At 33.5% G+C, this 47,158-nt stretch carries 31 protein-coding genes (1 of these 31 only partly in view); 19 read left to right on the top strand and 12 right to left on the bottom strand.

From position 1 onward, the window contains the following. Positions 1–708 precede the first annotated feature (708 nt). From ABW636_RS03980 to ABW636_RS03940, 9 genes are all read left to right on the top strand, one after another. Positions 709–3,348, top strand: a complete 2,640-nt coding sequence (locus ABW636_RS03980; RefSeq protein WP_367588656.1) for a GEVED domain-containing protein — start codon at positions 709–711, stop codon at positions 3,346–3,348. Between the two features lie 188 nt (positions 3,349–3,536). Further along, positions 3,537–3,833, top strand: a complete 297-nt coding sequence (locus ABW636_RS03975) for a hypothetical protein (protein WP_367588655.1) — start codon at positions 3,537–3,539, stop codon at positions 3,831–3,833. An 84-nt stretch (positions 3,834–3,917) separates the two neighbouring features. Next, on the top strand, positions 3,918–6,599 hold the full coding sequence (locus ABW636_RS03970) for a GEVED domain-containing protein (protein WP_367588654.1): 2,682 nt from the start codon (positions 3,918–3,920) through the stop codon (positions 6,597–6,599). A gap of 50 nt (positions 6,600–6,649) precedes the next feature. Beyond that, the gene (locus ABW636_RS03965) at positions 6,650–6,856 is read left to right on the top strand and encodes a hypothetical protein (RefSeq protein ID WP_367588653.1); all 207 of its coding nucleotides are present in this window, start codon (positions 6,650–6,652) and stop codon (positions 6,854–6,856) included. A 195-nt stretch (positions 6,857–7,051) separates the two neighbouring features. Further along, the gene (locus tag ABW636_RS03960) at positions 7,052–9,733 is read left to right on the top strand and encodes a GEVED domain-containing protein (RefSeq protein WP_367588652.1); all 2,682 of its coding nucleotides are present in this window, start codon (positions 7,052–7,054) and stop codon (positions 9,731–9,733) included. A gap of 35 nt (positions 9,734–9,768) precedes the next feature. Further along, positions 9,769–13,332, top strand: coding sequence for a T9SS type A sorting domain-containing protein (locus ABW636_RS03955; protein ID WP_367588651.1), 3,564 nt, complete (start codon positions 9,769–9,771; stop codon positions 13,330–13,332). 176 nt (positions 13,333–13,508) lie between these two features. Further along, a complete protein-coding gene (locus ABW636_RS03950; RefSeq protein ID WP_367588650.1) occupies positions 13,509–13,655 on the top strand; it encodes a hypothetical protein in 147 nt (48 codons plus the stop codon). A gap of 90 nt (positions 13,656–13,745) precedes the next feature. Next, a complete protein-coding gene (locus ABW636_RS03945; RefSeq protein ID WP_367588649.1) occupies positions 13,746–15,203 on the top strand; it encodes a S1 family serine peptidase in 1,458 nt (485 codons plus the stop codon). A gap of 29 nt (positions 15,204–15,232) precedes the next feature. Then, on the top strand, positions 15,233–16,354 hold the full coding sequence (locus tag ABW636_RS03940; protein WP_367588648.1) for a GEVED domain-containing protein: 1,122 nt from the start codon (positions 15,233–15,235) through the stop codon (positions 16,352–16,354). 455 nt (positions 16,355–16,809) lie between these two features. On the opposite strand, the gene ABW636_RS03935 is transcribed toward ABW636_RS03940, so the two are convergent. The 3 genes from ABW636_RS03935 to ABW636_RS03925 form a co-directional block, all read right to left on the bottom strand. Next, entirely contained in the window at positions 16,810–17,751 is a 942-nt protein-coding gene (locus tag ABW636_RS03935) for a GYDIA family GHMP kinase (protein WP_367588647.1), read from the bottom strand. Between the two features lie 118 nt (positions 17,752–17,869). After that, a complete protein-coding gene (locus tag ABW636_RS03930) occupies positions 17,870–18,055 on the bottom strand; it encodes a hypothetical protein (protein WP_367588646.1) in 186 nt (61 codons plus the stop codon). Positions 18,056–18,142: 87 nt separating this feature from the next. Then, positions 18,143–19,459, bottom strand: a complete 1,317-nt coding sequence (locus ABW636_RS03925) for a hydroxymethylglutaryl-CoA reductase, degradative (RefSeq protein ID WP_367588645.1) — start codon at positions 19,457–19,459, stop codon at positions 18,143–18,145. 248 nt (positions 19,460–19,707) lie between these two features. Here ABW636_RS03925 and ABW636_RS03920 point away from each other — a divergent pair, with 248 nt between their 5' ends. From ABW636_RS03920 to ABW636_RS03900, 5 genes are all read left to right on the top strand, one after another. Next, positions 19,708–21,879, top strand: coding sequence for a S9 family peptidase (locus tag ABW636_RS03920; RefSeq protein WP_367588644.1), 2,172 nt, complete (start codon positions 19,708–19,710; stop codon positions 21,877–21,879). Positions 21,880–21,910: 31 nt separating this feature from the next. Next, positions 21,911–23,467: a peptide MFS transporter gene (locus tag ABW636_RS03915; protein WP_367588643.1), complete on the top strand. Its 1,557-nt coding sequence runs from the start codon at positions 21,911–21,913 to the stop codon at positions 23,465–23,467. A gap of 21 nt (positions 23,468–23,488) precedes the next feature. Beyond that, on the top strand, positions 23,489–25,609 hold the full coding sequence (locus ABW636_RS03910; RefSeq protein ID WP_367588642.1) for a peptide MFS transporter: 2,121 nt from the start codon (positions 23,489–23,491) through the stop codon (positions 25,607–25,609). A 180-nt stretch (positions 25,610–25,789) separates the two neighbouring features. Then, positions 25,790–26,329 (top strand): thioredoxin family protein, encoded by a 540-nt coding sequence (locus ABW636_RS03905; protein ID WP_367588641.1) that lies wholly within the window; start codon positions 25,790–25,792, stop codon positions 26,327–26,329. A gap of 436 nt (positions 26,330–26,765) precedes the next feature. After that, on the top strand, positions 26,766–28,037 hold the full coding sequence (locus tag ABW636_RS03900; RefSeq protein WP_367588640.1) for a serine hydrolase domain-containing protein: 1,272 nt from the start codon (positions 26,766–26,768) through the stop codon (positions 28,035–28,037). A gap of 15 nt (positions 28,038–28,052) precedes the next feature. Here the strand turns inward: ABW636_RS03900 and ABW636_RS03895 are convergent, their stop codons facing one another. Then, positions 28,053–30,113 (bottom strand): ComEC/Rec2 family competence protein, encoded by a 2,061-nt coding sequence (locus tag ABW636_RS03895; RefSeq protein ID WP_367588639.1) that lies wholly within the window; start codon positions 30,111–30,113, stop codon positions 28,053–28,055. 11 nt (positions 30,114–30,124) lie between these two features. Further along, positions 30,125–30,610, bottom strand: coding sequence for a C40 family peptidase (locus ABW636_RS03890; protein WP_367588638.1), 486 nt, complete (start codon positions 30,608–30,610; stop codon positions 30,125–30,127). Between the two features lie 253 nt (positions 30,611–30,863). Here ABW636_RS03890 and ABW636_RS03885 point away from each other — a divergent pair, with 253 nt between their 5' ends. Together ABW636_RS03885 and ABW636_RS03880 are read left to right on the top strand one after the other, a co-directional pair. Continuing rightward, positions 30,864–33,080 (top strand): response regulator, encoded by a 2,217-nt coding sequence (locus tag ABW636_RS03885; protein WP_367588637.1) that lies wholly within the window; start codon positions 30,864–30,866, stop codon positions 33,078–33,080. 323 nt (positions 33,081–33,403) lie between these two features. Continuing rightward, a complete protein-coding gene (locus ABW636_RS03880) occupies positions 33,404–35,587 on the top strand; it encodes a response regulator (RefSeq protein WP_367588636.1) in 2,184 nt (727 codons plus the stop codon). A 3-nt stretch (positions 35,588–35,590) separates the two neighbouring features. Here the strand turns inward: ABW636_RS03880 and lpxB are convergent, their stop codons facing one another. From lpxB to surE, 3 genes are all read right to left on the bottom strand, one after another. Then, positions 35,591–36,703, bottom strand: a complete 1,113-nt coding sequence (lpxB, locus tag ABW636_RS03875; RefSeq protein WP_367588635.1) for a lipid-A-disaccharide synthase — start codon at positions 36,701–36,703, stop codon at positions 35,591–35,593. Positions 36,704–36,784: 81 nt separating this feature from the next. Beyond that, positions 36,785–37,081, bottom strand: coding sequence for a hypothetical protein (locus ABW636_RS03870; RefSeq protein ID WP_367588634.1), 297 nt, complete (start codon positions 37,079–37,081; stop codon positions 36,785–36,787). Then, positions 37,074–37,856: a 5'/3'-nucleotidase SurE gene (gene surE, locus ABW636_RS03865; protein ID WP_367588633.1), complete on the bottom strand. Its 783-nt coding sequence runs from the start codon at positions 37,854–37,856 to the stop codon at positions 37,074–37,076. The genes ABW636_RS03870 and surE overlap by 8 nt, the downstream gene beginning before the upstream one ends. Before the next feature lie 223 nt (positions 37,857–38,079). On the opposite strand from surE, the gene ABW636_RS03860 reads away from it, so the two are divergent. Then, positions 38,080–40,215, top strand: a complete 2,136-nt coding sequence (locus ABW636_RS03860) for a carboxy terminal-processing peptidase (RefSeq protein ID WP_367588632.1) — start codon at positions 38,080–38,082, stop codon at positions 40,213–40,215. Between the two features lie 9 nt (positions 40,216–40,224). Further along, positions 40,225–41,337, top strand: coding sequence for an ABC transporter permease (locus tag ABW636_RS03855; protein ID WP_367588631.1), 1,113 nt, complete (start codon positions 40,225–40,227; stop codon positions 41,335–41,337). Between the two features lie 608 nt (positions 41,338–41,945). Here ABW636_RS03855 and ABW636_RS03850 read toward each other — a convergent pair. Both ABW636_RS03850 and ABW636_RS03845 read right to left on the bottom strand, forming a co-directional pair. Further along, positions 41,946–42,134 carry a hypothetical protein gene (locus ABW636_RS03850; RefSeq protein ID WP_367588630.1) on the bottom strand — a complete coding sequence of 63 codons (189 nt, stop codon included), beginning with the start codon at positions 42,132–42,134 and terminating at the stop codon, positions 41,946–41,948. A gap of 211 nt (positions 42,135–42,345) precedes the next feature. Next, positions 42,346–43,938 carry a vitamin K epoxide reductase family protein gene (locus ABW636_RS03845; RefSeq protein WP_367588629.1) on the bottom strand — a complete coding sequence of 531 codons (1,593 nt, stop codon included), beginning with the start codon at positions 43,936–43,938 and terminating at the stop codon, positions 42,346–42,348. 367 nt (positions 43,939–44,305) lie between these two features. Between ABW636_RS03845 and ABW636_RS03840 the strand changes: the two genes are divergently transcribed. Further along, entirely contained in the window at positions 44,306–45,106 is an 801-nt protein-coding gene (locus ABW636_RS03840; RefSeq protein WP_367588628.1) for a DNA/RNA non-specific endonuclease, read from the top strand. Between the two features lie 5 nt (positions 45,107–45,111). Here the strand turns inward: ABW636_RS03840 and rodA are convergent, their stop codons facing one another. Together rodA and mrdA are read right to left on the bottom strand one after the other, a co-directional pair. After that, complete coding sequence (gene rodA, locus ABW636_RS03835; RefSeq protein WP_367588627.1) at positions 45,112–46,365, bottom strand: rod shape-determining protein RodA; 1,254 nt, start codon at positions 46,363–46,365, stop codon at positions 45,112–45,114. Then, positions 46,365–47,158, bottom strand: the end of a protein-coding gene (mrdA, locus tag ABW636_RS03830; protein ID WP_367588626.1) for a penicillin-binding protein 2. The gene runs 1,075 nt beyond the window's last position; only the last 794 of its 1,869 coding nucleotides appear in the window; its start codon lies beyond the right edge, outside the window; it ends in the stop codon at positions 46,365–46,367. Before mrdA ends, rodA begins: the two co-directional genes overlap by 1 nt.

The following is a 47,158-nucleotide window of genomic DNA, read 5'->3' as shown; positions in this document are numbered from 1 at the left end:
ACTCACAGCATTTTGTTGGCTATTGTCTATCAAATTACATGTTGTAGTAGACATAGACAATAGTGATGAAATAATCGATTGCTGCTCTGTGTGACCGCAATTCACAAAATAATCTTTAAAATTTTCTGGGATCATAGCTGAAATTTAATAGTCCAAAGATAACACATATTTATTTTAGAACTTAGCCTAGTTATTCTATGAGTGATTTTTTTGGTACAAAAAAATCATAAAATGCAACATAAGATATGTAATGACTTTCTTTTCTTATAAAGCTGTAAAATTCTTGTATAATATCTGTGCTAAGCTCTGCCGAAGTATAGCTACGTAAGCTTTTTCCAATGAAGTAAGAAAGAAAATGAACAAACAGATTAGTGGTGTTTTATGGTTTATCTGGTATTAGTATTCCAAAACTACATCTTTGTTGTCATTTTATCCGCACTATCTCTCCCCCTCTTTAATTATTATAAAAGTAGCTTATACAACTAAACAAACACTTTATACAGTGAAGTGAACCGTTCCTACAATTTGAAAGAATAAGCACTAGGGTAGAGTAGCTTCAAACACGTTTTTATGTTAGTCAAATAGGTACCATATAAAGCCTTTTTGATAAACGCTTTGGAATATGAATTTCTTGATAGCAAGATGTATTAAAAAATTTAAACCAGCTATATAAATAACATAATAACAATAATCTTAAAACTTTAGAAAATGAATAAAACAAATTTGCTTTTTGGGTTCTTAGTTTTAGTTTTTTCAACTATAGAAGTCATGGCTCAAACAGAAGAAATATGGGAAGGTACTGAAGGTGAATCTGCCCGTACTACGATCAATATAAATTCTTCAGCAGGTGTTACTATGCAAACCAATAAAAAAGGAGCTTTTTTCTTAAATCTATTTGATCGCGTATCAGGTTTTATAGGAGGGGCTTCGGGTACGCTTATTAATACGGTAAATCAAAATGGTAAATTATATATAGTTAGTGCCGCTCATACAATTGTAGATACAAATCAATTTAATAATGCTCATTATATAGGAAAAAAATATGGCTGTACGTTGTCAAATATTTATGAAATAACTACCCCTTCTTTAAGAAAATATTCTTCAAGAAGGAGTGATTTTCCAGATGACCGAAGGGTTTTTAGAACGAACCTGACTGTTGTAGCAATTGATCAGAAAGCAGATACGGTTTTGTTCGAAATAGATCAGTTAAGCTCAAGTTTGCTAATTAACAATCTTTATTTTGCCGGATGGTCGCTTAGAGCAGGGGATAGCAATACTGGTTTAACTATAATGTCTCACCCTTCAAGCGATTATAAAAAAAATGCAATCATTCCTGATAATACTTTAGATATACGATTTTTAGAATTTAATCCTCCTGGTGGTGGTTTGAATACTTTATATGATGGAGTAGTTTTTCGCTCTGAACAATTGCATGAAGGTAGCAGTGGTGCTGGTGTTTTGGATGATGATGCAAGTTTGATAGGTATTTTTTCTCGGCCTTTAGACAGAAATAGTTCCAGTCGTTTAGTAGTCGCCTCACTATTAAAAAATTCATGGTATAATACCAATAATGGAACTCAATCAATGATTAGGGATTTTGTTGATCCAATCTATACTTATGCAAGTAAAATACCAGGAGGAAGGGGGCTTTATGGTGGTGATCATTTGATTAATCCAAACCATTTCGATCTGCAAATTCCGGGTTCGAGTAGTATGCAAACTACAGAGCTTATCAGGCTTTATGATTTGGATGTTTTGGCAAAAAAAGCAAATAAACTAGGACAAGGAGGTATTTTCCTAAAAAATGGGAATGTAAAACTTAAAGTTTCAACTGTTTTCAGAAATAATACCATAACACTCTATGAATCAAAAGCAGATGGTAGCGGAATCAAATCTAATGATTTTGAAGAGACTATTATAACATCACCTAGCAACAGTAATATAAATACAGTCCTAAGGGGTTTGGGATTAAATTCAGCTGATTTACAAAATAAAAAATATGAACATAATCTTCCTGTGACAATCGAATTAGTTAATTTGGGTTCGACACCGGCTAAAGTTAGGGCATTAAAAATTCCAGGGTTAGGATATAGAAACACTGTAGAGTTGTTTAAACCAAATGATTTTGCAGCCTTGTATACTAATAAAAATTATCCAAAAAACAGAGCTTCTAATAGTACAAATACGTATCTACATGCTTTAAAAGTCAAAGTAACCGATCCCGAAAGTGGTACTGCTGTGTCTAAAACTTATACCACAGAAAATAATGGTGGTTATGTCGATCTTATTCAGCACACTTTTCCAATTATGAAGTCTGGGGCTTCTGTAGAATTATCCTTTACGCCTAGAACTACTGGCGGTACCATGCATTATAGTGCCTGGATAGATTATAACAGTAATCAGCGTTTTGATGTAAATGAACAAGTGGGTACTGCTACTTCTAGCACCAATACAATAACCTTTACCGTTCCTGATAAACCAAATAAAGGAACTAGAATACGTATTGCTATGCGTAAAAATAGTGCTCCACCAGCAAATGGATCAAGGTCGTATGATATAGGCGAAGTAGAAGATTATACAGTAAAGATTGTTCCTAGTAATAGAAATAGTGAAGTGTTGGCCTCTTCGGTTTCACAGCTTTCTATAGGTACAGGAAACTATATTGCCAAACCAGAAGGGGATAAGGCATTAAGTACCGGAAGAAAAACTAACTCCAACGGTGGCACTACAACAGTAGTAACGCAGGTTCCGGTAACAGATTCTAGTGGTAATACGAGTTATGCTACCGCCAGTGTGATCGATATCCAGCCTACTTCAGATCCCAATGATGGGGATTTGTATACATTTAAGGTAAAAGAAGGTTATCTGGCAGTAGATACCAGTAGCAAGCTAACTTCTTCTACTTTTAATGGCAAAACCATATTGATCAGAAAGCTAAAAGTAGTAAACACCGCTACCCCGGTAAAGGTATATGGATTTAACCTTACTCAGGGTGGTAGTAATAAAACCTATTACAGTCTACAAGCTAGTGATGGAGATCCATATGCGATCACATCGCCAATGGAGTTGATTCCTGTATCTAGTATAAGTGACGGTACAAGCCCGACTGCACCTACACCTTTAAGCAGTAGTGTGAACCATGCAGATGTTGCCAAACACCTAACCACTGGGGATAAATCTGGCATTGCTATAGGTTCTGCTACCGTTATTGGTATTGGAGTGGGCATTATTTTCAAATTCAGACGTACGCTATCCCGAGTTCCCGGTCAAGCGATGAGAATGGTAAAAAGTTGTGATTCCAAGAGCGGTGGTGAAGGCGTTTCATTATTAGAAAATACAGAATTATAAAATCGAAATATAGATATACAAATTGAACTGGTTTAAACTTTTTTCAATTCGCTATAAAAATGCCCTTTTTTACCCAATTTTCATCTTTTTCTTACTTCGTAGCGCTGCTATGAAGTGCAAAAAATAGTTCAATTGACCAAAAAATCATCATTTTTCGCATGAATCAAAAAAGTTTAAACCAGTTCATTATGAAAAGAAAAACAATGATCAATGTATTGCTATTTGTCATTCTTATGGTAGGAATACAAAATAGCGTGTACTCACAGGAGTTTTGTGAAAAATGTGAATGTGAAGAAGAAAGGGACGGTGATAAGAAGAGTAATAAGATGATACAGCTTTTTGATGCTATTGTTGAATCTTGTGATCAACCAAAAGTATTGAATGCAAAATCAGGATTAAAAGCAGAAAAATCCAAAACCTTACAAGCGTATTTCATACATCAAAACATACCATTTATACAATATAAGATACCGTTCATACAATAGGGTTAAAAACGTGTAGGGTTTTAAGCTATTAAAAGCGTCATTTTGCAAAACAATTTATCAACTTAAAATCATTAAAAATAAAAAATGAATAAAAGAAAGAATTTTCCAATGTTATTAAAGAACGTATTATCGCTTGCAATCATTGCGCTTTTGGGTACTAATTTGTCCCAAGCTCAAAACAGTGAAGCACCATTTTTACCAATGCAATCTGGGAGATCTTCTCCAACGCAGATAAATATTAATGATCCGGCAGGAACGAATTGCCAAGATCTTAAACAATCAGTTTGTGAAATAATCCTAATAGAACCTGATGGAGGAAAAGGTGTCTGTACGGGAAGTTTATTGAATACGGTAAATCAAAATGGAAAATGGTACATACTAACTGCGGCTCATTGTATTAACAAATCATCTTATATAATAGGGCAAGAGCAAAATCTATATATTTCATTTAATTATGAGGCAATGGATCCAGCTCAGAGAATGGTTAGTTCACCAACTAATCATATCATAGGAGTTAAAGCTATATTGAGGGCTGTAAAAGGAGCTTCAGATCATGTGCTTTTTGAGATTACTGAAGCTACAGGGGAACTATTAAATGACTTAAGATCTCTTAATACATATTATGCAGGATGGTCTTTAGATAAAAGTTCTATGTTTAGTAATGCGATAAGTCATCCTAAAAGCGATATCAAAAAGATTACTGCTAATCATTCATCAAGTTTTGTGGATAAATTATACGCTGAAGATGTAAGTGATGTATCCGATGACTTTGCTAACGATTCTTACTTTATAAATGTGCCAGTTGATGGTATATATATACGTACCTCAGAATTACAACAAGGATCTAGTGGTTGTGCTGGGTTTAATACAGATAAACAAGTGTTTGGGGCATATAGTTTTAAAGATAATAGTTTTCCTGGCAATGAAAGTGCTAAGTTTAATTTTTTAGTTAACAAATGGTATAAGAACCCTGGCAGAATATCTTTTCAAGAGTATTTAGACCCTGATATTACATATGTTAGTAATATCCCTGGGGGATATGGTTTAAATGATCAAAGACATAAAATAGATAGTAATCGTTTTAATGTATCTATTAGTTCGTCAGCCACATTAAGCACCCCAGATATAGGTATGGATGGCGATGTTTCTAATATGGTCAAACTTAATTTTTTCGAATTAGATAGTTATTTAAGGAACTCTGATATAAAATATAGAGGAGGGATTTACCGAATACGAGGTAATGCAGAACTAAAGATCACGTATTACAGAAATAACAACCCCAACGACCCATGGGTTATATATAGTACCAAATCTGATGGTAGTTTGGCCAATGCTAATATTAAATTTGAAGAGTTACAGGTTACTACAGCAGATATCACCTCTCTTAGGGATAAATATTATTTATCATCTAAAAAAATGAGATATAACCTTCCTGTAAAAATTGAAATCATAAATACAGGTTCTGAGCTTTGTGTTGCACGTGCAATAAGAATCCCTGGTTTGGGGTATCGTAATGCTGTTGAGCTTTTTACTCCAGATGCTTTTAAAGCTTTGTACACGAATAAAAACTATCCAGAGTATAGGGCAAGAAGTAGTACTGAGGCATATATAAATTCACTTACTGTAAAAGTGACTGACCCTGATACTGGTTTACAACGAAATAGAGAATATACAACAAATAATAATGGGGGCTATGTCAACCTAATTCAACACAAATTTCCTACTATGAAACCTGGGTCTACAGTAGAATTATCCTTTACGCCTAGAACTACTGGCGGTACCATGCATTATAGTGCCTGGATAGATTATAACAGTAATCAGCGTTTTGATGTAAATGAACAAGTGGGTACTGCTACTTCTAGCACCAATACAATAACCTTTACCGTTCCTGATAAACCAAATAAAGGAACTAGAATACGTATTGCTATGCGTAAAAATAGTGCTCCACCAGCAAATGGATCAAGGTCGTATGATATAGGCGAAGTAGAAGATTATACAGTAAAGATTGTTCCTAGTAATAGAAATAGTGAAGTGTTGGCCTCTTCGGTTTCACAGCTTTCTATAGGTACAGGAAACTATATTGCCAAACCAGAAGGGGATAAGGCATTAAGTACCGGAAGAAAAACTAACTCCAACGGTGGCACTACAACAGTAGTAACGCAGGTTCCGGTAACAGATTCTAGTGGTAATACGAGTTATGCTACCGCCAGTGTGATCGATATCCAGCCTACTTCAGATCCCAATGATGGGGATTTGTATACATTTAAGGTAAAAGAAGGTTATCTGGCAGTAGATACCAGTAGCAAGCTAACTTCTTCTACTTTTAATGGCAAAACCATATTGATCAGAAAGCTAAAAGTAGTAAACACCGCTACCCCGGTAAAGGTATATGGATTTAACCTTACTCAGGGAGGTAGTAATAAAACCTATTACAGTCTACAAGCTAGTGATGGAGATCCATATGCGATCACATCGCCAATGGAGTTGATTCCTGTATCTAGTATAAGTGACGGTACAAGCCCGACTGCACCTACACCTTTAAGCAGTAGTGTGAACCATGCAGATGTTGCCAAACACCTAACCACTGGGGATAAATCTGGCATTGCTATAGGTTCTGCTACCGTTATTGGTATTGGAGTGGGCATTATTTTCAAATTCAGACGTACGCTATCCCGAGTTCCCGGTCAAGCGATGAGAATGGTAAAAAGTTGTGATTCCAAGAGCGGTGGTGAAGGCGTTTCATTATTAGAAAATACAGAATTATAAAATCAACATAAATTAAATATAAAGATGTACAAATTATGAAAAGAAAAACAATGATCAATTTATGGCTATTTGTCATTCTTATGGTAGGAATACAAAATAGCATGTACTCACAGGAGTTTTGTGAAGAATGTGAGTGTGAGGAAGAAACAGAAGGTGGTACAGAAGACGCAGAGTATTCTGCCGATCTTCAAGAAGGTGCTGGTGAGTTTAATTTACCAAATGATTTTAACCTGTTACAAGGCAGTTTATACAGCTAAATGAACACTTTATACAGTGAAGTGAACCGTTCCTACAATTTGAAAAAATAAGTACTAGGGTAGGGTAGCTTCAAATACGTTTTTATGTTAGTCAAAGAGGGACTATATGAAGCTCTTTTAATAAGAGATTTGGAGTATTGATTTCTTGATAGCAAGATGTAAAAAATTTAGATTAACTATATAAATAATATAATAATGTTTGTTATAAATAATTCCCGAATATTTTTTTTATCAATATTTATAATTACTGCTCATTTTACTGCAAAAGGGCAAAGAATAGACGTTTCTAATAGATCAACCATCAACGTAAATGCTCCTTTAGGTACCTCTGATCAAGATGTTAAACGGGGAACTTTTATTGTTTTATCTGAAGTTATAAATAGTCCAACTAATAGTTGCTCGGCTCAACTATTAAATACAGTAAACCAAAATGGTAAGTACTATCTCATTACAGCTTCACATTGCGCGTCAGAAGAAGTATCCATAGGAGATGATTATCTTGCAGAAGTTTCGATAAATTATGAGTCCTTTAATGCTACTTCCAGAACTTCAAGTATGAATTTAGGAGTGGTTTATGTAAATGGAATAGTAAGAGCAAAGTATCATCAAAATTATGCTGATTTAATGCTTATCGAAATAAATGAAGAAGATGTTCTAGAACAAAAAGAACTATCTAATTTATATTTTACTGGTTGGTCATTGAATGATGTATCACCTATTATAAAAATAACAGGACATCCTAAGGCTGATTTAAAGAAAGTATATCGTTCACGTAGAAAAGGTTTTGATCATTCTTATGAAGCATATGCACCAGATCTTTACTCTACTACGCCTACATATAAAAAACCTCTTTTTACTTCATATTTTCTTAATCCGGTAAATGCAGAATCAGGAGCAAGTGGATCAGGAGTACGTGATCTAAATAATAGAGTTACTTCTATAGCATCGAGAATTAGTTCCTCTAAGGATGACGGAGTATTAGATGTTACGGTATGTTCTCCTCTTATAGACGGTTGGTATGGGGTTGGTTATGACCCTTCATTACCCAAATTGCAAACCTTTCTTGATCCAAATTACACCTATGTGAGTAGTGTTCCTGGCGGTTATGGTATGGATATAGGCAATAATGTTAATCAACCTTTTCTAATAGATGATAGCAATTTTGATTTAACTTTAGCTATGGGCGCAGTTGGGGTATTATCGCAAGAAGCAAACCTAAACTTATATACGCTTAGTGAAATACAAAAAGATACCGAAAGTTTTAGAGAAGCTATAGGTGGAGTGTATCTAAAAAATGGCGAAGTAGAACTTAAAATTACTACACAGCTAAATAATGAAACCATAGTACTATATAAATCAAGAGCCAATACTAATACTCTATCTAGAGGTCATTTTAAGGAGGATTTGATTAAAAATTTGGATTCTAATGAGTTAGATCAAATAGTAGCATCTTTGAATTTATCAAGGAATCAATTATCAGCAAGTCGAAGTGTCAATATCCCCGTAACAATAGAACTTAAAAATACGGGTAATTCACCTGCAAAAATTCGTGCTATAAAAATCCCTGGATTAGGTTTTCGTAATAGTGTAGAATTTTTTACTCCTACACAATTTGTCAACATATATACTGGTAAAAATGCTAATTATGAGGATTGTAGAGCTTTGGCAAGTAGTATTACTTATTTAAATTCCTTTACGGTGAGTGTTACTGATCCAGATACGGGTCTTTCTACTATAAAAACATATACCACTGGTAATAATGGAGGCTATGTAAACCTTATTCAACATGAATTCCCAACATTTAAAGCGGGATCTACCGTAGAATTACAATTTCCTAGAACTACAGATAGAGTCTTTTATAATGTTTGGATTGATTATAATAATGATAAAACATTTGATGATCAGGGAGAAAACGTAATTACTAACTTAGAGAGCCCTCCCTTACTTGCGAATAACAATGGTTCAGTCTTAGCAGTAAGCGATAGTTTTGTGATTCCTAATGAACCTAATAAAGGAACTAGAATACGTATTGCGATGCGCAGAGGTAGTGCTCCGCCAGCAAACGGCTCAGGAATTTTTGATATCGGAGAAGTAGAAGATTATACGGTTGTTATTGTTCCCAGAAACAAAAATAGAGAGTTGCTTGTCTCTGGTGCTATTTCTCCACTTCGTATTGGCACAGGAGATCATATTGCCAAACCAAAAACAGATAAGGCATTAAGTACAGGAACAAAAAGAAGGGCAGATGGGAGTAAAGTTCTAGTAGTAACAGAGGTTCCGGTAACAGATTCTAGTGGTAATACAAGTTATGCTACTGCCAGTGTGATTGATATCCAGCCTACGGCTGATCCTAATGATGGGGATTTGTATACATTTAAGGTAAAAGAAGGGTATCTGGCCGTAGATACCAGTAGTGAGCTAACTTCTTCTACTTTTAATGGCAAAACGATATTGACCAGAAAGCTAAAAGTAGTAAATACCGCTACCCCGGTAAAGGTATATGGATTTAACCTTACTCAGGGGGGTAGTAATAAAACCTATTATAGTCTACAAGCTAGTGATGGAGACCCATATGCGATCACATCGCCAATGGAGTTGATTCCTGTATCTAGTATAAGTGACGGTACAAGCCCGACTACGCCTACACCTTTAAGCAGTAGTGTAAACCATGCAGATATTGCCAAACACTTAACCACTGGGGATAAGTCTGGCATTGCTGTAGGTTCTGCTACCGTTATTGGTATTGGAGTGGGCATTATTTTCAAATTCAGACGTACGCTATCCCGAGTTCCCGGTCAAGCGATGAGAATGGTAAAAAGTTGTGATTCCAGGAGCGGTGGTGAAGGCGTTTCATTATTAGAAAATACAGAATTATAAAATCGAAATAAATTAAATATATAGATATACAAATTATGAAAAGAAAAACAATGATCAATGTATTGCTATTTGTCATTCTTATGGTAGGAATACAAAATAGCGTGTACTCACAGGAGTTTTGTGAAGAATGTGAATGTGAAGAAGGGGAAGAGGCCGAAGGAGAAGGAACAGCAACCGAAGATGCTGAATTTAGCGCCGACCTAGAAGAAGGACCGGGAGAAATGTCAATGTCAGAAGGTGATATATTAGGAGAAGAGGTAGGAGAAGAAGTAGGGGAAGAAATTGGAACTGAAATCGGAACTGAACTTGGGACAGAGTTATTAGCTACATCAGCTTTGGATGTAATCCCGGTAGTTGGAGAAGTTATACAAGGAGCGATACTTCTGGGAACCATTATTTATGAGGCTTTCAATGTAGCAGAGATATCTATTAAGGCAGAAGACCATGCTTTGGCAACAACGTTGTCAACGGGGAATTTTAAAATGTCCTTGGTTCCCGAATTTCATGCTGTAGCACATGACCTTAATTCAGGGACTGATAAATTTTCTTCTGTAATATTTTTAAAAAAGAATATCGGTAGTAGTGATGTGAGAAAATATATAACAGAGAATGGTTGGGGATCACATATAGATCAAAGACTTGATGCAACTGATTTAAATGATCACATGCGTTATAGTTTTTCAACATTTGCAGGTAGTCGTGCTTCTACTGTATCCGGAAGACCATCGATCCCTTATAATTATCAAAGGGATATTCCAAATATAACACTTTCAAAAAGAGGCAATGAATTGTCATATAACTATACGCATCGCTGGAGTCATGAACTTCCCAGAACTACTTATTATCAAGATAACCCTATCGCTGGTGAACAGATCCGTTGGGTACAGGGAAATTGGTCAGATCAAGTTGTGCATAGTGGCAAGGTAGATATAGTGTTGCAAAGAACAAGAACGGAATGGCACCCAAGTTTAAACAGATATTTTACCATTGTGATGCGGGAAATTACCATACCCCCTCAAAATTTAAGTATAGAAGAACATGGTGATCAAATAGCAATGCGGATTAAAAATTTGGATATCCCATTAGGAGGTAATAAAAGTGATATAGATAAGCTTGCGATTGTTTTAAAAATAAGAGGCTCCCAAAATTTTATCAAACAGGATGACGATTCAGGAAAAACAATAAGGGTATTCCCGGATAATTGGGATTATACAGAGCCATATTCTAATTTTTCAAGAGCAATTTTTGAAGGTACCGATGATGAAATCAATCTGCCAGGATTTAGTGATAAATATCCTGTTTCGAAGAACCAGAAACCAGAAACCAAAGATTTTGATCTTTTTACAATACCTGTAGTTGATTATGTAGCAAGAAATTCTGATGCATCGTTAACAGATATTGGTTTTTCAGGAAAGACTGAAAGCGGGGATTGTAGAACAGCAGGTGTGTTGGCGAATAATTTTCCATCTATTCATACCGTATCAAAATCACATTTTACAAATGGTACTTCTCATGTTACTGATGTATCCCCAGGAAAATCACACCTATTATTAGAACTAAGATCATCAACGTCAGGCTGTTTTAGAAATTTTTCACATATAGAATTGCATGGATATGGTGGTAAAAGGGTAGTGGTTGAATTTACTGATTATGGTAGTCTATCTACCTCAACTAAAGTAAAAGCCTACTATACGGTAAATAACAGTATCACACAAAATAATCTTATTTGTTCATCAACAAGGTATAATAGACCTACTATTGAAGATAAACGTATTTCTATATTTAGAAAGAACACAAGAGATCTGAATTTTATGACATATGAAGGGATTAAAGACATAAACTATGGTAGTTTTGCCGAGTTATTGATAGAGAACGTACCTTTTCAAGCAGGAGAGATTATAGATGTTAAGGCATATTATGCAGATAGGGATAGTTATTCTAGAAGTACAGTCAAGATAAATGCTGTATCAGATAATGTTATTTCTAGGGCATATTATACCATAAAAAACACAGAAAACCGTAATCTTACATTGTCAAATCCTTCTTCTATCGGGGAGCGGGATTTAAGTTTTACAACTACTCAAAATAAATGGCTTATAGAACATCAAAGTAATGGTTTTTATGCTATAATGCACAAGGATCATAAAAAAGTCTTGGGAATAGTAGATGGTAAGGTCGGGATGTATGATTGGGAACCAGGAAATAATTTTTTGGTTTGGACAGTAATACCATCTGGAAACCAATACAAGTTTTTAAACGCGGGGACAAACAGCTTTTTGTCTAGATCTAATAATTTAAATTCTAATCGTATCGGTTTTAATTTTTCAGATGGACTGGCGTTGTCTTTACAAAAAACAAATGATATTGTTCCCCAGATTATAGATAATTCTGTATATCATATTATAAACCGGATTAACGATAAAAGTATAGCTAGAAATGTAGTAGGAGATGTAGTATTAAAAACGCTACAAACTACTAGCAGTAAACAGAAACAAGCTATTTCATATGCAGGATGCCTTTCGTATTATATTAAAGATAGGAGTAGTAATAATTATTTATATCAAGATGACAGTAGAGGTGAGATATACTGGAGTAGTAGAAAAACTAATTTTTTAATGACCAAGATTTCTACAGGCAGCAACTATTATTCAATTTCTAAAAGTCAACAATACTTACAGGGAGTCTCTGCTGCAAGTGATGTTTTAGATATCGGGAACGCGTCTAACGTGAATGAAGATAAGTACCATTTTAGGTTATCAAACGCAACTTTATGCGGTGGGGCAAATAAAATTTCTGTTGGTTCTAATGCGGCACGTTTTTATTTAGATTTCCAGCAACAAGAAAATCCTTTTCAAGGTTGGATATCGAGACAATGGGATGTGATGCCATCAAATTCTTTATTAGATTTAACAACAACTTCCAGTAGCTTTTATGGTAAGTTTGCTCAAACAACTTCAGCATCTGGGACCTTGATTTCACCACCTATAGAAGTTACTAATGACGATTTAAAACTGTTGTTTGATTTTGCGGTATATCAGAATTTATCTTCAAACCAGAAAGGAGCCGAATTTAAAGTTTCTATAAGTAATGACAATGAACTTACCTGGAAAACTAAATTTGATTATGCTGCGACAAGATTATCTAATGAGGATGAGTGGTATCATAATAATGAAGTTGACTTAGGAAAATATGTAGGTCAATGTATAAAAGTAAGGTTTTCTATAGATAATGGTACTAGGTTTCAAGGAAAATTTAGCTTGGATAATATCAGAGTTCAGCGTGCAGGATATATTGTTCCGTCAGCCAGCGCTAAATCTACCATAGTTGATATGAATACCTTAGATTTTATATTAAGTCCCAACCCAGCCAGGGATCGTTTTAGCTTAGATTTTACCTTGGTTAATGCTACAAATGTGCAATACACAATTCTCGGTATTGACGGAAGAGAAGTACAATCCCAAGCCAAAAAGTTTACATCGGGTAAACAAGTTTGGTCTATTGCAACAGATCAACTTGCTAATGGGATGTACCTGGTAAAGATACATGTAATGGGATCGAATCAACAAAGTGAAACAAAGCGATTGTTGATAAACAGGTAATGATTTGATTACAGGTTTTTGATGTAATAGTAGAGGTACGCTCTTAGATACAATGAATACCTCTGCTATTACTTTAAAATAAAGAGAAATAATATTTAAAAAATTAAAGGAAATTTATGAATTTTAAAATGTGTAGGCTAAATAATTTCATTAGGGTTATTGTGTTACTAATCTCAATGCATTCTACCATTTATGCTCAGAATAGTACAAATTCTTTTATTACTCCAAATCCGGGAACATCTAATCCAAATGCATTGGATATAAATACTCCTTCTGACACATTTTATAAATACATAAAAAGAGGTGAATTTTACTATAACTGAGGAGGTAGAAGAACCTATTGTTCAGGAGTGCTTGAGTACTGTAAAACAGAATGGTAAATACTATTTTCTTAAAATTATTAAAAATAGAAAGTGAAAAAATATATTATTACTGAAAATATGTGTCGAGAAGATGTTTTTGTTTTTTCAAAAAGAAACTTAAAGTTAATGTCTTTTATGGTGATGCTTTCACTGTGCATGAAGGCTCAAGAAACGATTGAGTTAATATCTGGAAACTCACCTGCTACGACCCAAAATATTAACTCTCAATTTGGGACAATAGCCCAAGATTATAAAAAGTCTGTTACGATTTATAAAAGAAAAAAAGAGGGTAGTTTTAGATCTTGTACAGGTACTTTATTAAATACTGTAAATCAAAATGGGAAATATTATATACTTACTGCTGCTCATTGTGTAGAAGCAAACGAAGGAGAAGATTTTTCTGGATATTTCTCATTTAATTATGAAGCTTTGACACCTTCCCATAGACAAGATCTTAAAATAGCAGCAAAATTTCGAACAACTGTGATGAAAAAATTAGATGAGTACGATATAGCTCTGTTAGAAATGGATTTAAGTAGCTCCAGATACGCAGTTTTTTTTAAAAATGTATATTTTAGTGGTTGGTCTATAAGGAACACTCATCAGCCGAACTTCTTAGTGTCTCATATTCGAGGAGATTTAAAAAAAATAGATTTCGTAACAAGTAGTGTCTATGGTAAATTTAAACCAATTGGTATACGAAGGTTAATTCCTATGGTAAAAATCACAGATTATAGATTCAATAACGATCCTAATAGAAAAGGAGAGAGCGGCACAGGTCTTAGAAACGATAGTGGTAAGGTTTTAGTTGTTTACACTAATGGGCGTTTAGAAACTCCTAATAATAATTTTTGTAGTTTATTAAGTAATTCATGGTATGATGAAATATTTGATGAACTTTTGATTCAACAATATCTCGATCCAGATTTGACTTATGTTAGCGAGATACCTGGCGGATATGGTATAGAAGACAAAACGCATAAAATCGAAAGCTCACAATTTGATTTAACAATTCAACCTAATCAAGTACTTGAAACATCACAGATGATCAAACTTAATCTTTTTGAACTTTATCAGTATAGTAGAGGGGCTGATGTTTTGGATATTGGGGGTATTTTAAAAAAAGAAGGTAACGTAGGTCTTAAAATTACTGTATCTCCTAATAATGGGATATCCAGTCCGATAGTAATTTATGAATCTAATACGAACGGCTCTTCATCAGAGGGTACATTTATACAGAATATTGTTAAAGATATTTCAGAATCAGATATAAATACCATTATGAATTCGCTTGGTATAAATACTATTTCTATACATAGTCATGAATTTGATTTTAATGTGCCTGTAACCATAGAATTAAAAAACACAGGGACTTCGCTTGCTAAGGTACGTGCTTTAAAAATCCCAGGGTTAGGATATCGAAATGCTGTAGAATTGTTTAAACCAAATGATTTTGCAGCCTTGTATACTAATAAAATTATCCCGAAAATAGAGGAGAAACAAGCTTAGACGCTTATATCAATTCTTTACTGGTAAAAGTGACAGCTCTAGGGACAACTACTCCGGTTTCCAAAACATTTACCACAGAAAATAATGGAGGTTACGTAAACCTTATTCAACACAAATTCCCTACAATGCAATCCGGGGCCACAGTAGAGTTGTCGTTTACGCCAATAACTACAGCTGGTACGATGCATTATAGCGCCTGGATAGATTATAACAATAACCAGCGTTTTGATGTTGATGAACAGGTGGGTACTGCTACTTCTAGCACTAATAAAATCAACTTTACTATTCCCGATAGGGTGAATAAAGGAACTAGGATACGTATTGCGATGCGCAAGGATAATGCACCTCCAGCAAATGGATCAGGTATTTATGATATAGGCGAAGTAGAAGATTATACGGTTGTGATTGTTCCCAGAAATAAAAATGAAGAGTTAGTTACCTCGGATGCGGTTTCCCCACTTCGTTTAGGTACAGGAAAGCATATTGCCAAACCAGGAACAGATAAGGCAATAAGTACAGCAAAAAAAAACAGTTCTGATGGAAGTGCTACGACGGTAGTAACGAAGGTTCCGGTAACAGATTCTAGTGGTAATACGAGTTATGCTACCGCCAGTGTGATCGATATCCAGCCTACTCCAGATCCCAATGATGGGGATTCGTATACGTTTAAGCTAAAAGGAGGTTACCTAGCCGTAGATACCAGTAGTGAACTGGTTGCTTCTACTTTTAATGGTAAAACGATATTGACCAGAAAGCTAAGAGTAGCCAGTGCGGCTACCCCAGTAAAAGTATATGGTTTTACTGTGATCCAAGGCGGTACTAGCAAAACTTATTATAGCCTGCAGGCCAGTGATGTAGATCCATATGCAATCACATCGTCAATGGAGTTGATCCCTGTATCCGATATAAATGATGGTACAACCTCGACTGCACCTACGCCTTTAAGCAGTAGTGTAAACCATGCAGATGTTGCCAAACACCTAACCACTGGAGATAAAGCAGGTATTGGCACTGGAGTTGGTTTAGGTGTTCCTGCTCTTATAGGAGTGGGTATTGGAGTATACAATAAGTTAACAACAGGATCAGTACAAAGAACTACTGCTGAAACAGAACGATTGATAATGAAAGTAGAATGTGGGAAATACGAGTAAATAAACTCAATATTTTGATCTGAAAAATTCACATTTTACACTAAAATGAAGTTGGTTTTTGTAGTAACTATACTAAAAAAACCAACTTCATTATACTAGAGGAACCAAATATCTAATCTTAGAAATTATTTGTTAAAATTAGTTTGTTTATGTTATTTCTGTCTTGATAGCCTAATTAGTAAAGCTCTATTTTGAAAAGCTGCTTAGCAATGCTTTCAAAATAAATAATCGAACTCATCCTTTTTTTATAGGGATCTGAGGTTTGATACCTTGTATTCTATAACTCGAGAATCATTTATTAGAAAAAATACACTTTTATAGTCAAACCTATATTATTTCATGCTGAACTTGATTCAGGATTTTAGATAACAGTTATACAGCTTAGAACAATGAGATTCCAAATCAAGTTTGGGATAACATTCTAGATTGATTTAGCTATAGTAAAACTACCATTGCTACGAGAAACAGCTACTTATTATAAGCTCTTCATAAGGTATAATTACAAGGTATCCTTTATTTTTGAAATACTCCATGTCGGTTATGGTGCCTGTGGCCAAAACAAAATCGCCTCCCCAACCTCCTAGACTTTTGATGCTCCTTGGGTAATCTTCGAATAGTTTTGTTTTTACTGTAGGGGTTTTGATGATTTTGGAAATAACCTTTTCATGCTGATCAATCAATAGCTCAAATTCTTTCAGAGAGTTACATTCTATGAGTTTAGAAGTGATTTCCTGTATTTCGGCTTCTGCTGTATCAAAATCCTTGATAGGTAGTGATTGGTAGTGTTTAATTGATGCTTTGCTATCTTGTTTTTGGTTTAGATAAATAAAGAAAAGGTTTTCTTTAAAGTTTGGGTTAAAATCAATGGGCGTAATAGTAGGCTTTCCATTATTGCGTTTGTATAAAATGGGCTGGTCATTTTGCGCGCAAGCAATATCATATCCACTGCCTCCAAAACTAGTTTCAAGAAGTTTGAAAGCATCTACCTTGGCCCATTGTGCAATGTTGTTGATGAGAGTTGAAGAGGAGCCCAACCCCCATTCTTGATGAAATTCTAATTTACTTTCGATGATATATCCTTTTTCAGAAGAAAGAAAATTAGGATTTAATTGTTTGGCAGCTGTTAAAATATCGATGAGAGTGCTTGTAACTTTGTCTTCTTCTGTTTGATCAAAAAATGGTTTAAAAGTATTGTCTTTATAGATGAATGTAGTTTCAAACCAAACATTATTTGTGTGATCCAGACTTTTCCAGCTAATTTGGTCAGAATTTTCATTTTCATGAATATATAGCCATTGTCCTTTTTGTGTAGGTAAAGCCAATGCGCTTACTCCATCAAGTACCAAATATTCGGCAGTGAGTAATAGCTTGCCATGACTGTAAAATGACTTTTTCATGTGTTTAGACTATTTATTGTGTTTTAGGTGTAATCTGAAATTTACCAACTCACCTGCTTTTGACATAGATCAAAAACGAGTTAGAGTTTGTTTTATTAGATTGATTTTCAAATTAGTATTACTTCAAACGATGACTATTGGCATAAGTAAAGCCTAATGCTAATAAAGTTCCAGAAATTAATGAAACAGTAACCTCTTTAGTTAGATTGATTTCTTCAAAAATAAAATAACTTAAAGTTGTATTCATAACAATTAGCCCAAGAGTAAGTAATAAAAAGTGTTTTAAAAAGAATTTGATCTTCATGTGTTTGTAATATGGTTTTAAGTGTTACAAGGAACTCACTAAGCAATCTTTTGGTGCGTATCAAAAACTTTGTTTTGACTTAGTTCATTAATTTCTCAATTTCTCAATTTGCGTTACAACTTCATTGTGAGTAACTGTATGATTTTCAAAATATTTTACAAGTTGTTTTTTTTCTTCTTCGGTAGCTTTAAACTGATTAAGGATGTTCATAAGATGCATTTTCATATGCCCTTGCTGTATTCCTGTAGTAATTAATGAGTTGATGGCAGCAAAATTTTGTGCAAGCCCAGCTACAGCAGTAATCTCCATTAGCCTTTTTGCGTTAGGTTTTTCTAGTAGCTGTAATGCTAATTTAACCAAGGGGTGTAAACTGGTTAGTCCCCCAACAGTTCCAAGTGCCAAAGGTACTTCTATAGAAAACGTAAATGTATCATCTTTGATTTCTGCATGTGTAAGACTGGTATATTGCCCATCTTTGGATGCATAAGCATGTACTCCTGCTTCAATGGCTCTAAAATCATTACCTGTGGCTAGTACTACGGCGTCAATCCCATTCATAATTCCTTTGTTATGGGTAGTAGCTCTATAGGGCTCTATTTTTGCAATTTGAACCGCTCGTACAAATTTTTCTGCATACTGCTGTGAAGAAAGTTGTTCTGTGTTGGGTAGTTCTTTTATAAGACAGGATACAGAAGCATTCACAAGACAGTCGGGAACATAATTAGAAAGGATACTCATGACAATCTCAATATTCTTTTCAGAATCAGAGAAATCTTTATAAGTAGCAGCTTCAGAAACCATTTTTTTGGCAAACGCTTCGAGACAAGAGTTGATAAAATTAGCCCCCATAGCATCTACTGTCTCAAAAGTACAATGTAATTGATAATAGTGATCAATTTTAGTACTCATATCCCTAAGCTCAATTTCTTGTACACCACCACCACGTTTTTCCATATTCTGCGTGATATGAGAGACAGAAGCTAGTAACTTTGGTTTAATAACAGCAAAAAACCTATGTAGTTTTTCTTGGTCTCCTTTATACATAAAATGAACCTGTCCAACTTTTGTAGTGGATATAACATTTGCTTTAAAGCCACCTCTATTTTGCCAAAACTTAGCAGCTTTACTTGCGGCAGCAACTACAGAACTTTCTTCTATAGTCATTGGTAGTGTATATCGTTTTCCGTTAATAAGAAAATTAGGTGCTATAGAAAAAGGGAGGTAGTAATTAGAAATGGTGTTTTCTGTAAACTCATCATGAAGCTGTTGAAGCCCATTATCAGAATTCCAATAGGTGATTAAGGTATCTACTGCATTTTGATCATTATTAAAATGATGCTCTGCTAACCATTTTATTTTATCTGCTTTAGAGAGTTTAGAAAACCCAGAAACTACAGGTGCCATGATGATTTTTGTATTTGTAATGGGGTCAAAGATACCATTCTGTTTTGTTATTAATACGAGTCTGTTCTTTTTTGCCCTATAAAAAGATGATTTTTATGTTTAGTGCTCCCACTAGAATTTAAAATCATTTAACGATCTGTTAAAAAAATATAAACATGTACTGGCGGTTTTATTGTATTTAACAGCAATTGTTGTATTTTTCGCAGATTTTTTAGTATTCTTGGGGTTGCCAATTTTAAAATTTAAATATGAAAATTACTAAATTCTTTTTTACAGCTATTTTTTTGGTTGGATCTGCGGCGTTTGCACAGGATAAGAGTTTTACACTTAATGATATATGGGGAAGGGCTTTTAAAACAGAGGGGTTGCAATCTTTGCACGCGATGAATAATGGGACCGAATATTCTGTATTAGAAAAGGACAAAGTTTCTGGAGCTACCAATATCGAAATTTATAATTACGAAACAGGAGAAAAAACCAGAACACTTATTACAAGTTCATCTTTGGGAGATTTGAAATCTTTTCAAGGGTATACATTTAGTAATGATGAAAAGAGAATAATACTATCTAGTGAGTTAGAAAAAATATACCGCCATTCTTCTCGCGGAATTTATCACCTATATGATGTAGCTTCTAAAGGAATTTTGAAGATAAGTGATAAGAAAATTCAATCTCCGATGCTTTCTCCTGATGGTAATAAAATTGCTTATGTACTAGACAATAATATCTATGTACTCAATTTAACATCACAACAAGAGATTCAGCTCACAGAAGATGGTAAGAAAAACAGTATTATTAATGGGATCACAGATTGGGTGTATGAAGAAGAGTTTGCTTTTGTAAGAGCTTTTGAGTGGAGTGCTGATAGTAATAAAATTGCATTCTTGAAATTTGATGAAAAAGAAGTGCCCGAATTTTCTATGGATGTTTATGGCAAAAAATTATATCCAAAACAACAAGTCTTTAAATATCCAAAAGCAGGAGAAAAAAACGCAAAAGTCTCTCTCCATATTGCAGACATTACGGCAATGGCACTAGATAAAGTCAAACTCGGGGACTATAAAGATTTCTATATCCCTAGAATCAAATGGACTGTTAATCCAGATATTTTGAGTGTACAAGTACTTAATAGACACCAAAATAATCTGGATTTAATTTTTGTAGACACCAAGACGAAAGCCCAAAAAATCGTTCTTAATGAAAAAGATGAAGCTTATATCGATATAACAGATAACCTTACTTTTTTAGAGGATAATAGTTTTATCTGGACCAGTGAAAAAGACGGATACAATCATATCTACCATTACAAAGAGACAGGAGAATTGATTACACAGGTAACCAAAGGTAACTGGGAGGTAACAAATTATTATGGGTATGATAAAAAGAATAAAAAGGTATTTTATCAAAGTGTCGAGAACGGAAGTATAAATAGAGATATTTATGCTGTTTCTTTAGATGGAAAAAATAAAAAACGATTAAGTACCAAAGAAGGAATAAATGATGCAGAGTTTAGTAAAGACTTTGGATTTTATATATCATATTTCTCGAATACAACTACGCCTTATGAGTATACATTACATAAAGGTAAGACAGGAGCTTTGGTTCGAGAGATAAAAAATAATAAGGCGTTATTAGAAAAGCTTGGTGCTTATGATATGAGTGCTAAAGAATTTTCTACCATCGAGGTAAATGGAGAAAACCTTAACATGTGGATGGTTAAGCCCAAAAATTTTGACGCTACAAAGAAATATCCATTGTTAATGTATCAATATTCTGGTCCAGGATCACAATCGGTTAAGAATACCTGGAATAGAGCCAATGATTATTGGTATCAGATGTTGGCACAGCAAGGATATATTATTGCATGTGTTGATGGACGAGGAACCGGATTTAAAGGAGCCAAATTCAAAAAAGTTACTTATAAGAACCTTGTAAAACTAGAAACAGAAGATCAAATTGCCGCAGCCAAGCAATTAGGGCAACTGGATTATATAGATGCAACTAGAATTGGTATTTGGGGGTGGAGCTATGGGGGCCACATGTCTACCAATTGTTTACTAAAAGGTAATGATGTGTTCAAGATGGCAATTGCAGTAGCTCCTGTTACCAGTTGGAGATTCTATGATACCATTTATACAGAACGTTATATGCGTACCCCACAAGAAAACCCAGCTGGATATGATGATAACTCACCTTTTAACTATCCAGAATTGTTAAAAGGAAAGTACTTATTAGTACATGGATCTGGAGATGACAATGTGCATGTACAACATACTATGAGAATGGTAGAAGCACTAATACAAGCTAATAAGCAGTTTGAGTGGGCAATATACCCTGATAAAAATCATGGTATTTATGGAGGAAATACGAGATTACACTTGTATACAAAAATGACAAACTTTATTAAAGAGAATTTATAATAGAACGATTTATTAATTTAATTTTAAAAATATGTCTGCAACCCTGCAACCTAATCAAAGAGAACTGTTTGGACATCCTATAGGACTCTACGTACTTTTCTTTACAGAAATGTGGGAGCGCTTTTCTTATTACGGAATGAGAGCGCTATTAACATTATATCTGGTACAAAAAACCACAGATGAAAACCCTGGATTGGGTTGGTTAGAATCAGAATCAATTATGCTATATGGATGGTATACGATGTTAGTATACGTGATGTCAATTCCAGGAGGGATGATTGCAGATAAAATTTTGGGTCAGAAGAAAGCGGTGCTTTATGGTGCAATTATTCTGGTTATGGGACATGGTGTTTTGGCAGTAGAAGAAATGTGGGCATTTTATTCTGGATTAGGACTCATTATTTTGGGAGTAGGTTTGTTAAAGCCTAATATTTCTACCATGGTAGGTGGATTGTATAAGCAAGGAGATATACGTAGAGATAAAGGATTTAGTATTTTTTATATAGGGATTAATTTAGGATCCTTATTGGCGACTTTTATAGTTGGATATGTAGGAGAAGTGCATGGGTGGCACTATGGATTTGGATTAGCAGGAATAGCAATGTTATTTGGACTGGCAGTTTATTTGTATGGGCAGAAATATTTGGTACATGTGGGTAATAAACCTACAGTTCAAGACAAACAAAATGATGTTTCTTTAGGGAAATTATTGTCTAAATTAATGGGATCCCCCTTACAGTTAATAGCAGTGGCAATAATAATAGCTTATGGAGTATTTGCTGGGTTTTCTTATGAAGGAGTAGACAGTTGGGGGTATACAGCATTGTTTATATTTATTGCTTTGGTGGCAGGAATAATGATGATGATATATAAAGAGCTAGAAACAAAGGTTTTGAAGGATAGGTACTTAGTGTTGTTACTTTCTTTTTTAATAGTTATTGTTTTCTGGGGTGCTTTTGAACAAGCAGGAGGACTAATGAGTGTTTATACCAAAACAAAAACAGATAGATTTTTACTAGGATGGGAAATACCGGCTACATGGTTTCAAGGACTTAATGCAGGATTTATAATTCTTTTAGCAACAGGAATAGCTGGTTATTGGGCAAAAAGAAAATTAAAAGGTAAAGAAGCTTCTTCCTTGTTTAAAATGGCAATAGGAACCATGATTATGGGATTAGGATTTGTGTTTATGATATTTGCTGCTTCTGAGTATAATGAAAATGGAAGTTCTGGAATGCAATGGCTAGTTTTGGCATATTTATTTCATACTATTGGCGAGTTATGCTCATCTCCAGTTGCTCTTTCGTTTATAACAAAACTAGCCCCTGTAAAATACGCTTCTCTAATGATGGGAGTATATTTTGCGGCAACTGGTCTTGGAAATAAAGTGGCAGGAATCCTGGGAGAAAAAGCATCAGTGTTTGGAGAATATGCAATTTTTGCAGGAATAGCAGTTTTTACTGTAATTTTTGGGATTTTAGTTATTGCAATATTAAAACCATTAAAACGATTAACGCATGGTGCAGAGGATAATGAAAAGGTAATGCACTCTGATGAAGCAGAAGGCTTTGAATTAGCTGATAATTAAATTTTTTATTAAATCATATATATGAATACTGACATCGAAAACTTATTTAAGGATAAGGTTTTAGGACATCCAGCGGGGCTATTTGTTCTATTTTTTACAGAAATGTGGGAGCGTTTCTCATTTTACGGAATGCGGGTACTGCTCGTAAATTTCTTAACAATGGCATTAGTTGGTTACAATCCGGGATGGGAATGGTCTGCAGAAAATGCCACTGCGCTTTTTGGTACGTATGCCATGTTATTATATGTAACTCCCATTTTAGGAGGTATCATAGCAGATAAGTATACAGGATACCGCTGGGCGGTAGTAATAGGAGCATTAATCATGACCTTAGGGCATGCATCTATGGCTTTAGAAACAGAGCTGTCACTTTATATTGGTTTAGGGTTGTTAGTTATTGGTACAGGATTCTTTAAACCCAATATTACATCTACTATTTCTGAAATGTATAAAAAGAACCCAGAAAAGAAAGATGGAGCATATACTATCTTTTATATGGGGGTAAATGCTGGAGCGTTTTTCGGAATGATGTTATGCGGGTATTTAGCAGAAAAATTAGGTTGGGCATATGGCTTTGGATTAGCAGGTATTTTTATGTTATTAGGAACCATACAATTTTGGTTAGCAGGTAGTCTTTTTGGTAGTATTGGAGCAAAACCTTCAAAAGTACATGAAGTTGAGATTCCTCAGAATATAAATGAAAAGCATCCAGAAGATAGACCAGAAGTTGATCTTGATGAAGAAAAAAGAAATCCGTTTACGCTGACAGATAAAATATTGATTACTATTTGTACCATTCTGGGGGTAGGGTATGCTTTTAACGATCCTTTGTCTAAAATAGGAGGAGTAGATATGTTTTCTGCTTTAAAAATAGGTGATTTAGATGGGCAATATGTAGGTATATTAATTGCATTAGGTCTGTTTTTTACAGTGGTGATTAGCAGAATAAGTCGTTACACCAAAATAGTTAGAGACAAAATGATTGCGTTCGTGGTTTTTGCCTTTTTTACTGTTTTCTTTTGGATGTGTTTTGAGCAAGGAGCTTCTTCGTTAATTATTTTTGCAAGAGATAATGTAAACAGAGTTTTAAGTGGTAGTTCGGCAACTATTTTTAATATTATAAACACGCTGCTTACAGTAGTACCTCTTTTATTCGTTAGTTACGTTTTATATATTTTATGGAAAAAAACATTTAAAAAAATACCAGGGTCGAATGTTGTTTTGGTAATTTGTTTTGCTATTATGTGGGCAATCGTAGGTTGGATGCTTAATCGTGATTTTAGCACAACAGCTTATGATGTAACATATAAAGCAGTAGAAAGTTTTGAACAAGACGGAGCCGGAAACCTGGTTTTTGATGAAGAAGGGAATAAAAAAATTATGTATACTCCAATTACCCAAAGTATGCCAGTCCCTGAAGGAAGTAAAGTGGTAGATCGTACAACTAATATTACAGAAGTAGAGGCCTTTAATGTTGGGGATAAAATAAACATCATTAATAAAGATAAGGAAAGAACAAATTTTGGTTATCTAACAGAGGAAAGATTAGCTTTTGCTATAGAAAACGGAAAGAATCTTAATAGAGATAATGGAGTAATAACGGCAACTGTTTCTGAAATAAAGAGTAATGAGATAGAAGTAACCGTTTCTTGGTTTAGTATCTTAAACTCATTTTTTATCATCGCATTCGCATCTATGTTCTCTAAGTGGTGGGAAAGTAAGTACAATCCATCTCCTTCTGCAAAATATGCATTAGGGCTAATAATTATGGCGATCGGTTTTGGTCTGTTAGCATTTGGAGCGTATGGTGTAACCGAAGGAGTAAAAGTAAGTATGGTTTGGTTGGTATTGGCGTATTTATTCCATACCCTCGGAGAACTCTGTTTATCTCCTGTAGGATTGTCCTATGTGTCTAAACTGGTTCCAGCACGTATGATTGCTTTTATGTTTGGTATGTGGTACCTAGGTATTGCTGTTGGAAACAAAACTGCAGCAGTATTAGGAGGGCAGATCGAAAATATTACACATCAATATAGTTTATCAACATTCTTTTTGATATTTACGATAGTTCCTGTGGTAGCCGCCTTAATTATATTGGCTTTAAACCCAGTAATGAAAAAATTAATGCACGGAATACGATAGTGTTCGATATTGATTATTTAATGACCCCTATCTTTATTATAAGATAGGGGTTTTTTATAGTAAGGAATGATTTTTGCTAAGACTAATAATAAAATATAGCTTAAAAAAATGAGTTATATTAGTGCTTTCTCAAATTTGAAAATAATTTGATAGCGCCATAACCTTATAAAAATAAGCCAAATGAAGAACCTACTTTTACCCTTAGTATTGTTTTTGTGTCTTACTACCCAAGCTCAAGAAATTAACTGGATGACAATGAATGATGCGTTAGAAGCCCAAAAAAAACAACCTAAAAAGATTTTTATGGATGTATACACAGATTGGTGTGGCCCATGTAAACTTTTGGACAAAAAAACTTTTCATAATAAAGATGTGGTATCGTATGTAAATGAAAATTACTATGCAGTAAAATTTAATGCAGAAGGAACAGAAGAAGTACATTATAATGACTTTACATATACCAATCCAAATTATAACCCAAATAAAAAAGGAAGAAACAGCCAGCACTTTTTTGCAAACGCTTTAAAAATAAGTGGATACCCAAGTATGGTGTTTTTTGATGAAAATGGCAAGCTGATTGCTCCGGTGGTAGGTTATAAAACACCGCAACAACTAGAAATATATCTTAAAATGATTCATAACAATGATTATAAAAAACTTACAACAGCCGATGCCTGGCAGAAGTATGAGAAATCATTTGTTAGTACTTTTAGTAATTAAAGTATGGTATTGCCTTCTTCTATACTATAAATTTGTACAAATTTCTATAGTGTTTTCTATGTAATCTTTTAATAAACCTATTAGGATTACTCTGTTTGTTTATAGGTAAGTATTTTGACTATTTACTTAAGTATTCTCAGAAATATAGGTGTTGCTTATTGCAAAATTTACGGGAAATTTTTATGTTTAACAGTAGAACAATTACTAATAAACTAATAAAACTTAGTGCGAAGAGGCAATTAATTGATTATCTATTCGTTACATAGTTAAATGTAAAATTAACACCCAAATCAAGAATACAATAGAAGAAATATTTCGAATATAATTTAAAGCAATTGTGCCTTTGTATATGTTAAAATTTTAAGTGCACACAATAAACCTACTGTTAGTTGCAATAAATATCTAATTATTTCTTTTGTTGTAAGCATACCTATTTATGAGAAAAATATTTGCCATAGTTACCCCGACTATGTTGTTTGTTGCTTTGATATTATCCTTTGCAGCTACAAAACAACCCACATACAATACAGCAAAAAAAATAACAATCGATACGATTGCGGTATCACCCGAAGTTCATTTTACAGACTCCTATAGAAATAGATTAGCAGAGGCCATAAATGCATACTTTAATGAGGCAATGCGCAAAAACCAGATTGTTGGTGCTGCAGTAAGTATCGTAAAATGTGATTCTGTAATTTATAAAAAAGGTTACGGTAGAAAGAATATAGCATTAACAAATCCGGTTAATGATAAGACAATATTTAGAATAGGATCGGTGTCTAAAGGTTTTGCAAGTATATTGGCAGGAATTCACGTAGAAGAAGGTTTAATCAATTGGGAAGATAAGGTGATAGATTATATTCCTAATTTCGAATTGGCAAATAAGGAACAAACACAAGAAATTACAATAGCCCACATATTGTCGCATACTACAGGGCTACCTTATCATAGTTTTACTAACCTAATCGAAGATGGTTTACCAATTACGACCATTGCAGGTCGTTTTAAGGACTTAACTTCAATTGGTCAGCCAGGAAGTATTTATAGTTATCAAAATGCAGTTTTTGCACTTAGTGGTAAGATTATAGAGGATGTAGCAGGGCTTCCATTACAAGAAATTATTCAAAATAGAATTTTTGATCCCTTACATATGTCTACAGCATCGACTAGTTATGAAGCATTACAAGAGTCAAACAATATTGCATTGCCTCATAAAAGAGTGCGCAGAGGTTGGAGACCTATGCGGTTAAACAAAAAATATTTCAATGACGGGATTGCTGCTGGAGGTGTAAATGCTAGTATTACCGATATGGGAAAATGGCTCAAGTTTTTATTAGGAAATAATCCAGAAGTTATGATGCCTAATACAATGAGTGATGTTTTTAACCCAGTGATCGAAGTAGAAGGAAAAGGAAAATACTATCAAAAATGGCCAGGTCACTTTAAATCTTTTTATGGGCTAGGATGGCGTGTGCATTCTTTTACAGATGAGCAGGCTAAAGAACCTCGTACCGTTATTCATCATGGAGGAAGTGTAAATAATTACCGAAGTGAAATCGCAATTTATTCTGAAGATGACTTGGGAATTTGTGTGCTGTTTAATAGTCCCAACAAAATGGCTAGAAACTGTATTCCTGCTATTTATAAAATAATCAATGATGTTAAAAAAAGCATGGACCTAGAAGGTTCTTCTGCTTTGGTTTTATAGTATAGGTTCATTTCGCTATTTTGAGTTGATTATAAAAGCACCATTTTTATCCGTACGATAAAATGAAACGGTTTTATCCAGGCAGGTTTTTTCCCATTGATCGATATAGGAAGTATAATTATTGCCATCAGCAACAATTAAATTAGGGCTAAGATTGTCAATAACCCGGTTGAGATGAATTTTTGGAGAACCTGTTAGTAAAACAATATCTGGGCGTATTTTGTGAATAGGAGATATACCAGTACTATCTATGATTAATAAGATTTTTTCTTTGTATCCATAAACATTTTTTAGAGCAATAGAGGTGTCCAGAACAGCATGATTGCTAACAAGAAAGTTGTTTAATAAATAAGCACGTTTAGATTTAGAAAGTTTTTGTTGGTTGTAAACAGTTAGTTTCTGATTTTCTAATACTCCAATAACAGAATTATTTTTAGTATGAAATACAATCAGTGCCTCTTTGTGAGATGCTATGTGTTTTTCATACCCAATGACTATAAGCATAAAAACCATTCCTATTGCAACCGGATAAACCCATTTAAACTTACGTTTTTTGAAAGCTAAAATAGAAGTAAGAATTATAAAATAAGAAATAAGGAGCATATTTGATGAAAAAGGAATGTCTCTAACAACCATAGTTTTATAACTTGCAACCGTACCAATAATGGTATTCATAAAGTCAATACAGTTTCCGAATAAAGCAGCGATTGAAGCAGGAAGAATATTAAATAAAGCTAGCGTAATAGTAAAAATACCAAAACAAAGAAGAGATCCTAAAAGTGGTATAATTATAATGTTAGAGACAAAAAACAATAGCGGAAATTGATGAAAATAAAATATTAAAAGTGGGAACAGACCTAATTGCGCGGCAATGGTTACTGTAAAAGTTTCCCATAATTTTTTTGTTATATACCACCGTGGTTGATATATCCTGTTAAAAATTGGCTGAATCCAAACAATGGCAAAAACAGCCAAGTAACTTAATTGAAAGCCTACAGAAAACAAAAACATGGGCCGAAAACATAATAGAACAAACATCGAAACAAATAGAGAGTTATACGTATTAATTTCGGATTTGTTTTGTATTCCGATAGCAAAAAATGAAAACATAGTGACCGCTCTAAAAACCGAAGGAGATAACCCGGCAACAATAGCAAAGGTCCAAAGAATAACTATGATGACTATAAGTTTGATGACTTTACCATATCGTTTAATTCTTTCAAGAGCCTTAAAGGCGTGATTTAGTATTAGAAGAATTATACCGATATGTAATCCGGATATGGCTAAAATATGTATAGCACCTGCGTCTTGATATTGTTTTAATGTTTCTTGGCTAATATCCTGTCGTTGCCCCAAAAATAAGGCATTAATGATAGACAATTGAGTTGTGTTGAACTGGTATGAAGAAAGCTTATTATTAATATGTTTTCTTATTTTGGATGCTAAAAGATAAAAGGTCCATTTGTTTTCATTACGATGACTTAGTTCATCCGGTGGTATGGTGATACTGTGATATATATATTGTTTACTTAGATAATTTGCATAGTCAAATTGATTTGGATTTAAAGGCTTGGGAATAGATTGTATTCGAGAATAAGATGAGTATGTATTACCAATATCCAAAACGGCATTCGAATGTCCTTTCTTTGGGATTTTGATTAAAACTAAGCCTTGTGCAGGGTGCTGATCTATAAAATTGATAGACGCAATATATCTATTATAAAACGAGGTCGGTTTTAATCGCTCTTTGATACTAAATCGAATACCTGTACTACTTTCTATATTTTTATCTGAGATATAATGGGTATAATGGCTTTCAAAATTGGTAGGATTATGAATTTCTACCAAGACAATTCCAAAAAGCACAAATGTTATGCCTGTGGTAATTGTAAATAAATAGGTGCGGGCGAAAGGCTTTTGAGTAACTTTCCAAACAATTGTTAAAAGACAACAGGCAATAAAAAATAAAAATAAAAATAAAGAAAAGGTGCTTTCTAGGGTTATATAATTTCCTATAAGTATCCCTAACACAGTACAAATTGTGATTAGGATAAAGGGTAAATTAAGAAACCTCATTTAGATACGTATTATAATATTCTACGTGCCCATGCAAAAGCTTTTTTCCAATATTTCTCTTCTAGACTAGAGATAATAACGCCTCTAGATGATGAAGAATGGATAAACTTTATAGTTCCTCTGATTTCTGTAATCAAACCTACATGAGAAATAACATTTTTTCTTTTATTAGTTTTAAAAAAAAGCAAATCTCCAATTTTGACTTTCTTTAGAGAAATCGCTTTTCCTTGGGTAGACATATTTCTCGAACTTCTGGGAAGTACAATGTCTTCTTTTTTAAATGATGTATATACTAATCCAGAACAATCCATCCCTTTCTTTGTTGTGCCTCCAAATTTATACCGTGTGCCTTTGTAGCCTTTAGCGATTTTAACAATTGATTTGGCTTTAGAATTTGTATTTGTAGGTGTTTTAGAACGTGTTGAGATGCTTTTTTTTCCAGATCCACACGATATTAAAACGAGGCTTAATAGTAGTAATAGTAATATTTTTTTCATTAGAAATGGGTTTACTGTCAAAGTACGTGATTTTGTTTTCATTTTCAAAAAAATCGAATCCTTACAATCTTACTTTTCAATTCTTTTCAAAGAAAAATATAAAATAGAGATAGTTTCGATAAGTATATTGAGATATTTTTTGTTAAAAAACACTTAAATTACGATCTTATTTTACGTATAAACCTCTAAAAAACAATGTTTTTAGCGTATAAATTGGTATATTATACGTTGGTAATTAGTAAGATGTTATTAAATGGAAAAGAAGGCGTTGCTTTTTGGTGTTTGTTTATTTATCCATTTTATAGGAGCTTCTTCGAATGCTCAAAACCTTTCACAAAATATTACAAGGGATAGTATTAAACAAATTTTAGAAAAATCATCAGAATCATTATATGACCTGGATGATCCTGATCATAATCAAAGTGTACACTATTTGGAGTTAGCAGAGGACCTTGTTAAAGATCTTGATGATCCTTATTTGAAAATACTGGTAAATAGATATAGAATTGGTTTTCAGCTTGAAATAACTGATACTTTGGTTATTAAAGACTATATGCAGAAAAATCTTACATTAATTATGGGAGTAGGTGATATGAGAGAGTTGGGATTGTATTATGAACAAGTCGGTGTATTAAAATCTGCAAGAGCAAAAGTAGAAGAGGAATATGAAGCTTATGTAACTGCATATAAATTGCTGAAAAAATATGGGAAGAAAAAGGATCTTATTGACGCCAATAACAACCTTAGTTTAGTTAATAGGAGGAAAAAAGAATGGCAAAAAACTATTGATTATGCTTTGGCCGCATTAAAAATTATTGAAGAAACTAATACAAAAAAAGATAGAAGAGTAAATCTATATGTGTATTTGGCAGAGGCATATTTTAATCTTAATCAAGACGAGAAAGCAGTAGCTTATTTTGATAAGGTCGAAAAGGATGAATTTTTTAATAGGAAAACATATGATGTTATTGGTTTTTATCACGGAATGAAAGGTCAGTATTATAGGAAGGTAGGAGAGTTTGAGAAGTCGGCACTAAGCTATAGAGAATCATGTATAAATTATTATCTCCATGCTTCAAAAAGAACAAGAGCTGTAAGCTCGTCTTTGGCGTTGGCAAGTAAACTAAATATTAAGGAAGAAGAAAACAAAAGAATAAAAATAGAAAACCAGTTAAAAGCAGAGCAATTAAGAAATAGCAAGTACATTATTTTGGTAAGTGTACTGCTTATTGTGGGGTTAATATTAATGAGTATAATTCAATACCGATCTTCATTTTATAAGACTAAAATAAACAAGTTACTGAATAAAAATTATAGAAAATTAATAGAAGCCAATCATAAAGTAGATAAAGCTTTAGAGGTTAAATCAGAATTTTTGGATTCGGTAACACATGAACTTTTAACACCTTTAAATACCATAAAAGGAACTACTTTTTTACTGCAAAAAGAGAAATTAACACAAGAACAAATAAACCAGATTAAACTCATCAATATTTCTAGTGATCATTTGCTAAATTTAATTAACGATGTTATTCATTTAAATGAACTAGAGAACGGAGAGTTAGAATTAAAAAATGAAGTTTTTGATTTAAAAACATTGCTAAACAATTTGATAGACTCTTCTATAATGATGAAAAATGAGACTAATTCGATTCATAGAGAAATAGATGATCAAATTCCAGATATTTTAAAGGGTGATGTGCTTAAGATCTCTCAGGTTTTTCTAAACATTCTGGATAATTCTATGAAGTTTACAAAAAATGGGAATATATATATTGATGTATCACTAGTATCAAAAGAAAATAACAAAGCAAAAGTGAAATTTTCAATTCGGGATACTGGGATAGGTATGTCAAGAGAACAAACAAATAAAGCCTTTGACGCCTTTCATCAAGGATCTGTTAAGATAAATAGAGAATATGGAGGAACCGGTTTGGGGTTGTCGATAGTAAAAAAAATATTGAAATTAAAAGGTAGTGATATCGTTTTGAAATCAAAAAAAGAAGAAGGAACTACGGTTTCGTTTATGGTTGGTTTTGAACTAAATGTAGAAGAAGTAAAAAGTAATGTCCCTTACAAAAAAGAGATTAATGAAATATCAGAGGAAATAAATATTTTACTGGTAGAGGATAATAAAGTAAATCAATTAATTACAGAGAAGATAATTTCTAATTATGGTTTTCGTTGTGATTCGGCTAATGATGGGGAAGAGGCTGTTGCTATGGTCAAGAAGAAAAAGTACTCTTTAGTCCTAATGGATATTATGATGCCGAGAATGGATGGTTTTGAAGCAACAAAGTTCATAAAAACATTTAATACACAATTACCTATTATAGCACTAACAGCAATTTCTGAAAAACTAAACAAAGAAAAATTTAATGAGGTAGGGATTTTTACGATACTTTCTAAGCCGGTAAATCCCGAATTGCTTTATGAAACTATAGTAAATTGTTGCGGTAGTTGTGTTTAAAGAATAGAAATTGTTTCTATTTTGTTTTTTAATATTTTAAAACTCATTTCGTTAGTTGTATTTGTCCCAGAGATAGTAATGGTGTTGATCCATACTTCAAAAGAAATGTAATTCTTTTAAAGAAAAAGAAGATCTTGTCAAATTGTTTTTGGCATTTTAAAAGTAAGTCATAAAAAAAGTGAAATTTTTTACTTAAAATGTTTGGTAAATAGTAAGATAATTTACCGATGAGTATGTTAAAACCTTAATAATATTAAGTGTTTAAGATAAGGGGAGCTTTTTTTTAAGTATTTTTGATTGATAATCAGTAAGATACTTTTTGTATGGTTGTGAGACGTCTAATATACATTACTTTCCTATTTTCCTGTTTTACAGGGATTTCTCAGGTTTCTAAAAGTATTGACCGAGATAGTATCCTAAGAATTTTAAAAGAATCAAAAGCAAATTTGGTAAGACTTTCGGATCCCAAGCATAGTAAAGGAATATACCTGCTGGATTTGGCAGAAAACCTTACCGATACCATGAACGATATTAACTTAAAGATATTAGTTAACCGGCATAGGTTAGAGTATTTTATTAATATTAGAGACACTCTCATGGCAGAGGAGTATCTTAAGAAAAACCTTATCCTTATCAAAAAAGTAGGTGATAAAAGAGAATTAGGTTTGTATTATGAACGATTGGGTGCAGTTAGGTCCTTAAGGAAGAATGGAGAGGTTGAATTAGAAATTTTTAAAACTGCAAGTGAATTGCTAAATGAGTATGGTGAGAAAAGAGATTTGATAGATGCAAATTATAATTTGGGTATTACCTATAAAAAAGCAAGAGAGTGGGAAAAGTCAATATATCATTCATTAATTTCACTAAATGCCATAAAAGATACCAAAGAGAAAGAAAACAGAAAAAAACATTTATACCTGCATCTCGCAGAATGTTATATTAATCTAGGGAATTTTGAAAAGGCAGATGTTTATTTCGAAAAGATAGAAAATGACGAGTATTTTAAGATCAATGATCTTTTTTTTGCTGGCTTTTTTTATAAAATAAAAGGCTTGTATTTTGAAACTAAAGAATCGTATAAGCAGTCTTCGTTCAATTATAACAAATCTTCTCAGAAATTTTATGATTTTGGTTTCGAAAGAAGTAAGCAAATAAGTGCTTCGCATAGCCTAACAGCCAAACTAAATTTAAAAGAAGAAGAAAATAAAAGAATACGGGTAGAGAATAAACTTAATCAAGAACAACTTAGAAATGATAAGTATGTGATTTTATTAGGAACCCTTGTTATTTTAGGCTTGTTGGTTATGATTATAAATCAATACCGATCTTCTGTATACAAAAACAAGATTAACCACTTATTACAAGAGAATAATAAAAAATTGTATAAAACTAGTCAAAAGTTAGATAAAGCATTAAAGGCAAAATCTGATTTTTTAGATTCTGTAACACACGAATTATTGACCCCATTAAATACAATAAAGGGACTTGCTTTTTTATTAAGAAAGGAAAAGCTAACAGATAGACAGAAAGAAAGGGTTGATTTGTTAAACTCTTCTAGTGAACAGTTATTAAGTCTTATTAATAAGGTTATTGATATCAATGTTCTTGACAATGAAGAAGTAAAACTAAATAAGGAAGAGTTTGATCTTAAAAATCTACTGCATAGTATTGTAGATTCTTTGACTACAGAAAAATCTTCGACCAACAGGATGCATGTCAAAATAGATGATTCTATTCCCAATCTTTTGTGCGGAGATGTTCTTAAAATCTCTCAAGTAGTGATTAATATATTGAGTAACTCCCTGAAATTTACAAAAAATGGAGATATTTATTTTCAAGTTTCATTGGTTTCGGTAGTAGAAAATATAGCAAAAATTAAGTTTCATATTTGGGATACAGGAATAGGAATGTCAAAAAAACAAAAAGCAAATGCTTTTGATACGTTTCGACAAGGCTCTGTGAAAATTAATAGAAACTATGGAGGTACTGGACTTGGATTAACAATATCAAAAAAAATATTGGACCTTCATAATAGTGAGATTGTGGTAGATTCAAAATTAAGAAAAGGAACTTCTGTGTCATTTTTGATAGATTTTAACCTGCCTAAAAAGAGTAAATTAAACTATAAGATTAACGGGAGTAGTCATAATGATAATATCCATGTTTTGTTGGTCGAGGATAATAAAGTGAATCAGCTTATTGTAAAGAAAATAATTTCTGATTATGGTTTTGGGTGTGACTCTGCAAACGACGGAGAAGAAGCAGTTGCTATGGTGAAAGAAAATAGTTATTCTTTGGTGTTAATGGATATTATGATGCCAAGAATGGATGGCTTTGAGGCAACAAAGTTTATAAAATCATTTAATAAAACGCTTCCAATCGTGGCACTTACTGCAATATCAGAAAGGCTTAACAAAGAAAAATTTAACGAAGTAGGGATCCGGACTGTTTTAAGCAAGCCTGTAAACCCCGAATTGCTTTATGAAACTATTATTCAACATAAATAAAAATTAACCTTTAATAGAGCCTATAATTAGGTTTGCGGTTTTTTGACTAGCACCTTTTCCTCCTAATTTTTTCTCAAGATCATAATAATCTAAAAATAACACGGCTCTTTTGTAATCATCAATGATAATAGCAAGTTCTTTTTTTAAGTTTTTAGTGTTAAAATCATTTTGTATTAATTCTTTTACAACCGGTTTATCCATGATAAGATTTACTAAAGAAATATAATCAAGATTGATGATTCTTTTTGCTATTTGATATGAGATAGCATTTCCCTTATAACATACCACTTGTGGGACTTTAAATAAGGCAGTCTCTAGGGTAGCAGTTCCAGAGGTTACAAGTGCAGCATTACTTAGGCTTAATAAATCATATGTTTGATTCATCACTAGATGGGCTTTTTTGTTTTTTATAAATGAATTGTAAAATTCTTTACTTTGACTAGGAGCTCCTGCAATAATGAATTGATATTCAGGAAAATCGTCGACAAGATCAAGCATTACTGCTAACATTTTACGTATTTCCTGTTTTCTACTTCCTGGTAATAAGGCAATTATAGGGCGATCATCCAAATTATGTTTTCGTTTAAAATTTTCGGGCATAATTTGTTTATGATCTGTTATTGCATCGATCAGAGGGTGTCCGACAAAATTTACATCATAATTGTATTTTTTGTAAAATCTTTTTACAAAAGGAAGTATCACATACATGTGATCTATGGTCTCTTTTATTGTTTTAATCCGCCCGGCACGAGAGGCCCATACCTGCGGACTTATATAATAATGCGTGCTATATCCTAAAGGTTTAGCCCATTTGGCAATACGTAAATTAAATCCAGAGTTGTCAATAAAAACTAGTGCATCAGGTTGGTACTTTTCAATATCCTTTTTGCAATACTTTATATGCCCCAGTATTTTTCTAAGATTCATCAATACTTCTATGAATCCCATAAAAGCACGTTCCTTATAATGAGTAACCAGCGTACCACCTATTGCCTTCATGAGGTCGCCTCCCCAGAATCTAAATTCTGCTTCGGGATCTTCCTTAAGTATTGATTTCATCAGATTTGAACCATGCAAATCTCCAGATGCTTCTCCGGCGATGAGGTAGTATTTCATGTAGTATTATGTATTAGGAATCTATAAATTATTTTATTCTGATATTTTGGGGGTGATATAAATATAATGATACTTATAATGCTACCCAAATTTACTTATTGCAATACATAAAGCAGCAATTAATGAAGCAAGAAGTACACCACGAGCCCGATAATAATTGTTCTTTTTTAAGAAGAAAAAGAAAATAAATAAGTTTGGGAGTGTTCCCAAAGCAATTAAACTTCCTAAAGAACCATTGGATATTGAAGCCGAAATTGTTTCAGAAAATCCTAATTGCTGTTTGCTTAATGCAGAAAAAATAAATATGCATAGGATAAAGCCTAAGCCTGCTGAGAGTAACCCGGTAACAAAGCCGAGACCAATTTCTTTTTTAATCATTTAAAGACCAGTTGTTTAGTTCTTGTATAAAATGGTGAGCGGTTAAATCGAACTGAGTGGGGACTACAGAAATATATCCTTGTTGTAGTGCCCATTCATCGGTATCTTCGCCTTTATCTTCGTTGACAAATTTGCCAGAAAGCCAATAATAATCGCGCCCCATAGGGTTGGTTCGTTTATCAAACTCTTCTACCCAATGTGCATGAGCCTGGCGACAAATTTTGATACCTTTTATATCTTCCTTTGCCAACTTAGGAATGTTAACATTTAGGACTACTCCCTTTGGTAACCCATTGTCCAAAACGTTCATTACAATAGATTTTACATACTTTTTAGAAGGCTCAAAGTCTGCATCCATAGCATAATCCAATAACGAAAATCCTATGGCGGGTATTCCTTCAATTCCCGCTTCGACAGCGGCACTCATTGTACCCGAATAAATAACGTTAATGGCAGAATTCGAACCGTGATTTATACCGCTAACACATAAATCAGGTTTTCTGTCAAGAATAGCTCTAGATGCCATTTTGACACAATCAACCGGGGTTCCAGAGCAACTATACTCTTTTTGCGGATCATTCTTGTTAATCACTACAGGATCGCAAAAAAGAGTGCTGTTTATAGTAATGGCATGTCCCATACCACTTTGAGGACTATCAGGGGCAACTACCACAACATCACCAATTTCGTTCATAATTTCAATCAATGTACGTATTCCAGGGGCAGTAATTCCATCATCATTAGTGACAAGAATTAGTGGTTTTTTTTGCGCCATAGTCTATTTTTTTTTCGAACGTAAAAATACATTTTTTAGGCGAAAACGAGGTTGGTAATTGTACCAGATACAATCAAAAATATAGTTTACCTGTATTTTAACACTTAATATCCCTCTGAGGATGCTAAAATATTAGCTTGTTTAAGAAAAAATTAGTAATATTACCTGTTAAATGGCATGGTTTTTATTATCTTTTGCCTATATCCCTAAATTTTATGAACGTATGAAAAAGAGTTTTTTGGTTTTGATGATTACCGTAATTGTTTCTGCAGCTTCTTGCAGCTTTACAACGAAGGTAAAAAATGATCCAGATAAGGACAAATTACTTATTGATTTGATTAGCTATGTGCTTGGTAAAGGGCACTATGATGCAAAAGATATGAATGATGACTTCTCTAAAGAAGTTTTTTCTGATTACATTGATGCGCTTGACCCATTGAAGCGGTATTTTTATCAAAGCGACATCGACGAATTTAAAAAATATGAAAAGTTAATCGATGATGAGATAAGAGACAAAAGAATTAACTTCTTTAATCTTACCTATGAAAGACTTCAGGAAAGAATGTCTGAAGCCAGATGGTTACACAAAGAAATTTTAGAATACCCTTTTAATTTCGAAAAGGACGAAGAAATTAATACAGACTATGAGAAGATTTCTTACGCAACTAATAAGAATGAAATGAGAGAACGTTGGAGATTGCAGCTTAAGTTTAATGCATTGTCCAGTTATTATGATAAAGTTCAGGAACAAATAGATTCTATTACAGAAAACAGTGACTATAAGCGTAAAACCTCGGGTGTTTTGGAAGAAGAAGCACGTGATATAACAAGAACATCATTACAGGAATATTTTGAGTTTGCAGATGATTTAGAAAGAAAAGATTGGTTTTCTGTATATATCAACTCGATTGTAGAAGAGTTTGATCCTCATACGTACTATTTTGCACCAAGGGATAAAGATAGGTTTGATATAGCCATGTCTGGAAAATTAGAAGGTATAGGAGCTAGACTACAAAAGAAAAACGATAACGTACAGATAATCGAAGTTATTTCTGGGGGGCCAGCATGGAGAGGTAACGAGGTAGAAGTAGGAGATCTTATCATGAAAGTGAAACAGGAAGATGAACAAGAGCCTGTAAGTATTGTAGGGATGCGACTGGATGATGCGGTTAGACTTATAAAAGGGCCTAAAGGAACCAAAGTTTCTTTAACCATTAAGAAGGTAGATGGTACGACAGAAATTATTGATATCATTAGAGATGTTGTAGAGTTAGAAGAAACTTATGCAAAATCATCTATCGTAAAGAAAGAGGATAAGAAATTCGGGATCGTAAACTTACCTAAGTTCTACTTCAATATGAAGGATTATAATGAACGTAACGCTGCAAAAGACGTAAAACAAGAGATTGTACGACTTAAAAAACAAAATATGGATGGGCTTGTAATAGATTTACGCGATAACGGTGGTGGATCATTACAAACTGTAGTAGACATTGCTGGACTTTTTATAGAGTCAGGACCAATTGTACAAGTTAGAACAAAAGGAGAATCTCCAGAAGTATTAAGTGATAAAGATAGAACAGTACTTTGGGATGGGCCACTGGTTATATTAGTTAATGAACTATCAGCTTCAGCTTCAGAAATTTTGGCTGCAGCAATGCAAGATTATAAAAGAGCTATCATTATCGGAAGCAAGCAAACATATGGTAAAGGAACGGTTCAAAATGTAATGGATCTAAACCGATGGATGCGTAGTAATGATTTTGGAGATCTGGGAGCGTTAAAGTTAACTACTCAGAAGTTTTATAGAGTAAATGGTGGTTCAACCCAATTAGAAGGTGTAAAAAGTGATGTTATTGTTCCTGATAGATATAGTTATATAGATATTGGAGAGAAAGATCAGGAAAATCCGCTTCCGTGGGATAAAATTGCAGCTGCAAATTATACACTTTGGAACGGTTATATTGATTTTGAGCAAACTATAAATAGTAGTAAGCAGAGAATGTCTAAAAATGATCAATTAAAATTAATTGATGAGAACGCCAAATGGGTAAGTCAAAAAAGAGATATTAATGTGTATTCGCTGAAGTATAGTAAGTACAAAGAAAATATAGAATTAAATAAAAAACAAGCAGAACGTTTTGAAGCTATTAACGATTATCAAACAAATCTTACTTTTGAATCATTACCATATGAGAAGAAATTAATTGTTGAAGATTCTGTCTTGGCCGAAAAAAGAAAAAGATGGCATGAGAGTTTGTCTAAGGATGTCTATGTAGAAGAAGCGATTAGTGTTCTTGAAGATTTAAAAACGAATAATATCAAAAAATCTAAGAACTCTCTTACCTTAAAGCACTAACAATTTTTAATGTCTGAGGTAAAATCAAATTCATTAAGCAAATTAGCGCTCCAAAAATTCAAGAAGAATTTTTGGGGCGTTTTGAGTTTTAGCTTTATTGTATTATGTGCTTTTATAGCACTTTTTGCGTATGTGCTAGCTCCTAATGATTCGCAAAATGCTAACCAAATGCATTTGTCTATTCATTCTAAACCACCAGGTTTTAAAGTTCAAATGTTAACTATTCCCTCAAAAAATGTTGCTGATCAATCATTCTTAAATCGGCTCTTTTTTGGAAAGAAAAATACAGATACAGAAATTCCTATCGAACGATATGTGATGAAACAAGGTGCGATAATGGTATCACCTTATAGCGAAGGTGAAATCGTTGAGTTATCTAAAGAAATTAAATTAGACCAGTTTCCTACTGGATTAACAGCGAATGAGGTAGTACAAACATTCATTAAAGATCAAACATTCATACTGGGGACCGATAAATACGGAAGAGACTTATTGAGTAGAATGCTTATAGGGATTCGAATTTCGTTTTCTATTGGTTTTGTTGCGGTATTGATCTCACTAATCTTAGGGATATCATTAGGTGCCTTAGCGGGCTATTTTGGAGGCAAGGTAGATGCTGCTATAATGTGGCTCATTAACGTTACCTGGTCCATTCCTACGTTGTTGTTGGTGATAGCAATTACACTCGCTTTGGGAAAAGGTTTTTGGCAGGTTTTTATTGCTGTTGGTTTAACCATGTGGGTCGATGTGGCAAGAGTTGTTCGTGGACAGGTATTAGGGGTAAAGCAAATGCAATATATAACGGCTGCCAGAGCATTAGGCTATACAGATCTTAGAATTATTACTCAGCATATCTTACCCAATAGTTTGGCTCCGGTTATTATTATTTCTGCGGCAAATTTTGCAGCAGCGATTTTGATAGAAAGTGGATTAAGTTTTTTGGGAATTGGAGCTCAGCCACCTATGCCAAGTTGGGGAGCGATGATCAAAGATCATTATTCGTATATCATATTAGGTAAAGCTTATCTGGCAATTATACCCGGGTTAGGTATTATGAGTTTGGTGATGGCGTTTATGTTAATGGGGAATGCTTTAAGAGATGCACTCGATGTAAAAAGATAAAAAGCAACGAAAACCTATAGGTTCTCGTTGCTTTTTTGGCGTGTCATATTACTTATTTAATGGTGTAAACCAGGAACAGGAGAACTGACATCAGGATAAGTGCTATTACATGGTGTGGCTACTATTCTTATAATTCCTTCCAGGCCATGAACTTTACATCCACAATCCTCTTCGGTAGGAAGAGAGAACCTCTCCTTTAATTGTAATCTTTAGGTCTTTGTTCAGTGGTTGACATCTTTTAACGATAGAATTTTTGATAACATAATTAAATGATTTAAGAGTGAATATATCTTGGTTTTATATAGAACTTGTTTAAACTTTTTTCAATTCGCTATAAAAATGCCCTTTTTTACCCAATTTTCATCTTTTTCTTACTTCGTAGCGCTGCTATGAAGCGCAAAAAATAGCTCAATTGAGCAAAAAATCATCATTTTTCGCATGAATCAAAAAAGTTTAAACCAGTTCATAATATAACTAGCCAACTAGTATTAGGTTAGGAACAAATAGGAGATATTGAGTTTAATAAAACTACTACTACTAGAATTTGGTTTAAACCAAATTCTAGTAGTTTGATAAGATATAGAAAAAATAAAACCTACTATATTATCTTATTTTCCATTTGGATCTGGACATGGGCTTCCACAAGTAATAATCGTAATGGCTAACATTCCTCTATGGTCTCTGTAGACACAAGTGCATCCATCGTCAATAGGAAAATCTAGACCACCACTAATTGTGCTTTGTTGATTTTTACTTAATGGTTTTACATTTTTTAAGTTCTGGATTTTTGATAACATAATTAAATGATTTTAAAAGTGAATATATCTTGGCTTTATGTAAAATAATTTGCCAACTGGGGCTAAGATAAGAATGTAATTTGTCACATTTTACCCTGAAAACAGGGGTTTTGTTATTAATTATGAATTTTCTATTCGCACAGTAAAGAAATGTGTGAATAGAAAATTGTATATACTTTAGAGGTTATATACAGCCTATGAAAAAAATGATTTAAGCTTCAACGGTCTCTGGGGATTCCGATTTAGAACTATTATGTTTTTCGACTGTCATATTCATAAAATGAAAAAACTCTGAATAACTATATTTTTGAGGATATAGCGTATCATTAATCAAAGAAGCTGGAGTATAGTAGACATTGTTTTGTTGTGCCCATTCTGATTGCTTTTTTACTACTTCTGAGATTTCATTAAAATTCTGAGGAATAGTATGTTTTTTCATCCAGGTACTATGTGTTCTGTCGGTGAACCAGCTGTTATATGCCTCAATAAATCCATCAGCCCCTTTTTTGCTATAAATGTCAAAAAGTGTAAAAACAATTTGTGCAGCTTGATTATTAGTATCTTCTACATTTACATTAAATCTAATGCGAATCTGAAGCTGATCTCCCAGAGATTTTAGAACTCTTGTATAAGCTTCAAAAGCATCTTTACAATATCCACACATAGGATTAGAAAGCGCTATAATCTTTAATGGAGCATTTGAATTACCCAGTACAATTTCATTTTCTATAGAAGAGTTGTCCTTAATTTTTTCAGATAGTTCCATTAGATGAGTATAAATCTGCTCATCTCTTTTAAATTGATTTAGTTTTAAGTTGTCCCCTTTATACTTTTTATTTTCCTCTATTTTTTCCTTTAAAAAGAAATATAACAAGGCAACAATAGACAATACCACTACAAAGTTAATTGTAGGATAAAAATAAAGTGTAAACGGAAGGTTGAAGAATGCTACAGCTGCTAGACCAATGGATATAATACCTATAGCAAGACATATCGCACACCATTTCTTGACAACAAATGCTTGCGCATATAAAGAATAAATAACTATTGGGATACCCAATAACGAAGAAATAAGCAAAACGGTGTCAAAACCATAGAATATTTGAAATAGGGTTACTGTGCTAAAAAAAATCATTCCGGCATCTGCCAAAGAAATTTTACCAAAAATTTTACCGCTATTATTATTGATGACATCGTTACAGCTAGAATTTCCTATAGAATTACAGAATTGATGCATGGCTTGAGATTGCATTCCCAGACTTTCTCTTAAAGCAAAATAACTAAATACAGTACCGGTAATCGATAACAAAATGAAAACTATTTGAGTAAGATCCCAGGACCTGTTATAAATACTGATGCCTAGCCCTATTGCCAACAGAGAGAATAAAGCTACTTGAAGAACTGATCGGTTACTTTGAAACAGTTTTTGAGCACTGTTGTATTCTACAGCTATTACTTTTGGAACCCATATTTCTTTAAACTCTTCAGAACTGTATTTTTTCTTCTTTTGTGGAGCATGTTTAAGGGTGATATGACTTTCTCCTTTGATAACAGATACGATCTCTTCTCCCTTTTCTGTATTTATCAAAGAAACGAAGCTTTCCGGAAGTTGATCCAATGCTTCTTTAGGAACTTCGACAGCTATGTTATCAATGCTAAAATAATCCAACGTATCTGTAATAGACTGAAAACTTGGGTAGCTTGGATGTATTTGTAATTGCAGTTCTAAATCCTTCTTATCGTAGTCTCTAATATTGTTTTGAACTAAAACACTTTCTACGATTTTTTCGATTGTAGCACTCATAGGTTTATGTTGTTTTAAGATGATATTTATGTGAACGCTTACCGCAATTAATTTGGGTAATAACTCATGGCACAAATTAAAATTGTAAGTAAAAACCAGAAGTAATGATCAAAAGCGATATGGCTAATATAAAAATTAGAAAATAACGAAGGAAGCATAAGTAAGAAAATAAATTGAAATGATGGTAATTAGATAGATTTTTTGTGATCTCTTGGTTAATAGATGAGACATAATAAGCTACTCTATTTAAACAAGAACATTATGTTTTGCACAGGTAAGGTTAAAAATGAAAATAAGTATTCGTTAGAAATCAAGATGTAGTTGTCTGACTATTTTAATATTTTCGCATCTTAATAATCGCAAACTGATGAATAAAAGAAAATATATATACCCTATCCTTATTATCATAGTGACTATTGTTTTTTACTATACCGAAGAATATATAGACACGACGAATGCTTCGAATAAAACTACAAAGGATATAAAAGATGAAGGGTTTTATTATTTACCATCATCTACTACCGGAGTTGTTATCGTTCATGATCATTATGCTTTGTCTTATTCTGAAAAGCACGAACAGGCAGAATGGGTAGCATATGAATTAAAAAAGTCACACCTGTCCAAAAACGAATTTAAACGCCCTTATTTTGAAGAAGACAAAAAGATAAGATCTTCTTCGGCGCATTGGCGTAATTATAAGAAGTCTGGTTATGACAGAGGACACTTATGCCCTGCAGGTGATAGAAGATTTACCTATGATGCTTTTGAAGAGACTTTTCTAACATCGAATATAAGCCCTCAAAATCATCAATTTAATAGTGGTATCTGGAACGATCTTGAGCAAAAGGTACGTTACTGGGCAAAGAAATATAATGGGGTATACGTAGTAACTGGAGGTGTGTTATCAAAGGGACTTAAAACGATTGGTTACGAACATGTTTCTGTACCCAATTATTTTTATAAGGTAATATTAGATGATTCTTCTGCTTCTCCAAAAATGATTGCATTTTTAATACCTCATAAAGATACAGATAAGGCTTTGAAAGAATTTGTGGTTCCTGTAGATAAAATAGAAGACTTAACAGGTATTGATTTTTTTGGAGCATTAGAAGATAAAATAGAGGAAAGGTTAGAGGCTAGTTCTTCTTTTGGTGGTTGGAAATTTTGATTGCATTACCATTCATTAACTCGATTAGCATCTAATTTTACAAAGATAAAGAGTAACACAGTAAATCCCCATAAACCGGATCCCCCATAACTAAAAAAGGGTAGAGGGATACCAATGGTGGGCATCAGTCCGGTAACCATTCCTACATTAATGGCAAAATGGGTAAATAGAATGCCAATAACACTATAGCCATATACCCTACTAAACTGGTTTTTTTGCCGTTCTGCAAGATAAATAAGCCGAATTAGTAATACGACAAACAAGGCAACAACAATAGTAGCTCCTATAAACCCCCATTCCTCTCCAACGGTACTAAAGATATAATCGGTATGTTGTTCAGGGACAAACCCTCCTTTGGTTTGGGTACCTTCTTTCCAACCTTTACCAATCCAACCCCCGCTACCTATCGCAATTTCGCTTTGATTCGTATTGTAACCGATTCCTTTGGCATCGACTTCTTTACCCAAAACGATATTAAATCGATCTCTGTGTCTTTGCTCGAATACATGATTAAAAATATAATTTACAGAAAAACAAAATCCACTAATCACCAAAAGGGTAAGTAGGTATCTGGAGTATTTTGGTTTTTGTTTTCTTTTTTTAATAAGAATAAACAACATGATTACCGCAATAGTAAGAACTACCCAAATCGGATTAAATAATAGGGTGAGTATAAATAGTACTGCAGACGAGGCTCCTATAATTAAGTAAATTGCAGCCAACCCTTCTCTGTACAAAGGAAAGAAAAATGCAGCATATACCAGTGCACTACCAGGGTCTGGTTGAGGTATAATCACCAAAGCGGGTAATGCAATAATCAAAAATGCTTTTAATTGATGATTAATACGCTTTATATTGGTCTGCATATCGCTTAAAAACTTAGCTAATGCTAGTGCGGTACATGCTTTAGCAAACTCTGATGGCTGTAATCCAACAGGCCCAAAGCTATACCAAGAGGTAGCTCCGTTTACATTTTTACCAAAGACAAATAAGCCAAGAAGCGAGAGTATGGATATTACATAGATCAAACCTGCAAAGCGTTCATAGAATTTGGCTTCGATGGCTTGTGTAATAATGATAAGAACAAGGCTTAGTAGAATCCAATAAGCTTGCTTTACATATACTTGTGATATGTCAAAAAAAGAAAAAGCATCGATTTCGTAGGATGCAGAGTAAATATTTCCCCACCCAAAACCAACGAGTACGATAAATATAAGTACTGTTATCCAATCGATTGCAGCAACACTAGACTTTGCCATTATTGATTAATTTTAAAAGGTTGGCCGCTATAGGGTTTGGCATATTCATCTTCTAGACTATGAGTAAGAAGCCAATCTTCCAGATCTTTTCTTTCAATTTCTTCTTTTAAATGTTTTTCGATCATCAGGGTCGCTATTTTGCCCGCATAACGAGCACCATAATAACCGTTTTCTATGAATACTGCAAGTGCAATTCTTGGATTGTTTTTTGGTGCAAAGGCAATAAAAACGGAGTGGTCAGTAAGCTGCGTTTTTACGCCATTTATTTTCGTAAAGTTTTCTGCAGTACCGGTTTTTCCACAAATATCGATCTTATTCGATTGTAAATGAACAGCAGTACCTCTTGTGTATACTTCATGCATACCCTGTATAATCGGTTCAAAATGCTCTTTATCTATGGTAGTTACTTTTGCAATGGTATAATTTTCATTTTCGATTGGTTTGCCATCGATAGCTTTAATAATATGTGGTGTGTAATAAAATCCCCTGTTGGCAATTGCAGCAGTCATGTTTGCCAGTTGAATAGGAGTGGCTAGTACTTCTCCCTGGCCTATGGCATTTGATATTGTTGCTGAGGCATACCATTTATAAGTTGGGTAACGGTATACTTTGTTATAATATTTTGATGTTGGGACCTTACCTCGTTTCCCAACCGGTAAATCGTTACCCAAAAATTTACCCAATCCAAAGCTTTTAACGTGTTTGCTCCAAACATCCATTCCTTCTTGGGGAGTGTCATACTTTTCAATAATCCTCCTGTAAACAGTTGCAAAATAAGCGTTACAAGAGTTCG

This window comes from Aquimarina discodermiae (genome assembly GCF_040786235.1).
Lineage (GTDB): Bacteria > Bacteroidota > Bacteroidia > Flavobacteriales > Flavobacteriaceae > Aquimarina.
This window is presented reverse-complemented; position numbering and strand designations above follow the sequence as displayed.

Coding starts and splice junctions, on each gene's coding strand:
- ABW636_RS03935 (WP_367588647.1), bottom strand. CDS start 17,751: ATGAAAAAGTCATTTTACAGTCATGGCAAGCTATTACTCACTGCCGAA.
- ABW636_RS03885 (WP_367588637.1), top strand. CDS start 30,864: ATGGAAAAGAAGGCGTTGCTTTTTGGTGTTTGTTTATTTATCCATTTT.
- ABW636_RS03860 (WP_367588632.1), top strand. CDS start 38,080: ATGAAAAAGAGTTTTTTGGTTTTGATGATTACCGTAATTGTTTCTGCA.
- ABW636_RS03950 (WP_367588650.1), top strand. CDS start 13,509: ATGCATTCTACCATTTATGCTCAGAATAGTACAAATTCTTTTATTACT.
- ABW636_RS03970 (WP_367588654.1), top strand. CDS start 3,918: ATGAATAAAAGAAAGAATTTTCCAATGTTATTAAAGAACGTATTATCG.
- ABW636_RS03890 (WP_367588638.1), bottom strand. CDS start 30,610: ATGAAAAAAATATTACTATTACTACTATTAAGCCTCGTTTTAATATCG.
- ABW636_RS03905 (WP_367588641.1), top strand. CDS start 25,790: ATGAAGAACCTACTTTTACCCTTAGTATTGTTTTTGTGTCTTACTACC.
- ABW636_RS03960 (WP_367588652.1), top strand. CDS start 7,052: ATGTTTGTTATAAATAATTCCCGAATATTTTTTTTATCAATATTTATA.
- ABW636_RS03965 (WP_367588653.1), top strand. CDS start 6,650: ATGATCAATTTATGGCTATTTGTCATTCTTATGGTAGGAATACAAAAT.
- ABW636_RS03910 (WP_367588642.1), top strand. CDS start 23,489: ATGAATACTGACATCGAAAACTTATTTAAGGATAAGGTTTTAGGACAT.
- ABW636_RS03850 (WP_367588630.1), bottom strand. CDS start 42,134: ATGTTATCAAAAATCCAGAACTTAAAAAATGTAAAACCATTAAGTAAA.
- ABW636_RS03915 (WP_367588643.1), top strand. CDS start 21,911: ATGTCTGCAACCCTGCAACCTAATCAAAGAGAACTGTTTGGACATCCT.
- ABW636_RS03900 (WP_367588640.1), top strand. CDS start 26,766: ATGAGAAAAATATTTGCCATAGTTACCCCGACTATGTTGTTTGTTGCT.
- ABW636_RS03930 (WP_367588646.1), bottom strand. CDS start 18,055: ATGAAGATCAAATTCTTTTTAAAACACTTTTTATTACTTACTCTTGGG.
- lpxB (WP_367588635.1), bottom strand. CDS start 36,703: ATGAAATACTACCTCATCGCCGGAGAAGCATCTGGAGATTTGCATGGT.
- ABW636_RS03870 (WP_367588634.1), bottom strand. CDS start 37,081: ATGATTAAAAAAGAAATTGGTCTCGGCTTTGTTACCGGGTTACTCTCA.
- ABW636_RS03955 (WP_367588651.1), top strand. CDS start 9,769: ATGAAAAGAAAAACAATGATCAATGTATTGCTATTTGTCATTCTTATG.
- ABW636_RS03855 (WP_367588631.1), top strand. CDS start 40,225: ATGTCTGAGGTAAAATCAAATTCATTAAGCAAATTAGCGCTCCAAAAA.
- ABW636_RS03920 (WP_367588644.1), top strand. CDS start 19,708: ATGAAAATTACTAAATTCTTTTTTACAGCTATTTTTTTGGTTGGATCT.
- ABW636_RS03980 (WP_367588656.1), top strand. CDS start 709: ATGAATAAAACAAATTTGCTTTTTGGGTTCTTAGTTTTAGTTTTTTCA.
- ABW636_RS03925 (WP_367588645.1), bottom strand. CDS start 19,459: ATGGCACCTGTAGTTTCTGGGTTTTCTAAACTCTCTAAAGCAGATAAA.
- ABW636_RS03975 (WP_367588655.1), top strand. CDS start 3,537: ATGAAAAGAAAAACAATGATCAATGTATTGCTATTTGTCATTCTTATG.
- ABW636_RS03840 (WP_367588628.1), top strand. CDS start 44,306: ATGAATAAAAGAAAATATATATACCCTATCCTTATTATCATAGTGACT.
- ABW636_RS03880 (WP_367588636.1), top strand. CDS start 33,404: ATGGTTGTGAGACGTCTAATATACATTACTTTCCTATTTTCCTGTTTT.
- ABW636_RS03895 (WP_367588639.1), bottom strand. CDS start 30,113: ATGAGGTTTCTTAATTTACCCTTTATCCTAATCACAATTTGTACTGTG.
- surE (WP_367588633.1), bottom strand. CDS start 37,856: ATGGCGCAAAAAAAACCACTAATTCTTGTCACTAATGATGATGGAATT.
- rodA (WP_367588627.1), bottom strand. CDS start 46,365: ATGGCAAAGTCTAGTGTTGCTGCAATCGATTGGATAACAGTACTTATA.
- ABW636_RS03845 (WP_367588629.1), bottom strand. CDS start 43,938: ATGAGTGCTACAATCGAAAAAATCGTAGAAAGTGTTTTAGTTCAAAAC.